Origin of the sequence: Noviherbaspirillum sp. Root189 (genome assembly GCF_001428545.1) — a bacterium.
GTDB lineage: Bacteria > Pseudomonadota > Gammaproteobacteria > Burkholderiales > Burkholderiaceae_D > Noviherbaspirillum.
This window is the reverse complement of sequence record NZ_LMHZ01000004.1, coordinates 57,672-115,342: the sequence shown is the minus strand read 5'-3', so window position 1 is coordinate 115,342 and position 57,671 is coordinate 57,672. Positions and strand designations below refer to the sequence as shown.

The 57,671-nt window shown below is 57.5% G+C and carries 52 protein-coding genes and 1 tRNA gene (2 of these 53 cut by a window edge); 20 read left to right on the top strand and 33 right to left on the bottom strand.

Annotated features, from left to right (window positions below):
• The 8 genes from flgE to flgL form a co-directional block, all read left to right on the top strand.
• A protein-coding gene (flgE, locus tag ASE07_RS03530; RefSeq protein WP_057289423.1) for a flagellar hook protein FlgE crosses the window boundary here: on the top strand, positions 1–540 show its 3' end. The gene continues 678 nt to the left of window position 1, outside the view; 540 of the gene's 1,218 nt are visible here — the last part of the coding sequence; the start codon falls outside the window, past its left edge; its stop codon occupies positions 538–540.
• 77 nt (positions 541–617) lie between these two features.
• Positions 618–1,361, top strand: a complete 744-nt coding sequence (gene flgF, locus ASE07_RS03525) for a flagellar basal-body rod protein FlgF (protein WP_057289422.1) — start codon at positions 618–620, stop codon at positions 1,359–1,361.
• A 62-nt stretch (positions 1,362–1,423) separates the two neighbouring features.
• The gene (gene flgG, locus ASE07_RS03520) at positions 1,424–2,206 is read left to right on the top strand and encodes a flagellar basal-body rod protein FlgG (protein ID WP_057289421.1); all 783 of its coding nucleotides are present in this window, start codon (positions 1,424–1,426) and stop codon (positions 2,204–2,206) included.
• 56 nt (positions 2,207–2,262) lie between these two features.
• Positions 2,263–2,934, top strand: coding sequence for a flagellar basal body L-ring protein FlgH (locus ASE07_RS03515; protein ID WP_057289420.1), 672 nt, complete (start codon positions 2,263–2,265; stop codon positions 2,932–2,934).
• Between the two features lie 54 nt (positions 2,935–2,988).
• A complete protein-coding gene (locus tag ASE07_RS03510) occupies positions 2,989–4,071 on the top strand; it encodes a flagellar basal body P-ring protein FlgI (protein WP_200960878.1) in 1,083 nt (360 codons plus the stop codon).
• A 63-nt stretch (positions 4,072–4,134) separates the two neighbouring features.
• A complete protein-coding gene (gene flgJ / locus ASE07_RS03505) occupies positions 4,135–5,025 on the top strand; it encodes a flagellar assembly peptidoglycan hydrolase FlgJ (protein ID WP_442946043.1) in 891 nt (296 codons plus the stop codon).
• A 100-nt stretch (positions 5,026–5,125) separates the two neighbouring features.
• Positions 5,126–7,084 carry a flagellar hook-associated protein FlgK gene (flgK, locus tag ASE07_RS03500; protein ID WP_057289417.1) on the top strand — a complete coding sequence of 653 codons (1,959 nt, stop codon included), beginning with the start codon at positions 5,126–5,128 and terminating at the stop codon, positions 7,082–7,084.
• A 20-nt stretch (positions 7,085–7,104) separates the two neighbouring features.
• Positions 7,105–8,316, top strand: coding sequence for a flagellar hook-associated protein FlgL (gene flgL / locus ASE07_RS03495; protein WP_057289416.1), 1,212 nt, complete (start codon positions 7,105–7,107; stop codon positions 8,314–8,316).
• 96 nt (positions 8,317–8,412) lie between these two features.
• Here the strand turns inward: flgL and fliR are convergent, their stop codons facing one another.
• From fliR to fliF, 13 genes are all read right to left on the bottom strand, one after another.
• A complete protein-coding gene (fliR, locus tag ASE07_RS03490; RefSeq protein WP_057289415.1) occupies positions 8,413–9,198 on the bottom strand; it encodes a flagellar biosynthetic protein FliR in 786 nt (261 codons plus the stop codon).
• A 66-nt stretch (positions 9,199–9,264) separates the two neighbouring features.
• Positions 9,265–9,534 (bottom strand): flagellar biosynthesis protein FliQ, encoded by a 270-nt coding sequence (fliQ, locus tag ASE07_RS03485; protein WP_057289414.1) that lies wholly within the window; start codon positions 9,532–9,534, stop codon positions 9,265–9,267.
• 67 nt (positions 9,535–9,601) lie between these two features.
• A complete protein-coding gene (gene fliP / locus ASE07_RS03480) occupies positions 9,602–10,369 on the bottom strand; it encodes a flagellar type III secretion system pore protein FliP (RefSeq protein ID WP_057289413.1) in 768 nt (255 codons plus the stop codon).
• Positions 10,370–10,376: 7 nt separating this feature from the next.
• Positions 10,377–10,856: a flagellar biosynthetic protein FliO gene (gene fliO / locus ASE07_RS03475; protein ID WP_057289412.1), complete on the bottom strand. Its 480-nt coding sequence runs from the start codon at positions 10,854–10,856 to the stop codon at positions 10,377–10,379.
• On the bottom strand, positions 10,853–11,269 hold the full coding sequence (fliN, locus tag ASE07_RS03470) for a flagellar motor switch protein FliN (RefSeq protein WP_057289411.1): 417 nt from the start codon (positions 11,267–11,269) through the stop codon (positions 10,853–10,855). Before fliN ends, fliO begins: the two co-directional genes overlap by 4 nt.
• The gene (fliM, locus tag ASE07_RS03465) at positions 11,262–12,263 is read right to left on the bottom strand and encodes a flagellar motor switch protein FliM (protein WP_057289410.1); all 1,002 of its coding nucleotides are present in this window, start codon (positions 12,261–12,263) and stop codon (positions 11,262–11,264) included. The genes fliN and fliM overlap by 8 nt, the downstream gene beginning before the upstream one ends.
• 4 nt (positions 12,264–12,267) lie before the next feature.
• Entirely contained in the window at positions 12,268–12,804 is a 537-nt protein-coding gene (gene fliL, locus ASE07_RS03460) for a flagellar basal body-associated protein FliL (protein WP_057289409.1), read from the bottom strand.
• Positions 12,805–12,979: 175 nt separating this feature from the next.
• Positions 12,980–14,209: a flagellar hook-length control protein FliK gene (locus ASE07_RS03455; RefSeq protein WP_057289408.1), complete on the bottom strand. Its 1,230-nt coding sequence runs from the start codon at positions 14,207–14,209 to the stop codon at positions 12,980–12,982.
• A 7-nt stretch (positions 14,210–14,216) separates the two neighbouring features.
• Positions 14,217–14,657 carry a flagellar export protein FliJ gene (gene fliJ / locus ASE07_RS03450; RefSeq protein WP_057289407.1) on the bottom strand — a complete coding sequence of 147 codons (441 nt, stop codon included), beginning with the start codon at positions 14,655–14,657 and terminating at the stop codon, positions 14,217–14,219.
• 29 nt (positions 14,658–14,686) lie between these two features.
• A complete protein-coding gene (gene fliI / locus ASE07_RS03445) occupies positions 14,687–16,087 on the bottom strand; it encodes a flagellar protein export ATPase FliI (protein WP_057289406.1) in 1,401 nt (466 codons plus the stop codon).
• Positions 16,084–16,743: a flagellar assembly protein FliH gene (locus ASE07_RS03440; protein ID WP_057289405.1), complete on the bottom strand. Its 660-nt coding sequence runs from the start codon at positions 16,741–16,743 to the stop codon at positions 16,084–16,086. The genes fliI and ASE07_RS03440 overlap by 4 nt, the downstream gene beginning before the upstream one ends.
• Positions 16,744–16,821: 78 nt before the next feature.
• Positions 16,822–17,817, bottom strand: a complete 996-nt coding sequence (gene fliG / locus ASE07_RS03435) for a flagellar motor switch protein FliG (protein ID WP_057289404.1) — start codon at positions 17,815–17,817, stop codon at positions 16,822–16,824.
• Positions 17,810–19,483, bottom strand: a complete 1,674-nt coding sequence (fliF, locus tag ASE07_RS03430) for a flagellar basal-body MS-ring/collar protein FliF (RefSeq protein WP_057289403.1) — start codon at positions 19,481–19,483, stop codon at positions 17,810–17,812. Before fliF ends, fliG begins: the two co-directional genes overlap by 8 nt.
• A 327-nt stretch (positions 19,484–19,810) precedes the next feature.
• Here fliF and fliE point away from each other — a divergent pair, with 327 nt between their 5' ends.
• Entirely contained in the window at positions 19,811–20,164 is a 354-nt protein-coding gene (fliE, locus tag ASE07_RS03425; protein ID WP_057289402.1) for a flagellar hook-basal body complex protein FliE, read from the top strand.
• A 208-nt stretch (positions 20,165–20,372) separates the two neighbouring features.
• Here the strand turns inward: fliE and ASE07_RS03420 are convergent, their stop codons facing one another.
• The 14 genes from ASE07_RS03420 to ASE07_RS03355 all read right to left on the bottom strand — a co-directional run bounded on the left by ASE07_RS03420 (position 20,373) and on the right by ASE07_RS03355 (position 36,630).
• Entirely contained in the window at positions 20,373–21,143 is a 771-nt protein-coding gene (locus ASE07_RS03420; protein ID WP_057289401.1) for a flagellar brake protein, read from the bottom strand.
• A 26-nt stretch (positions 21,144–21,169) separates the two neighbouring features.
• Positions 21,170–21,469, bottom strand: a complete 300-nt coding sequence (locus tag ASE07_RS03415; RefSeq protein ID WP_057289400.1) for an EscU/YscU/HrcU family type III secretion system export apparatus switch protein — start codon at positions 21,467–21,469, stop codon at positions 21,170–21,172.
• Complete coding sequence (gene fliK, locus ASE07_RS03410; protein ID WP_057289399.1) at positions 21,456–22,580, bottom strand: flagellar hook-length control protein FliK; 1,125 nt, start codon at positions 22,578–22,580, stop codon at positions 21,456–21,458. The genes ASE07_RS03415 and fliK overlap by 14 nt, the downstream gene beginning before the upstream one ends.
• A 5-nt stretch (positions 22,581–22,585) precedes the next feature.
• Positions 22,586–22,924: a flagellar protein FliT gene (locus ASE07_RS03405; RefSeq protein WP_057289398.1), complete on the bottom strand. Its 339-nt coding sequence runs from the start codon at positions 22,922–22,924 to the stop codon at positions 22,586–22,588.
• 2 nt (positions 22,925–22,926) lie between these two features.
• Positions 22,927–23,406, bottom strand: coding sequence for a flagellar export chaperone FliS (gene fliS / locus ASE07_RS03400; protein WP_057289397.1), 480 nt, complete (start codon positions 23,404–23,406; stop codon positions 22,927–22,929).
• A 12-nt stretch (positions 23,407–23,418) separates the two neighbouring features.
• The gene (gene fliD / locus ASE07_RS03395; RefSeq protein WP_082583931.1) at positions 23,419–25,434 is read right to left on the bottom strand and encodes a flagellar filament capping protein FliD; all 2,016 of its coding nucleotides are present in this window, start codon (positions 25,432–25,434) and stop codon (positions 23,419–23,421) included.
• Positions 25,435–25,523: 89 nt separating this feature from the next.
• Positions 25,524–25,904, bottom strand: a complete 381-nt coding sequence (locus ASE07_RS27905) for a flagellar protein FlaG (protein ID WP_082583930.1) — start codon at positions 25,902–25,904, stop codon at positions 25,524–25,526.
• A gap of 71 nt (positions 25,905–25,975) precedes the next feature.
• Positions 25,976–27,484 (bottom strand): flagellin, encoded by a 1,509-nt coding sequence (locus ASE07_RS03385; RefSeq protein WP_057289395.1) that lies wholly within the window; start codon positions 27,482–27,484, stop codon positions 25,976–25,978.
• 409 nt (positions 27,485–27,893) lie between these two features.
• On the bottom strand, positions 27,894–29,351 hold the full coding sequence (locus ASE07_RS03380) for a pyridoxal phosphate-dependent decarboxylase family protein (RefSeq protein WP_057289394.1): 1,458 nt from the start codon (positions 29,349–29,351) through the stop codon (positions 27,894–27,896).
• 168 nt (positions 29,352–29,519) lie between these two features.
• On the bottom strand, positions 29,520–31,253 hold the full coding sequence (locus tag ASE07_RS03375) for a GGDEF domain-containing protein (protein ID WP_057289393.1): 1,734 nt from the start codon (positions 31,251–31,253) through the stop codon (positions 29,520–29,522).
• A gap of 191 nt (positions 31,254–31,444) precedes the next feature.
• A complete protein-coding gene (locus ASE07_RS03370) occupies positions 31,445–32,095 on the bottom strand; it encodes a response regulator (protein WP_057289392.1) in 651 nt (216 codons plus the stop codon).
• Positions 32,096–32,111: 16 nt separating this feature from the next.
• Positions 32,112–33,542: a PAS domain-containing sensor histidine kinase gene (locus tag ASE07_RS03365; protein ID WP_082583929.1), complete on the bottom strand. Its 1,431-nt coding sequence runs from the start codon at positions 33,540–33,542 to the stop codon at positions 32,112–32,114.
• A 518-nt stretch (positions 33,543–34,060) separates the two neighbouring features.
• Positions 34,061–34,137 (bottom strand) — tRNA-Arg (locus ASE07_RS03360).
• Between the two features lie 99 nt (positions 34,138–34,236).
• Positions 34,237–36,630, bottom strand: a complete 2,394-nt coding sequence (locus ASE07_RS03355) for a putative bifunctional diguanylate cyclase/phosphodiesterase (RefSeq protein ID WP_082583928.1) — start codon at positions 36,628–36,630, stop codon at positions 34,237–34,239.
• 426 nt (positions 36,631–37,056) lie between these two features.
• Between ASE07_RS03355 and ASE07_RS03350 the strand changes: the two genes are divergently transcribed.
• From ASE07_RS03350 to ASE07_RS03315, 8 genes are all read left to right on the top strand, one after another.
• Positions 37,057–38,433: a sigma-54-dependent transcriptional regulator gene (locus tag ASE07_RS03350; protein ID WP_057289390.1), complete on the top strand. Its 1,377-nt coding sequence runs from the start codon at positions 37,057–37,059 to the stop codon at positions 38,431–38,433.
• Between the two features lie 323 nt (positions 38,434–38,756).
• Positions 38,757–39,464: an energy transducer TonB gene (locus tag ASE07_RS03345; protein WP_057289389.1), complete on the top strand. Its 708-nt coding sequence runs from the start codon at positions 38,757–38,759 to the stop codon at positions 39,462–39,464.
• Between the two features lie 46 nt (positions 39,465–39,510).
• The gene (locus ASE07_RS03340) at positions 39,511–40,236 is read left to right on the top strand and encodes a MotA/TolQ/ExbB proton channel family protein (RefSeq protein WP_057289388.1); all 726 of its coding nucleotides are present in this window, start codon (positions 39,511–39,513) and stop codon (positions 40,234–40,236) included.
• Positions 40,233–40,649, top strand: coding sequence for an ExbD/TolR family protein (locus tag ASE07_RS03335; RefSeq protein ID WP_057289387.1), 417 nt, complete (start codon positions 40,233–40,235; stop codon positions 40,647–40,649). The genes ASE07_RS03340 and ASE07_RS03335 overlap by 4 nt, the downstream gene beginning before the upstream one ends.
• Positions 40,650–40,691: 42 nt before the next feature.
• The gene (locus tag ASE07_RS03330) at positions 40,692–41,732 is read left to right on the top strand and encodes an extracellular solute-binding protein (protein ID WP_057289386.1); all 1,041 of its coding nucleotides are present in this window, start codon (positions 40,692–40,694) and stop codon (positions 41,730–41,732) included.
• Positions 41,733–41,836: 104 nt separating this feature from the next.
• A complete protein-coding gene (locus ASE07_RS03325; protein ID WP_057289385.1) occupies positions 41,837–44,107 on the top strand; it encodes a TonB-dependent receptor in 2,271 nt (756 codons plus the stop codon).
• Positions 44,108–44,117: 10 nt separating this feature from the next.
• Complete coding sequence (locus ASE07_RS03320; protein WP_057289384.1) at positions 44,118–44,807, top strand: Fe2+-dependent dioxygenase; 690 nt, start codon at positions 44,118–44,120, stop codon at positions 44,805–44,807.
• Positions 44,804–45,919 (top strand): alpha-hydroxy acid oxidase, encoded by a 1,116-nt coding sequence (locus ASE07_RS03315; RefSeq protein ID WP_057289383.1) that lies wholly within the window; start codon positions 44,804–44,806, stop codon positions 45,917–45,919. The genes ASE07_RS03320 and ASE07_RS03315 overlap by 4 nt, the downstream gene beginning before the upstream one ends.
• Before the next feature lie 20 nt (positions 45,920–45,939).
• Here ASE07_RS03315 and ASE07_RS03310 read toward each other — a convergent pair whose 3' ends face one another.
• The 5 genes from ASE07_RS03310 to imuA form a co-directional block, all read right to left on the bottom strand.
• Positions 45,940–46,590: a HugZ family pyridoxamine 5'-phosphate oxidase gene (locus ASE07_RS03310; protein ID WP_057289382.1), complete on the bottom strand. Its 651-nt coding sequence runs from the start codon at positions 46,588–46,590 to the stop codon at positions 45,940–45,942.
• A gap of 114 nt (positions 46,591–46,704) precedes the next feature.
• Positions 46,705–49,869 carry an error-prone DNA polymerase gene (locus ASE07_RS03305; RefSeq protein ID WP_057289381.1) on the bottom strand — a complete coding sequence of 1,055 codons (3,165 nt, stop codon included), beginning with the start codon at positions 49,867–49,869 and terminating at the stop codon, positions 46,705–46,707.
• A gap of 127 nt (positions 49,870–49,996) precedes the next feature.
• A complete protein-coding gene (locus ASE07_RS03300) occupies positions 49,997–51,463 on the bottom strand; it encodes a Y-family DNA polymerase (RefSeq protein ID WP_057289380.1) in 1,467 nt (488 codons plus the stop codon).
• Between the two features lie 17 nt (positions 51,464–51,480).
• Positions 51,481–51,630: a hypothetical protein gene (locus tag ASE07_RS29570; protein ID WP_156396352.1), complete on the bottom strand. Its 150-nt coding sequence runs from the start codon at positions 51,628–51,630 to the stop codon at positions 51,481–51,483.
• Between the two features lie 12 nt (positions 51,631–51,642).
• Positions 51,643–52,434: a translesion DNA synthesis-associated protein ImuA gene (imuA, locus tag ASE07_RS03295; RefSeq protein ID WP_156396351.1), complete on the bottom strand. Its 792-nt coding sequence runs from the start codon at positions 52,432–52,434 to the stop codon at positions 51,643–51,645.
• 141 nt (positions 52,435–52,575) lie between these two features.
• Here imuA and ASE07_RS03290 point away from each other — a divergent pair, with 141 nt between their 5' ends.
• From ASE07_RS03290 to ASE07_RS03280, 3 genes are all read left to right on the top strand, one after another.
• Entirely contained in the window at positions 52,576–53,460 is an 885-nt protein-coding gene (locus tag ASE07_RS03290; protein WP_057289379.1) for a GIY-YIG nuclease family protein, read from the top strand.
• 84 nt (positions 53,461–53,544) lie between these two features.
• Entirely contained in the window at positions 53,545–54,165 is a 621-nt protein-coding gene (locus tag ASE07_RS03285) for a hypothetical protein (protein WP_156396350.1), read from the top strand.
• A gap of 228 nt (positions 54,166–54,393) precedes the next feature.
• Complete coding sequence (locus ASE07_RS03280) at positions 54,394–56,124, top strand: diguanylate cyclase (RefSeq protein WP_057289377.1); 1,731 nt, start codon at positions 54,394–54,396, stop codon at positions 56,122–56,124.
• Positions 56,125–56,206: 82 nt separating this feature from the next.
• On the opposite strand, the gene ASE07_RS03275 is transcribed toward ASE07_RS03280, so the two are convergent.
• A protein-coding gene (locus ASE07_RS03275) for a RecQ family ATP-dependent DNA helicase (RefSeq protein WP_057289376.1) crosses the window boundary here: on the bottom strand, positions 56,207–57,671 show its 3' portion. 272 nt of this gene lie beyond the right edge of the window; 1,465 of the gene's 1,737 nt are visible here — the last part of the coding sequence; the start codon falls outside the window, past its right edge — the gene reads right to left on this strand; it ends in the stop codon at positions 56,207–56,209.

Sequence of the window (57,671 nt, the reverse complement as noted above, 5' to 3'; positions counted from 1 at the left end):
AACATCGGGACGATGAACTTCAATCCTGATGGCACGCTGTCAGCCGTAACGTTCGCCACGCCGGCGTTCACTGTGACGCCGACTAACGGCGCCAGCCCGCTGCCTGTCAATATCGACTTGACAGGCACCACTCAGTACGGCGCGGCCTTCGACGTGCGGACCCTGGACCAGGACGGTTACAGCTCCGGCGCCTTGTCGGGCTTCAACATCGGTTCCGACGGTGTGATCACCGGCCGCTATACCAACGGCAAGTCCGCGACACTGGGACAAGTTGTACTCGCCAGCTTTACCAATCCAAACGGCCTGCAGCCGCTGGGTAACAACATGTGGGCGGAAACCTCTACATCGGGCGTCGCACGCGTGGCAGCTCCCGGCTCAGGCAACAAGGGTGTATTACAGGCATCGGCAGTGGAAGACTCCAACGTCGACCTGACCGCCGAGCTGGTCAACATGATTACCGCGCAGCGCGTCTATCAGGCCAATGCACAGACGATCAAGACCCAGGACCAGGTCTTGCAAACCCTGGTGAACCTGCGCTAATAACATCGCCCACATCGTTTGACATCGCATGATGCCGCCGTGTGAAATACGCGGCGACATCCTGAACGGAGAAGCCTTTGGATCGTCTCGTCTATACCGCCATGACCGGCGCGAAGCATATCCTGGAAAAGCAGGCCAACACTTCGCACAACCTCGCCAATGCATCGACCACCGGCTTTCGTGCGCAGCTGGATTCATTTCGCGCGGTGCCGGTACAGGGCGCACAGTTGCCGACACGCGCCTTTGTCGTGGATGCCACCGTCGGCACCGATTTCACGCCTGGCCCCATTCAGCAGACCGGGCGTGACCTTGATGTCGCGGTGCAGGGCAAGGGATGGATCGCCGTGCAACTGGAAGACGGCTCCGAAGCTTATACCCGGGCAGGCAGCCTCAAATTGAGTGAAAACGGCGTACTCCAGACACAATCCGGCGCTACCGTCATGGGCGATGGCGGGCCGATTGCCGTGCCGCCCGATGTGTCGTTCACCGTTGGCAAGGACGGCACGATCACGACCATCGCAACAGGTTTCAAACCGGGCGCGGCGACGGTGCTGGGACGTGTCAAGCTGGTCAATCCAGCTGAAGAAAACATGGTGCGCGGCGACGACGGTCTCTTTCGTCAGAAAGACGGCACGCCTGCCGATGCCGATCCCGACGTAGTCCTGATCGGCGGTGCGCTGGAAGGCAGTAATGTCAACGTGGTCGATGCGATGGTGGACATGATTTCGCTCGCCCGCCAGTTCGAAATGCATATGGCCCTGATGAAGAACGCGGAGAGCAACGAGGCGAAAGCTGCTCAGCTCCTGTCTTTGGCAGGCTGACAAGAGATGAATAATAGAACCATGGCGGCAATCTCGCGCATGCCAGGTTCAGGGAGAAGGTAATGATTCGATCGCTGTGGATTTCCAAGACAGGTCTTGAAGCGCAACAGACGCAGATGGACGTCATTTCCAACAACCTGGCCAACGTCAGCACCGCCGGATTCAAGCGCTCACGCGCAGTGTTCGAGGACCTGCTTTACCAGACCATGCGCCAGCCGGGAGCCCAGTCGTCGCAGCAGACGCAACTGCCGTCCGGCTTGCAGCTGGGTACCGGTGTGCGTCCGGTGGCAACCGAAAGAATTTTCACGCAAGGCAATCTGCAAAAGACCGACAACGACAAGGATGTTGCGATCCAGGGCGACGGCTTTTTCCAGGTACTCATGCCAGATGGCACGACAGCGTATACCCGTGACGGTTCGCTTCAGCGCGACAACCAGGGACAGCTCGTTACCTCGAGCGGATTTGTAGTGCAGCCGGCGATCACCGTACCGGCCAATGCACAAAGCATGACGATTGCACGCGATGGTACTGTCTCCATTACCCAGCAGGGCACTGCGGCGGCGACCCAGATTGGTACCTTGCAGCTGGTGACCTTTATCAATCCGGCCGGCCTCGAATCCAAGGGCGAAAACCTGTACGTCGAGACTGCGGCATCGGGTAATCCCAATACCAACACCCCGGGCACGAACGGCGCCGGCCTGTTGATCCAGGGTTACGTGGAAACCTCCAATGTCAACGTGGTGGAAGAACTGGTCAGCATGATCCAGACCCAGCGCGCGTATGAAATCAACAGCAAGGCGATCACGACATCGGACCAGATGCTGCAGCGCCTGTCTCAACTGTAATTCTGTAAAGTTTTTCGCGGCTGCAAAGCGGCGTTCGTGAGGTGTGAGGTGAGGAAATGAAACGTGTTGGTGCAATCGTCCTGTATGCGGTGATGGCTGCTGCGATGGTAGGCTGCGCGACCGTGCCCGACACCATCACGCATCAGCCTGCCGCAGCACGTCCGCCGATGCCGACGCCGGTGCAGCCGTCCAACGGCGCGATCTTCCAGGCGTCAGCCTATCGTCCGATGTTCGAAGACCGGCGTGCACGCCTGGTGGGCGACACCATCATCATCGCCATCAGCGAAAAGACCAGCGCCGGCAAATCCGAAGGCAATTCGGCCAGCAAGACGGGCAGCGTCTCGTTTGCAGCACCAACGCTGTTCGGCGTGCCGTCGACCACCACCGCCAAACTCGGCTTGTCCGCCAGTTCGTCCAACAAGTACGAAGAAAAAGACGCGACCACCGCCAGCAATAATTTCACCGGCACGATCACGGTGACCGTCGCCGAGGTACTCCCCAACGGTAATCTCGTGGTCAGCGGCGAGAAGCAGGTTTCCTTCGACAAGGGCGTCGAATTCGTACGTTTTTCCGGCATCGTCAATCCCGATAATATCGTGAGCGGCAATGTTGTCGCGTCCACGCAGGTGGCCGATGCACGCGTTGAATACCGTACCAACAGCCGCATCGACAAGGCCGAAATGATGTCGCAGATGACACGTTTCTTCCTCAGTCTGTTGCCGCTCTAATGTCATGATAATGTCATGAAAAATTTTTCCTTCTCCGGCAAGATCGTGGCGGTAATGTTGGGTGTGAGCGCTCTGTGCGTCACGCCGGCAATCCATGCCGAGCGTCTCAAGGACCTCGCCAGCATCCAGGGCGTACGTCAGAACCAGTTGATCGGCTATGGTCTTGTGGTTGGCCTTGACGGTAGCGGCGATCAGACGACACAGACGCCGTTTACCGTGCAGAGCGTGGTCAGCATGTTGCAGAACCTTGGCGTGAACATTCCGCCGGGAACCTCGCTGCAACTGAAGAACGTCGCTGCCGTGATGGTCACGACCTCGTTGCCGGCATTTGCGCAACCTGGCCAGATGCTCGACGTGACCGTTTCATCGATGGGTAACGCCAAGAGCCTGCGCGGGGGCACGCTGCTGATGACCCCGCTGAAGGGCGCGGACGGACAGATCTACGGCATGGCCCAGGGCAATGTGCTGGTGGGCGGCGTCGGCGCTTCGGCTAACGGCAGCAAGGCACAGGTCAATCACTTGAGCGTGGGACGTATCTCGGCGGGAGCGACGGTGGAACGCGCGGTACCGAGTTCCTTCGGTCGCGGCGATGCGGTTTTCCTGGAACTGAACGACGCTGATTTTTCCACCGCAAGTCGCGTGGTCGATGCCGTCAACAAGCGTTTCGGCCCCGACACCGCATCGGCGCAGGATGGACGCGTGATCAGGGTGAGAGCGCCTGCAACCAATGACGAACGGGTCTCTTTCCTGGGCGCGCTGGAAAGCCTGCACGTCACGCCGGCGCAGATGAATGCGAAAGTCATTCTCAACGCACGCACCGGTTCCGTCGTAATGAACCAAGCGGTCACACTCGACACCTGCGCGGTCTCGCACGGCAACTTGTCAGTGGTCATCAATACCGATCCGGTGATCAGCCAGCCAGCGCCGTTTTCAAACGGTCAGACGGTAGTGACCGCAACATCCCAGATCGACATCAAGAAAGAACCAGGTCAGGTCTTGCTGCTCAAGGGGGGCACATCGCTGGCCGACGTGGTCAAGGCATTGAACGCCATTGGCGCCACACCGCAAGACCTGCTGGCCATTCTGCAGGCAATGAAGGCGGCAGGGTCCCTGCGTGCCGAGCTCGAAATCATCTGACGCCGCACCATGGTTAATCGCATCGATACTTCCAGTTCCAACTTTGCCCTCGACGTCAAGGAGATGGGCAAGCTGCGGCAGGCGGCAAAAGAAAACTCTCCGGAGGCCTTGAAGGCCACGGCAAAGCAGTTCGAAGCCTTGTTCATGAACATGGTGCTCAAGAGCATGCGCGAAGCGACACCGCAAGACGGTGTATTCGATAGTCAGCAGAGCAAGATGTATACGTCCATGCTGGACCAGCAGCTGAGCCAGACCATGGCTTCGCGCGGCGTCGGTCTGGCCGATGTGCTGGTGCGCCAGCTCTCCGGCGTGGTCGACAAGCAGAAACCCGGTGCAGGTAACGATGAAACGTCTTTGTCGAACGATGACCTGAGCACCGCATTCAGCGTGTTGAATGCGGCAAGCGCGGCCAAGTCAGCTTCGTCGCTTCAGTCGCCGGCGACCAATTCCGTCGCGGCAGGCGAAACGGTTAAACCAATCGCATCGAACAAACCTGCACACGTCCGCGACTTCCAGGAAAGACTTGGCGCGGCGGCAGAGGAAGCAAGCCGAAGCACAGGTATTCCGGCGAAATTCATGCTGGGACAGGCCGCACTGGAAAGCGGCTGGGGCAAGCGCGAAATCAAGGGTGCCGACGGCAGCAGCAGCCATAACGTGTTCGGTATCAAGGCCACCGCCGGCTGGACAGGGAAAGTGGTCAACGCCGTGACGACGGAGTACGTGAATGGTGTGCCGCAGACCAGGGTGGAAAAATTCCGCGCTTATGACTCCTATGCCGATGCGTTCCGTGACTATGCGCGCATGCTGAGTTCCAACCCGCGTTATCAGAACGTCATCGCCAGTGCACAGGACCTGCACGGCTTTGCCCATGGCTTGCAAAAGGCTGGCTATGCCACCGATCCGAATTACGCGGCCAAGCTGACGCGCCTGATCAAGCATTCCTTGTCGACCTGACAAGGCCGGCGCAGCTTTCGCGTTCACTTTCTCATTTATTTTCTCAAGTTTCGTGGTGAGCTGCCGTTCACTAAGGTATCGATTTCCGAAAGACTAGATCATGGCAAGCATACTCAGCGTCGGACAAAGCGCACTGGCAGCGGCACAGGCTGGACTCGTCACGACTGGCCATAACATTGCCAACGCTTCAACGCCCGGATATTCGCGGCAGGTCGTGGTCCAGTCGTCGGCGGGTTCGCAGAATACCGGTGCCGGGTATATCGGCAAGGGCGCCAATGTTACCGATGTCAAGCGCATCTACAACGAACTGCTGGCCGGCCAGGTACGTAGCGCACAATCGGCGCAGATGCAAAGCCAGACTTACTATAGTCAGATCAGCATGATCGACAATGTGCTGGCCGACACCGCCGGCGGGGTATCGCCGGCACTGCAGGACTTTTTCAAGGGCATACAGAGTCTTGCTTCGAACGTCAATGTGCCCGGCGCGCGCCAGAGCGCATTGTCGTCAGCCGAAGCGCTGGCAGCCCGTTTCCAAAGCCTCGATGGCCAGCTGCGCGAACAGAAGCAAAGCCTGAACGGACAAATCTCGGCGAGTGTCGATACCATCAATGCGTACGCGACGCAGATTGCCAAACTGAATGACGCCATTGAGAAGGCAATGGGCAACAACGAAGGCAAGGCGCCAAACGATCTGCTTGACCAGCGTGACCATGCCATCAGCGAACTGAGCAAGGAAGTCAAGGTTGACGTAGTCAAGCAGGGCAACAGCTATAACGTTTTCATTGGTAACGGCCAGCCGCTGGTCGTCGGCGCGAAGCCGCAGCAACTGGCTATCAATCCGTCAGCGACTGACCAGAGCCGTATCGGGATTGGCTATCAATCCGTCGGTGGCGAGCTAGTGCCGCTGGATGAGGCTCTTTTCACCGGCGGTAAGTTGGGCGGACTGTTTGCCTTCCGTTCCTCAACACTGGACGTCGCTCAGAATTCGCTTGGACGTGTTGCCGTTGGTCTTGCAATGACCTTCAATGCGCAGCACAAGCTCGGCCAGGACCAGGCTGGCGCGCTTGGCGGCGATTTCTTTGTTGCAGGGGCACCGCGAGTCGACGCGAATATCAGGAATGACCAGACCTTGCCGGTCGGCGCTGTGGATGCAACAATTACCGATCCGAGCAAGCTGACCACCAGCGATTACAAGGTGGCGTACGACGGTACCGATTACACGGTGACCCGTCTGGCAGACAACAAGGAAATGTATAAGGCGGGGACTTTTCCCGAAGGCGTGGAAATCGACGGCGTCACTCTGAGCGAAGCCAGTCCCATTACTACGGCCGGCGATGAATTCATTGTCCGTCCCACGGTGGATGGTGCAAAGAATTTTGCCGTGGCAATCAAGGACATTTCCAAGATTGCTGCGGGAGTTCCACTCCGTACCTCTGCATCGACAGAGAACACAGGTAGCGGCAAAATCAGCATCGGCTCGCTGACATCGACCACCGCTGCCGGCATGAACATGACCATCGCGTACGAAGCCGGACCGCCGGGAAGCTTTACCGGCTTCGATTCCACAGCGGATGTTGTTGTTACCAGTGCCACCGGTACCGAGACCACATACCCTGCCGGTACAGCCAACATCCCCTACACGGACGGTGATACGTTTGCAACCGGCGGCTTCAGTTTTACCATCACCGGCACGCCCTCGGATGGCGACGAGTTCTCCGTATCGCCGAATACCGGCGGTGTCGGCGATACCCGCAATGCCGTCCTCCTGGGTGCGTTGCAGACCACGAATACGCTGGGCGACAAGTCAGCCACTTATCAAGGCGCGTACGCGCAACTTGTGAGTATGGTCGGCAACAAGACGCGCGAAATGGAAGTGACCAGTCGCGCCGAGTCGGCATACCTGGAACAAGCGGTGACCACCCATGAAGCGGAATCCGGGGTGAATCTCGATGAAGAGGCGACTAACCTGTTGCGTTACCAGCAGGCGTACCAGGCTGCGGCAAAAGTGATGCAAACAGCGGGCACATTATTCGACACCTTGCTGTCGATCGGCAATTAATCAGGAAGCAGAGGCGCGCGATGAGGATCAGTACCAACACCATGTACAACACCGGGTCGGCCAGGATGAGCGATCTGCAGAGTAGCTTGAACAAGACACAGCTGCAGATGACTGCGGGTAAACGCATCCTGTCTCCGTCGGACGACCCTGTCGCCTCGGCGCAAGCACTCGAACTGAAACAATCGCAATCGATCAACGAGCAATACGCAACCAATCGCAGTAGCGCCAAAAGCTCGTTGGGCATGGAAGAGAATGCGTTGCAGAGCATTACCTTGTTGCTGCAGGACGTAAAGACCATCGCAGTCAATGCCGGTAATGGCGTACTCGACTCTGACCAGCGCAAGTACTTCGCAACGGAGTTGAGCGGTCGTTATGATGAATTGCTGGCGCTTGCCAATTCGCGGGATGGCGCCGGCAACTATATTTTTGCGGGTTACCAGACAACGACACAGCCGTTTACCAAGACGCCGACTGGCGCGAGCTATTCCGGTGACCAGGGCGAGCGTATATTGCAAGTCGGTCCGCAGCGCCAGATGGCTCTCTCAGACAGCGGCAGCATCGTATTCGAGAGCAACCGCACGGGTAACGGTACATTCGTCAGCGCTGCAACAGGCACCAATGCGGGGTCGGGCGTGATTTCCCCGGGTTCGGTCGTCAATTCAGCAGCCTTCACAGGCAAGAACTACACAATCAGCTTTACCGACGCCACGACCTTCGACATTATCGATAATTCAGATCCGCTGGCTCCTATCACGATATCGCCCGGTAATGCCTTCGTCAGTGGACAAGCTATCGTCTTCGACGGCGTGCAAATTGATATCACTGGCGCACCGGCAGCGGGCGACAGCTTTACCGTCGAGCCAAGCAAGAACGAGAGCATCTTCACCGCGTTGAAGGACCTGATCAATCTGCTCAACCAGCCGGCGACCGATTCCACCACCAAGGCCAACCTGACCAACGGCCTCAATGCCGCACATGCAAGTCTGGACAGTGCGCTCGACAGCGTCCTGACTGTACGTTCATCCGTGGGTGCTCGCCTCAAAGAACTGGATTCGCTGGACGCTCAGGGTGAGGATCGCGACATCTCCTATGCCACAGCGCTGTCGAATCTTGAAGATCTGGATTACACCAAGGCGATCACTGACTTCAGCAAGCAAAAAATCATGCTTGAAGCTGCACAGCAGGCTTTCGTGAAGACAACCGGCCTCTCGTTGTTCAACTACATTTCCTGATTGGCCATAAGGCGCACATTCGCGCGCCTTATGGCCAAGAGCTTGCAGTTACGCGACCTCAGTGGGCTCGCTGCCGCGTAGCCATTCTTGAAATGGCTATTTCCGTGGGCTCATTCCCGTTTGTTGTATGAAGAGAAGCCCCTCATTGAAAAGCCTCTCGATCGGTGTTGCCAGATAAGGCAGCATGAGCGCAAGAACAATGAAACCTGCGCCCAGCGTGACCGGGAAGCCAATACCGAACAGGTTGAGCTGGGGAGCAGCGCGAGTGAGGATGCCCAGCGCAATATTGGTCGTCAGCAAGGCGGCGATAATCGGCAAGGATAGCTGCACGCCGGCGCTGAAAATCAATCCGCCCCAATTAGCCAGTGCCCGAAAGCCGCCGGCGCCCCCTGGCAATGCCGACACAGGCATGCTGATGAAACTCTCAGCCAGTGTCGACAGAAGCATCAGATGAATATTGGTCGCAAGGAATATCATCAGGGTCAGCAAGGCCAGGAACTGTGCAATCGCCGAAGATCGTGCACGGGTTTGCGGATCAAAGAATGTCGCAAAACCAAAGCCCATCGTCAGGCCGCACACTTCGCCTGCCATCTCTACCGCGGCAAGCACCACACGCATGGCAAAACCCATTGCCAGGCCAATCACCAGTTCCTGCATGAGTACGAGCATGCCGGCGAGCGACATGGGATCGATGGCGGGGAGGGCAGGTACGGTCGGAGCAATGACTAGGGCCAGCATGATGCCCAGGCCGAGTTTGACCCTGACGGGAATGGAGAGGTTGCCGAATAGGGGAGCGGTGGCGATCAGGCCCAGGATGCGGGTCAACGGCCACAGGAAGGACGCGATCCAGGTATTGAGTTCGGCGCTGGTGAGGGTAATCATGACTGCTTATGCGTGCTACTGCGGTGAAGCCTGCTGTGGCAATGCACGACTGGCTACTGAACTATCTTAGCCCACCATTCCCGGAATACTGGAAAACATCTGGCGCATGTAGTCGAGCATCACTGTCAGCATCCAGGGGCCGGCAATAATCATCGTGACAAATATGCCGATCAGCTTGGGAATGAAGGACAACGTCATTTCATTGATCTGCGTCGCAGCCTGGAAAATACTGACGATCAAACCGACCGCAAGAGCAACCAGCAGCATGGGTGCCGCGACCATCAAAGTCACTTCCATTGCATGCCGACCCATGGTCATTACGCTTTCCGGTGTCATGGTAAATCCTTTCTTTGAATATGAATGGCAAGGCCCGGCAATCAGCCTCGTCCAACACCAAGCCTCGCTAATAAAAACTCTGTGCCAGCGACCCGATCAGCAACTGCCATCCATCCACCAGCACAAACAGCATCAGCTTGAATGGCAACGACACGATGGCCGGCGACATCATCATCATGCCCATCGACATCAGGATGCTGGCGACCACCATATCGATGATCAGAAAAGGAATAAAGATCGCGAAGCTGATCTGGAAAGCAGTCTTCAGTTCACTGGTAATGAATGCAGGAACCAGCACGCGCAACGGTACGTCTTCCGGGCCATTGAGCTGCGGTGAATTCGATAACTTGACGTAGAGCGCGAGGTCGGCCTGGCGCGTCTGCTTCATCATGAAGGTCTTGAGCGGTGCGGCGCCGCGCTCCAGCGCCTGGGTCATGGTGATCTTGTTGTCGGACAGCGGTTGGTAGGCGTCGGTGTATATCTTGTCGAATACCGGACCCATCACGAACAAGGTGAGGAAGAGGGCGAGGCCGATCAGTACCTGATTCGGGGGCGCAGTCTGCGTGCCCAGCGCCTGCCGCAACAGCGAGAGCACGATGATGATGCGGGTAAAGCTTGTCATCATTAGCAGCGCAGCCGGCAGCATGGCCAATGCCGTTAGCAGCAGCAGGGTTTGCAGGCTCAATGTATAAGTCTGCCCGCCACCGGGGCCGGGCGTGCTTGTCAAAGCGGGCATGCCGGCTTGTGCAAGGGCGAACAGGGGCAAGCCGAGAAGGGCGAGCGGCAGCCAGCGAAGAAGGAATTTGAGTACGGTGTTCACAGCGGATGGCGTCATGCCTGTTTTATCTGGCATTGCGCTTGTCAATGGTTTGCTTGAGCCAGGTGGCAAAATTCTTTTGTTCGGGCAGAGGCTCGGAAGTCGGCGCGTTTTCCTGTTTCGGCATGGTCGACAGCGCGCTGACCCGGCCGGGTGCGACGCCGACGACGATCCATTGATCGGCGACTTCGACTACCAGCACACGCTCGCGATTGCCGACATTGACGCCGCCGACCACGCGGGCGACATTGGCACCCGCAGCGCCAGCAACGCCCATGCGCTTAAGCAGCCATGCCGCGCCCGCCATCAGGCCAAGCACGATCACCAGGCCAACGAGTACCTGCAACAGATTACCGGCCGAGCCTGTCGATGCCGCTGTAGTTGCGGTGGTCGCTGTAGTCGTTGCCGGTGCCACGGTTGCCGCCTGTTCAGCCGCTTGCGCTACAGCGCTGAACAACGCGATAGCAACAGCAGCAGCTGCCGGAAGCAGGCGAGAGATGGTCATTTGTTGAGCTTGCGAATGCGTTCGGACGGCGTGATGATGTCCGTCAGGCGAATACCGAACTTGTCGTTCACCACCACCACCTCGCCCTGAGCGATCAGGCAACCGTTGACCAGCACATCCATCGGCTCGCCGGCCAGGCCGTCGAGTTCCACCACCGAGCCTTGCGCCAGTTGCAGCAGGTTCTTGATCGCGATCTTGGTGCGGCCGAGTTCGACCGTCAACTGCACCGGGATATCGAGGATGAAATCGATATCGTTGTGCGTACCGGTCTTCATGCTGCTGCCCGAAAAGTCCTGAAATACCGAGGCCTGCGCCTGCTTGGCGGCGAGTGCGGCTGCTTCAGCCTGTGCCTGTTCGGCAATCGCCGCACCCCAATCGTCATCGGCACTGGTCTGGCCAGTTTCATCAGCCATTTTCTTCTCCTTGCGTAAACTCGTTGTTGTTGTAGGTGAGAAGTTTCTCGACCCGCAGTGCGTACTGACCGTTGAATTTGCCGTAGCTGCATTCCATCACTGGGACGCCATCCACCTTGGCCGATACATGCTCCGGAATGGCAACCGGAATCACATCGCCGACTTTCATGTTCAGGATGTCGCCCAGCGTCGCTTTGGCGGTGCCAAGGTCGGCAATGATCTGTACTTCCGCCGTCTGGATCTGCTGCGTCATCAGACGCACCCAGCGCTTGTCCATTTCCAGTGTCTCGCCCTGCAGGCTGCTGGTCAGGATGTCGCGAATCGGCTCGATCATCGAATAAGGCGTGCAGAAATGCATTTCGCCGCTGACCGGGCCGAGTTCGATGGTAAAGGTTGTCGCCACTACCACTTCATTGGGCGTGGCGATGTTGGCGAACTGGGTATTCATTTCCGACCGCACGTATTCAAACTCGACCGGATACACCGGTTCCCAGGACTTGGCATAGGTCTCGAAGACAATGCCGAGAATACGCTGGATGATGCGTTGTTCCGTTTGAGTGAAGTCACGTCCCTCAACCCGTGTATGGAAGCGACCGTCGCCGCCAAACAGGTTGTCGACCAGCAGAAACACCAAGTTGGGATCGAAGACCATCAGCGCGGTGCCGCGCAGCGGTTTCATGTGCACCAGGTTGAGGTTGGTCGGGACCACCAGGTTACGAATGAATTCGCTGTACTTGTGCACACGCACGGGGCCGATAGACACTTCGGCGCTGCGATGCAGGAAGTTGAACAGGCCAATGCGAAGCAGGCGCGCAAAACGCTCGTTGATGATTTCCAGCGTCGGCATCCGGCCACGGACAATACGTTCCTGCGTGGCGAGATTGTATGGACGTATCCCCGACTCGTCTTCCGGCGCGGCACTCTCGTCCTGATCGCCGGTGACACCCTTGAGCAGGGCATCGACTTCTTCCTGGGAAAGGAAATTATCCGCCATGGTTTTACTGGATGACGAAGGAAGTGAAAAACACGCCCGAGGCGACCTGTTGTGGTCCCTGCGGGGTAAAGGGTTTCTTTACCTGCGCGAGAATTTCCTCTTGCAGTTTTGTCTTTCCTTCGATGGTAGACAGTTCAGATGCTTTTTTGCTGGCCAGCAGAAGCAGAATGCGGCTGCGCAGTGCGGGCATGTACATCTTGATGATTTCAACCTGTTTTTCATCAGCGACTTGCATCGTGAACGCGATCTGCAAGTATTGCTCGCCGTTTTCGGGCTGCAGATTGATCGTGAATGGTTCCATCGCGATAAAGACCGGCGGCTTGCCTGGATCGACTTTCGGCGCCGCCGCTTCGGTGGTTTCCGAGTGGCCGTCCTTGCCCTGACCCATGAAGAACCATGCGCCGCCCGCGCCACCTATCACCAGCAGTAGCGCGCCAACGATAATGAACAGTTTTTTCTTTGATTTTTTCGCTGGTGCGGCCGCTGCCGCACCTTCGTCGATGGGGACGACTTTGGGGCTTGCTTTAGGGGCTGTTGCCATGTTCTTTCCTCTGTCCGGCTGTCGAACCGGCGTGCAACCGGTTCACTCTGCTTATTTATATCCGCAATTATCCGCGATCGCACACTGACAGGATGCTTGGAAAAGAAGGGTGAAGTCAACCCAATCCCACTTACCGTAGCCATGCAATGAAGCTTTTGTTTCTGCTCCTTAGCGATCAGACAAAGGTATCCACCATGCCCTGACCTGATGACGTCGGTGCGACACGTCCGACACGTATCGGCTCATCGCTGCGACCATTGCTGCTGTTTCCGTTATCGATTTCGCGACGAGCGTGCGAAGCCTGCTGATCCTGGGCGCCTTGCTGGTTTGCCGAGCCGCTATTCACCGTTGCCTGACCGAGCTGAATACCTGCTTCGCCAAGCATTTCACGCAGCTTGGGCATCGCGGCTTCCAGGGCTTGCCGCACCTCCGGCTGCGCTGCCGTAAAGGTCGCGTTGGCGTGCGAATTGCTGACGCTCAGGACGACTTGCAGTGGTCCGAGATCGGGTGGGTTGAGTGTGAGCGAGGCGGATTGCTGTTCCCCTGCGACCATCCAGACAACCTTCTGGCTCAATGCCTGATCCCATCCTGGTGAGCCTACTGCGGGCGTCAGTTTGGCGGCCGCCTGTGCGGCGACGGCGTTCTGGCTCTGGAGGTGCATCATGGCGACTGCCTGTCCCGGTTGCATGCCAGTCGTGCCGTTTGCGCTGACGGCTGCGAGCGAATCCTTGATTTGCGAGGCGAAATCGTGGCTGCCTTCCGACTCGGCCAGCGCGTTTTTCAACGCACGTCCCTGGGCTTCCAGGTCCACGGTCTCCAGGCGGGTCTTCCAGTCTTCGCTGGCAGCATTCAATGTGCCGGCATCGGCGTTGGTGTCGCTGCCTTGTGCCCGCGGATCAGGCGCGGCTGTGGTGTCCGGGCGGATTAGTCCGGCGGCGGCAAGCATCTGTCCGGCGTCCGTGGTTCCAATATCACTCGTCGCTGTATTGGCGGTGTCCGAGACCTGGGTCGCTGCAATGCTCATCTGGTTCAGGTTTGCTACCAACGCGAGCAGTTCGTCGGAAACATGCGACGCGGATTTCTCTGCCTCGTCGGCAGTGCCACTCGCATCGGCTGACTTGGTTTCCGAGTTTGACCCGGCTTTCCCGTCGCGGGATGGCTTTGCTTCTGCTGATTTTGCCGGCTTCGGTGTGTTCCCTGAATTTGCAGGACCGGTCGGCTGCTGACTGGCGTGGGGCGCTGAAGCATCCTTGCTCTTCACGGATTCGGGCGCCTTCTCACGCATCGAGACTTCGCGTGACAGCACCTGTCCGAAGGATGCGCCGGCATTGGCATTGTCGGTTTGCTTGTTGGTTGTCGGCGTGGAAAAAAGATTTGCCGGATTGGTAACCTGTGATGTCTGCATGTGTGGCCTACCGTTTGTAATTTGCCAGGCGGGTTGCGTACTCGTCCATCATTTTCTGGTCGCGCTTGCCTTCCTTGCGCTGCTCTATCTGCTGCTTTCGTGCCACGAGCGTACCGTACGAGATGCGCTGACGTTCGGCGTCTTGCCATGCCGTGCGCTCATCGCCGACGCGGCGCTTCGCATCGTCCACGATGCGCTGCTGGCCGGCGATCGCCGTATCCAGCTTTTCAAGGAAAAGCTGGAAGTTCCGGTATCCCGCCGCACTGATGCCGCCAGCGAGTCCTGCCTTGAAGCGTGCTTCGTAATCGTCCCGGTATTGCAGCAACATGTTCAGCTTCTGTTCCGTGTCGTCGCATGCGCGAACGGCTTGCCCGAGACGTTTGGCCGCCTCGTCAGTCTGAGTCGTTGCCAGTTCGATAAGTGTTTCGAGCGCAGAATGTGTTGCCATGATTTATTATAGTTCTGCGCTTTGGCAATCTAAGCTTCGAATAGGGCAGCAAGTTGCCCCAAGCTCTCTGCTATGCCGGCGCGTTCGCCGATGCCCTGCTGCAGGAAGGCTTCGATACGGGGATTCAAGGCGATGGCCTGATCGAGTACAGGATCCGAACCGGCGCTGTAGGCGCCGACGCTGATCAGGTCGCGGTTGCGCAGATAGCGTGAGTAGAGTTGCTTCACCCGGCGCATGAGTTTCTGATGTTCGTCGCTGGTGATGCTGTGCATTGCCCGGCTAATCGATTGCTCGACGTCGATAGCCGGATAGTGACCGGCTTCAGCCAGGCTGCGGTTGAGCACGATATGGCCGTCAAGGATCGCTCGCGCGGAGTCGGCAATGGGATCTTGCTGATCGTCGCCTTCGGTCAACACTGTGTAGAACGCGGTAATCGAACCTCCGCCCGTCTTGCCGTTGCCCGCGCGTTCGACCAGCGTTGGCAATTTGGCAAACACGGATGGTGGATAACCCTTGGTTGCCGGGGGTTCACCGATGGCAAGCGCAATTTCCCGCTGCGCCATCGCGTAACGCGTCAGCGAATCCATGATCAGCAAGACGCTTTTACCCTGGTCGCGAAAGTACTCCGCGATGGTGTGCGTATAAGCGGCGCCTTGCAAGCGCATCAGGGGCGGTGTGTCTGCCGGTGCTGCGACCACGACCGAACGCGCAAGTCCGACGGTGCCGAGAATCTGTTCAATGAATTCCTTCACCTCGCGGCCCCGTTCGCCGATCAGGCCGACCACAATGACGTCTGCGCTGGTATAGCGCGCCATCATGCCGAGCAAGACACTTTTACCAACGCCGGAGCCGGCGAACAGGCCCATGCGCTGGCCGCGGCCCACGGTCAGCATGCTGTTGATGGCACGGACACCGGTATCGAGGACCTCGCTGATCGGCGCACGGTTGAGCGGGTTGGCAGCGCGCACATTGAGTGGCGCGGAGTGTATGGCGTTCAGGGGACCGAGCGAATCCAGCGGACGGCCCGCGCCATCGAGCACGCGCCCAAGCAATTCATCGCCAACAGGCAGATGTCGGCCGCGATCGCTGGGGCGTCGGCGTGGATGGTCGACGGTACCGGGGCGGGGCAGGCTTTGCACTACCTCCACCGGGAACACGCGGGTACCCGGCACCACGCCGTCCACGTCGCTTTGCGGCATCAGGAAAAGCTTGTCGTTGTCAAACCCGACCACCTCTGCTTCAATCCTGGCGCCGCCGTTGAGGGGAACGGTACAGGCGCTTCCTACCGCGAGCTTGAGCCCGACGGCTTCCATGACCAGACCGGCGACGCGGGTCACACGTCCCGAGACCTGCATCGGTTCGGGAATGGTGGCAAGCGAGCGGCAGTCACGCAAATAAGCTTGCCAGCGTTCGGTATGGGTACGGTTCATTCGAGCCAGTCGCTTTGCTTGCCGAAGGCATCGGCGATGCGCTGCCAGCGTACCTGTGGTGAAGCATCGATCTGGTTGCTCGCGGTTTCGACGCGGCAGCCGCCGCGAGCGAGATGCGTGTCTTCGGTGACGCGCCATCCGTTGCGCTGCAATTCTTCGCCCATATGCTCACGAACGATGGCCGCATCAGCCGGATGCAGGGCAATCAAGGCGGGCTGCTGCACGGTAGGCAGGTAGCGAATGGCTTCGTTGACGATGGGCAGGACCAGCTCGGGCTTGATTGTCAGAGAGGTTTTGATCATTGCCTTGGCAAGATCGAGCGCCAGGTTGAGCATTTCGTCGGCAACGGTCTCGCTCGCCTTGGTCAGCTCGCCACTAAAGCTGGTGGCGATTTGCTGAACCCGGACTAATTCTCGTGCGAGTTCGACCCGTGCGGCTTCCTGTCCCGCGGCCTGACCCTGGGCAAAGCCGGCGTCGTAACCCTCCTTGTGGCCATGTACACGCGCTTCTTCCTTCTGGATGGCCAGCTGCTCGGCGGCGAGCTTGGCAGCGGCGGCATTGTCCTCTTTGGTGCTGGGACGCTCGTCTCCAAACGACGCCATTTCCCAGCGCTGATAAGCGGATAGCTGCTCTTTCGGGATGACTGTGGAGCTCATGTTATTGGTCCGGAGTAAATGGAGTGGTGCTGTGCTGCTATGGCGCCGGCCAAGGCGATCCCGACTGCATAGCCGCTACTACACAAATGCATCGTCGCCCTTGGCGCCGAGGATAATCTGGCCTTCGTCAGCAAGACGGCGCACGATCTGCAGGATCTCTTTCTGCTGGGCTTCGACTTCGGACAGACGTACCGGCCCTTTCGATTCCAGGTCCTCGCGCATCATTTCTGCCGCGCGTTGCGACATGTTCTTGAAGATCTTGTCGCGCAGCTCCTGACTGGCACCCTTGAGCGCCACGATCAGGGATTCGGACTGGACTTCGCGCAACAATACCTGGATGCCACGGTCGTCGATATCGATGATGTTGTCGAACACGAACATCTCATCCATGATCTTCTGCGCCATGTCGCTGTCGTAGTTCTTCAGGTTGTCCATCACCGAAGTCTCGATGTCGCCGGACAGGAAGTTGAGAATTTCAGCCGCGGCACGTACGCCGCCGATCGGCTTCTTCTTCAGATTTTCGTTACCCGCCATCAGCTTGGTCAGCACTTCATTCAACTCGCGCAGCGCCGCAGGTTGCACACCATCCAGCGTGGCAATGCGCAACACCACGTCATTGCGCAGGCGCTCGGTGAAATAGGTCAGCACTTCGCAGGCGTGATAGCGCTCAAGGTGCACGAGAATGGTGGCAATGATCTGCGGATGTTCATTGCGGATCAAATCCGCGACCGATTGCGAATCCATCCACTTCAGGCTTTCGATGCCGCTTGCATCCCGTGTGCCGAGGATGCGGTTAAGCAGCGACGAAGCCTTGTCCTCGCCCAACGCCTTGGTCAGCACCGTGCGGATATATTCATCCGAGTCCAGGCCGAGGGAGGTGTTCTGTTCTGTCTCCGAACGAAAATCATCCAGCACGGCTTCCAGTTGTTCGCTGGCGATCGCCTTCATGCTCGACATCGCTGCGCCGAGTTTTTGCACTTCACGCGGGCCGAGGTATTTCATCACCTCCGCCGCTTCTTCCTCGCCCAGGGCGAGCATCAGGATTGCTCCCTTGAGAACGCCATCCTCACTCATTTGTTCCTACCCATGCCTTGACTACGTTTGCGACCATTTTCGGGTCATTTCTTGCCAATTCCTTTGCCGCGTCCAGGTTGTCCTGATACGTGCGCGGCTTGGTCCCCATCGGTTCGGGCTCATGTGCGATATGCACAATCGCATCCTCATCCTCTTCTTCCACTGGCGGAGGCGGCGGCGCGAACTGCGCGGCGATCCGGCGGATCAACGGGCGCAGCACGCCAAAGAACAGATACGCCAGGATGATTGCGCCAAGCAGGTATTTACCCGCACTGATCGCCAGAGGAATGGCTTCAGGGCGCTTCCACAAGGGCTCATCGGGGATGATTTCTTTTTCCTGGCCGGCGAACGGGCTGTTGACCACGTTGAGCGAGTCGCCACGCTCCTTGCTGAAGCCCATGGCTTCCCGGACTAGATCGGTGATCTGGGTTTTCTCGGCCTCGGTCAGCGGTTTCATCGTGACCTTGCCGTCCTTGGCGACTTCTTTCCTGTAGTTGACTACCACTGCGACTGACAGGCGCTTCAGGCCTCCCATCGGCTGCTGAACATAGCGCACTGTCTTGTCGACTTCATAATTGACGGTCATGTCCTTCTGCGCATTGACCGGTGCGGCACCGCTGGCGTTTGCGTTGGCCGGTACGCCGGGCGCACTCGCCGCAGGGGCAGTCAGTGGCGCGGTTGCGGGAGCAGGGGGCTGATTCGACAACGCGCCGGGTACGCCGGAGGCATTGATCGGCGTACCGCTTTGCGTCTCGCTGCTCTGCTGGCTGCGAATGGCGGCAGCGTTCGGTGTGCCATTTGGCTTGTAAATCTCGGCCGCCTGCTCGACGGTGGAGAAATCAACATCCGCAGTCGCTTCCGCACGCACATTTGCCTCGCCGACGATGGGCGTCAGGATGGATTCAATGCGCTTGACGATACTTTGCTGCAGTTCGTGGACATACTTGAGCTGCGACGGGTCGAGTCCATTGCGCCCCGCTTTCTTGTCGTTGTCAGAGAGGAGGCTGCCATTCTGATCGACCACGGTGACGTTCTTGGTCGGCAGGTCGGGCACACTGCTCGCGACCAGATGCACGATGGCGCTGACCTGCTGCTGATCCAGACTGCGGCCTGGATGCAGGTTGAGCAAGACAGACGCTGTCGGCTTTTGCTGATCGCGCACGAAGACCGAGGATTTCGGCAGTGCGAGGTGTACGCGCGCTGCCTGAACGGCCGCGACCGACTGGATGGAGCGAGCCAGTTCGCCTTCAAGCGCACGCTGGAAATTGACTTGCTCAAGGAACTGCGACACGCCGAGCTTCTGGTTTTCCATCAGCTCGAAACCGACGCTGCCGCCTTTCGGCAAGCCTTCGGAAGCAAGCTTCAGGCGTGCGTCATGTACCTGGGTTGCCGGAACGAGAATCGCGTTACCGCCTTCGGAAAATTTGTACGGCACGTTCATCTGCTGCAGCGAAGCGACAATCGCGCCGCCGTCGCGGTCAGAGAAGTTGGAAAACAACACACGATAGTCGGGTGTCTGGCTCCATAGCCAGACACCCGACATCACGGCGAGCACTGCGGCTACGCCGAGCATCAGGAAAAAATTCCGTCCCCCCGGGGTCTGCGCAAAACCGACGATGCCGCCGGGCGCGGATGGGACAACGGCGTTTTCGCCCGCTATCGCCATGATCCGTCTTTCCAGGTGCTGCCGTTCATGAAATTCCCTTGCATGTCTGCTTCACTATATTCGTTTAAATCCATTTGCCCGATTACCTGGACTATCTTGCGAACACACTTGATGCCGTCGGCCCGTCCGATGCGGATGCAATAGCTCACGGCCCGGTAGTTCGAGCTATTTGGCTTAGTATGGGATTGTCGTCCTGTTGCAGGAATTTAATCGTTTGAACAGAGCGCTGTTTTTGCCCTTTATCATGCGAAAAAAGGGCTTTTTAGCGTGCTACCTTAGTGCTGTGAAAAAGGGCATCCTGGCAATGTGCCGGGTGGAGGATGAGATATGAAGACAGGAATGATCGATTCCAGCCGCATCGAAGCGATGATATCGCAACTCAAGGCAGCGGCGACACGGCCGGAAAACGGCGTTAAAGGGATTCATGACGAGGTGGCAGGCAACGAGCCGGCGGCCAAGGTCGACTTTGCCAGTGCACTCAAGGCCAGCCTGGACCAGGTGAACGGCGCGCAGAGAAAATCCGAGGACATGGCCAAGCGTTTTGTGCTCGGTGATGACAGCGTCAATTTGTCGGATGTGATGATCAATTCGCAGAAGGCCAATATTGCGTTCCAGGCAACCGTGCAAGTGCGGAATAAACTGGTGTCGGCGTATCACGACATCATGAACATGCAAGTGTGACGGATGGGATGGGAATGGGTGTCAACGCAATTGAGACCCATCCCTACCCTAACCCTCTTCTACGCGGGCCGCCTTGAAGGGGAGGGAACCTGGACAGGGGTTCGTCCTGAAGTTATCCGAACATTCAACAACCTGGCAACGCAAAAATTCAAGGGGCCGCAACTGCGGCCCTTTGGTTTTTTGAAGCAAGCTTCAACGCCACGCGGTATCAACCCATCCCGGTCGCCCGCGCATTACGCTCGCGTTCCAGCTTGGTAATGTAGCGCTGCACCGCTCCCAGCATTGACGCAGCCGGATTAACATACATGCATCCGAGCTTACGTATGGACTTGCCGCTGGTCAGCGTCAGATCGTGAGAATTGCGGATCTGTAAATCGACGGAAACCGGTGCGCCGCCAGGGAGGTCAAGCCGGCAATCCTTGTAGGTCTTGCCAATGGTGTTGTCGAGTACCTTTTTTTCATCAATAACACCGATGCCACCGCCGCTGATGTCCTTCAGGCTAACAACAACCGTCGATGCGGCGATACCAGCCACTTCATCCGCCGGGATGCGAATGGTGCAGCGCAACGGTGTTGCTACCGGAGTCGGAACCCGGTAATGCTCGCGGCGCTGCAAGCGGATCATGTTGGTCGGCAGCGAGATATACAAGGCCGGCAGATTGTCATACAGGCACTCCTTCACCTTGTCGGTGAAAAACATGACACGGATATTGTCGAGGACGGTCTCGAAAGATATGTTGTCGCTGTCAAGGATGCGCTGGTTGGTGATGTTACTGGGCGCACGGTCGATCACCACCATGCCGCTGTCTTCATCCACCTCCAGCACGGAAGTGACGACGGCATCGGCGCCGCCATCTGCCTGCATGCTCACCAGTTGGTTGCGCTCGCACATGGCGCGCAGCAAGCCAAGGATTTCACGCTTGGAGTGTACCTGATAGGGACTGACGTCTTCGGTCCCGAACTTCGTATTGAATACCATGTATGTTCTACTAATATGCTGTCTGTTTAGGGGCGTGGTTTGGGGCCCTTGTCGCCAGTGTGCTTCATTGCGTCGATATGGTAAAGCCATGCAAGCAATTCCGCCACAACTCTGTACAGTGCTGGCGGAATATTGCGGTCCAGATCAACTTGCATCAGCAATGCGACCAGTTCCTTCGATTCATGCACGAACACGCCATGTTCTTTTGCCCGCCTGATGATCTCTTCGGCAATCAGGCCCCGGCCGGTGGCGACGACCTTCGGCGCGAGGTCGCCGGTCTGATAGGCGAGGGCGACGGCGTTCTGCGTAGTGTCAGGTTTGTTCATCGCGCTTGACCAGAAGGGCATCCAGCGAGGCGCCGGAAATCTCGATCCGTTCCGCGAGCTTGCCGCCATGTTGACGCAGGAATTCCGCCGTTGAATCGCTGTCGACTTCAACCCGAACCTGCACGCTGTCGCCTACCAGCCGGATACTGGCAGCAACGTTGCCAAGATGCGGCAGCTCGAAACGGACCTCGCTGTTCCAGACCGGATTCTGGACGCCAGCTGGCGTGTGTTCGGGGGTATCTTCGCTGACTTCCCATTCCATTTGCTGGCCCGGCCAGAGCTCACCCTGCCAGCGAACCTGATGCTGTTCCAGAGTATTGAGCTGTGAATGCACGATACGGGCGGCTTCGGGATCGAGGGTGGGTAACGGCAATTGACTAGAGGTCATCAGGTCGGCGTCCGTTCTGGCCGAGTTGGCGATCTGGAGTTGGCTATCGCGCACCAGCATGGTTTGCCGGGTTGCCGAATCGGCCAATGATGTTTTTTGCGAGGCGGACTCTGCTGTCTCTCCGTCCGCCCCAGCCAGCTGAGCCTGTGGCTCGCGCGCAAGATCAGCCAACGTACGACTGCCGCTGATCCACTCCCGCAAATGCGATTCGTAGAACAAGCCGCTGTTCGATAATCCTTCCTGCATCGCGGCAGCGAGGCGTTGCGGGTCAAGTCCGGGCGCGTTCAACAACGGTGTGCGGGCGGTGACCGCGGTCGGCGAACCCTGTTGCTGTGCCGATTCAAGCAATTGGGCAATCAAGCGACCTGTGGTGCTGAGGGAGGCCGGAGCGCTACCCCCTTGCTGGTTCAGCAGGAAAGTGGGGCGCGGTTCACGCGCCAGAAAAACCATCTGAAGTGTATCGCCGACCCGCGTGCCGACCGGAAGCGCCATACGTGCTGCCGTGTCGGCAAGTTTGACCAGATAGGTTCCATCGTCCAGCACCGAATCGACGGTTGCCTGGACTTCCCGCCCTATCGCAATCTGGGTAAGCCGCCGATAAACTTCCTGGCGCGCGTCGGTTGCCGAGGTCGCCGATGAGACCGGCGCCGTCGATGCAGGGGGACGAGGTGTTCCTTGGTCGGCCAGTGGCCGGGGCGAATTGAGGTCGGCCCGCGGCAGCATGGCCGTCAGCCGTTCTGGTTCGCGCCGTAGGTCTGGGCGAGTTTGCGTTCCGTACCGTTACTTTTCATCATTGCCGACAGGCGCGCCATCCATGGCTCGGTGATATCCCGGATCTGACGATCGTCCTCAAGAATCTTCTTGATGATTCTTGTTTTATGTTCGCGGGCGGTCTGCGTCAAAGGTTCGCGCGGTTGGTCATTGCGCTTAATGATTTCGACTTGGCTTGAGCAACGCGATTCGAGCGCTGCCAGTTGTTCCCAATCGCCGGTGCGGGCAGCTGCCAGCATCTGATCCGTAATGTCGGCAACGGTCTCATAGAGAGAAATAATTTCCTGGTTGTCCATAGTCAGGCTTTCACAAAACGGGACGTTTGAGGTGCGAGCGGGTCGTAGGCAGCGGGTTGTGGAGCGGCCTGGGTTTGCTGAGTCGCCGCGGGTGCCGGTGTAATCGATTCCCAAGCGTCCTTTAATCCCTTGAGCAGCTGGTGAACTTCTTCTAGAGCCTGCGGCTGGTTTTTCAGGTTGGCAATCACCAGCCTGTTCGCCATGTATTCATACAGTGCGTCAAGGTTTAGTGCGATTTCGCCGCCAACTTTCTTGTCGAGACTGGCCCGTAGACCGTTTTCGATAATAGAAATTGCCTTGGAAATCGACTTTCCCTTATTCGGAATATCTCCGGCCTGCATTTGATGCAGCGCGGACGAAACTGCAACCATGGCGCCGTCGAAAAGCATTACTACCAACTTGTGAGGGCTGGCCGACGCCACGCCGGTCTCAACCCCGACATTCGCGTATGCGCTTGCGCCACTACGTGCTGATCCAAACATCTAATTCCCCTTTTACTCGATCGTGGGCAGATTTGCTAATTGCTGTGCCAGATAGTTGCTGGTCTGAGTCATGTTCGACAGCAAAACATCCAGGGCAGTAAACTGTGCTCGGTAACGCTTCTCCGTTTCCGCGAGACGGTCGTTGATACGCTCTCTCTGCTGGTCAATTCTCTTGAGGGAGTCGTTAATGCCATTTATGCGGGATGCGACCACGCCGTCTTCACCAAGCAGAGTAGTGGCAAGCTTTTGAAACTGATACGCATATCCCTTGGTGTAACTCACCGTGCCCCGGTCGCCGATGGTGGTACCGGTGATTTGCAGCTTTAGTCCTTCCGCGGGATTTCCTTCCGCCCCGGTCAGATACTGTCCCGATCCAGTGGCGACGGCGCCGTTAATGGTGCCTGCCACATTCAGGCCATCTACGATGGTCGGTGATGCACCGATAATCCCAGCCTTTCCGTTGCCTCCGGAGATGCTGATGTTCGATGCGGAGCCGTAGCGTGCCGAGGTGAGTGTAATGACACCTCCTGCCTGACTTACGCTAACAGTTGACCCTGCACCCGAAAACGCGCTCGCGCCATTGATTTTGGCTTGAATGTCCTGGATTAGTGCATCGGCATTGGCATAAGTCCCGTGACTAAGCGTTACGGTGGCTGTATTGCCGTCAAGTTTCACTTCTAGCCGGTCATTGCTGCTATCAATGGTCAGGTTGGCAACGCCTTGCCCCACTGTCTTCCCCTGCGTCGCGAGCTGAGTCACGTTAAGCGCGTACGTGCCAGGAGCGGTCTTGTCTGTCGAACCAGTATAGGAGACAAGGCTGTCAGTCGTCCTGCCGACCGCGGAAAACAATCCGGCTATATCGGCGGGATTGCTGCTGATCGCTTTTTGCAGCTTGTCATTGTCGACCGCAAGTGTGCCATCCTTCTGGAGCGATACACCGATCTGCGGCAACAGAGTATACGTGCCGTTTCCAGCGACCGGGCTTGTCAGGAGGCTTCTCAACTGCGTCTGGATGATGCGAACTGTGGAATCACCGTTCAACGCGGCTGCCTGTTTCGTATCCGCATTGTAGGACGATACGTTTTTCAGCGTCTGGTTGACCTGATTGAAAGCGGTGACGAACTGCCCGACCGCCGTGGTGATGCCAGCCGTGTCCCGTGCAACGGTGATGGATGTCGGGCTGCCTGCATTGGTCTTGTTCAGCGTAAGGGTGGCGCCTGCGATCATGTCGGTGATCGTGTTCGACGGCTTGGAAACCACGATACCGTCTACCTTGAGTTCTGCGTTTTGGGCGGTGATGGTTTCCGAGAAAGCTTGGTTGACGGGAGCACCAGCAGGGTTGTGGCTGAGCAGGGCGGCAAGCGGCCCGTCTCCTTCCACGGATATCTTCATGCTGCTGGCCTTGCCTGTCGTCTGCTGCGTAAGGACTAGCCGGTGGGGATTCGTGCCGCCATCATTGATAATTGCAGCGGTCACGCCAATGCCCGCATTATTAATCGCGTCCCGTATGCCGGCCAGTGAATTGTTGCTGGTATCTATCTTGACCGTTTTTGTACCCGCGCCACTGCTCTGGAAGGAGGCATTTGAGTATTTGCCGGTATCGCTGTCAAAAGTGCCAGTCTCGCCAAGGTTGATGGTGCCGAAATCGAAGGTAATGACTCCGGTGCCGATCGCAACCGACGAACTGGCTTGGCCGGCCGATGCCAGTTTTTGAGCCTGAGCGAGCTTGCTGACCTCCAGCGAGTAAGTGCCCGGTGCCGCATTGCTGCTGGCGCTGGCACTGACAATGGATGAATCTGAGGAGCTGACCTTGAATGCCTGGAATTTGCTTCCGTCACCAAGAGCTTGCACTGCTGATTGGAACGTGGACAATGAACTTTTCAGCGCGCCGATCGCCGACAGCTTGGACTTGATGCTGGTTTCCTGCTTGCTGAGGTTCGTAAGGGGGCGTTGTTCAACTGACATCAACTGGCTGATAATGCTGTTGATGTCTAGATTTGAGCCGATACCGGGAGATGAGAGAGCCACGCGCGTCCCCTATGGAAAAACACAATGTAACTCGTTTACGGCGAAGTCAAAGCAGACTTTAGAAACTGATTTCCCTATCTGTTCGCGTCCTACGCCTTTTGTCGAATCAGCAATCCCGAAACCTGATTAAGTGCTTTCGAGATTTTGAGTGCTTCTTCGGACGGAATCTGGCGTAGTACTTCCTGAGTTTGCTGATCGATAACCTTGACAATAGTCCGGTTACTGTCTTCATCAACCGAGAACTCCAGATTGGCTGATTGTGTCTGCATTGCCTTGTTGAGATCCTTGACCGCCTGCTCGAGAGTGCTTAGGTCAGGTACCGCACCGGGTTGCTGGACAGTGGAGAGAGGGACGGCGGAACTCGCTACGGAACGGATGGCGACCGGGGCGCCGGCCGCCACGTTTCCCTTTTGAAGTGCGGTGTCGGTAGCGGGGAGCGTCGCCGAACTGTTGGTAGGTTGGATTGCCATGATGATCTCTCTTCAAGTGGAAAAACCCGGCCAGGGGAGCTGGCCGGGTTGTTACCTTACTTCAGACGATCTTAGCCGCGGAGCAGGGCTAACACGCCGTTAGGCAAGGAGTTTGCCTGGGCCAGCATCGCTGTACCGGCTTGCTGAAGGATCTGGCCGCGGGTCAGTTGCGCGGTTTCTGCAGCGAAGTCGGCGTCCTGGATCCGGCTGCGGGAGGCGGACAGGTTTTCCGACGTTGTTTGCAGGTTGGCGACAACCGAGGTGAAGCGGTTTTGCACTGCGCCGAGGTCGGCGCGAGCGTTGTTGACCGCGTTCAAGGCAGCATCCATTGCCAAGATTGCATTGTCGGCGCCATCAACAGTGGAGATGTCGAGGGAGGCGAAGCCGGTTTGTGCCGCACCCGCGGTCGTGCCAGCGGTTAGGCCGGTTTGCGCAGTCACTGCACCGCTACCTGCGATCACGATGTCGTCGGAGGCAATCTTAGACGTAAGTTTCAACGCCCCGCTGGAGACCGAGGCAGTCACTCCTGCCGACGACGCATTAATTGCAGTCACCAGGTCATTGACGCGGGTGGTAGCGTCGGCTGCAGTGCCTACCTCGATGTCCACGCCGTTGATGGTGAAGGCGCTACCGGTGAGGGCTGTGAAAGATGCAGCAACCGCGGGTGTGCCATTGCTATGGGTTGCAACGAATCCTGCCTGGCCGGTTTGGGTGCCTCCCGTATTGAACGTGTTGGTCAAAGTAACGGCGGCGTCTGAGCCGTCAGCTTTGGTCACGACCAAATCGTTAGTGGCAAGCGAGCCAGTGATGGTGTAACCGGTCTGAGCGGTGTCGAATGCATCAAATGCGGCTTGCAGGCGGGCTGTGTCAATTGTCTCAGGGGCGCCAGCGGCTTGCGTCACGTTGAGGACGTCTACGCCGTCGATTTGCAGCTGGAACTGCTGTCCGTCCGCGTTGGACACAGCGTCTGCAGTAATGGCGCCAAGCTGAGTCGTGGTCGTGGCAGTCGCTGCAGCACCTCCGCCTGCAGGAGCAACGCCAGTCGACGTCGCAGGAGCATTCCAGCTGCCAAGTGCAGCGATGTTTGCATCGGTGATGGCATCGACCGAAATTGTCTGACCCTGATTAGCGCCAACCTGGAATGCCTGGGAGGTGAAGCTGCCGTCGAGCAGTTTGATGCCGTTGAACGACGTGTCGTTGGCAACGCGGTCGATTTCGGACTTCAGCTGTGCGACTTCCTTCTGAAGTGCTGCACGGTCGTCAGCGGAGTTGGTGGCGTTGCGGGACTGCACGGCCAATTCGCGGACGCGCTGCAGGTTGTTACTGATTTCGCCCAGTGCGCCTTCAGCGGTTTGTGCCAGGGAGATGCCGTCGTTTGCATTGCGTGCTGCCTGGTTCAGGCCGCGGATCTGCGTGGACATGCGCTCGGTGATCGCCAGGCCGGCTGCATCATCCTTTGCGCTGTTGATACGCAGGCCGGAGGACAGGCGCTGCAGAGAGCTCGCCAGGGCGCCTTGGGAAGAGTTGAGGTTGCGCTGTGCGTTGAGCGACGAGATATTGGTATTGATAAATGCAGCCATGGTATTTCTCCTTTTAGTACTGGGGGCCGAGTTTGCCGGCTAAGTTTTTCAACTTTGGTTCACCCCAGTAGGGCTGTTTGAACCGCTGTTGTAATCTTTATCGGATGGGACTGGAAAAAGTTTAGGGAAAAATTGCATTTAATTTTTCAGTCGCATCCGATCTCAGTCCGGACACTGCCTTCTTCGGTCGTTCGGGAAAAATCTTTAGCTACGGAAACATTTTAAATTGGTAGGAACAGCTGGCTTCCGGCCTTCTATAGTGAGAAAAGCCAGATTTTTCCGTGACCGTCGACGGTAATAAATCCGGGGCGGGCAAAAAAATAGGGACGAAAAATATTCGCCCCTAAAGTTTGCGGTTTTCGTGCCGTTACTGCGCCGATTCAGCTCAGCTCAAACCGAAAATTATCTTTCAGATATCACGCGACAGCTTCTGCACTTCGGTTTTGCCGAATTCCAGTGTCGCTTTGATAAGCGCATCGACATCACGTTCATCGGTCCTGTGATTGAACAGCGCCGCTCTGAGCGCCAGCGAGCCATTAATGATGGTGGTCGATGGTGCGACAATGCCCGATTCCTGCAGAGCGATGGCGATATCGGCATTGACGCGATCGGGATTGTCACAACGATATCGGAAGCAAACGATATTGAGCGATACCGGCGCAAGTAGTTCCAGTTGCGGTTCTGCGTCGATGCGCCGTTTAAGATATCGGGCCAGCGCACAGCTGCGCGACATCACTTGGCCGATTCCATCCGCACCATAGGTCTTGATCGAAAACCAGGTCTTCAACGCACGGAAACTGCGTGACAGATCAGGGCCAAGGTCGGTTGGCCAGGGAGACCCCGCAGCCATGCCGCGCGTTTCACGCGCCAGATAGGCGGCCGGCGCGGCGAAGGTGTCATAGTGCATTCCGCCATCGCGTACCAGGATGAACCCCGCGTCATATTGCACCTGGGCCCATTTGTGGAAGTCGAGTGCGATGGAATCCGCACGCTGGATGCCTGCAAAACGTGGTGCAAGGTCCTTAGCCATCATGGCAAGCGCGCCATAGGCGCCGTCGACATGGAACCACAGGTTTTCCTGCGTGGCGATGTCGGCAATGGTAGTGAGGTCGTCAATGGACCCGGTGTCGACGGTTCCCGCTGTGCCCGCGACAAAGAATGGGCTGTATCCGTTGGCACGGTCCGACGCGATCGATGCTCTTAGCGCCTCCAGGTTCATCTGGCCGGCTGCATTGACTGGGATCAGGCGTAACGCCTCGGTACCGAGTCCCGACAGATCGAACGCCTGCGCGATGCAGGCATGGGCGGCGATCGATGTATAACCAATAAGCCGTTTGCCACTTTGGGCCACTCCGGTTTTTCGTACCGCGACTCCCGTTGCCCGGGTTCGCCCGACCAGTACGCCGATCAGGTTCGCAACGGATGATCCGGTAACAAAGATGCCGCTGGCCGTGTCCGGGAACTCGAATAGCTCCGATAACCAGCGCGTGATCTGACGCTCCACCTCCACCGGAATCTGGTCACGCCCGCCGACGTTGGCGTTGATGCCTGCGGCAAGCATTTCCGCCAGCATGCCGACTGGTGTGCCGCCACCTTGCACCCAACCCATGAAGCCGGGATGCGCATTGCCGATGGCATAGGGGAGGATGTTTTGCATGAACGATTGATGCACTTCCGCGAGATCGCTCGGATCGCGCGGCAGCGGCGCGTGGAAAACGTCTCGTACCGCTTGCGGTGCGGGCTGCCATACCGGCTTGTCGCGCAGGTTTTGCATGTAGTCGAAGATGTCGTCCAGCATGCGATGGCCCTGGGCGCGCAGTTCATCCCAGTCGGCCGGGTCAAGAGAATGGTGTTGTTCAGAATGCATCGTTTTGAGGTAAGCGTTTTACGTGGATGACGAGCATTATCCTGTCTTCTCAAAAATCGAGAAACATAAAAGGTTTTTATCGTGCAGATTGTTTGCGCACGAATGCCGAATTCCGAATGTCGCAGGCTAAATTCGAAGGGGCCTTTGAGCTGGCAAGAGAATTGGACGCTAGTCCGCAGCCACAACCCGGTTCTTCCCCGCACGTTTCGCCTTGTACAGCGCTTCGTCGGCACGTTTGATCAAGTCGCCCTGATCCTCGTCGTCGCGCCGCAAGGCCACGCCTGCGCTGAAGGTCATCAGCAACTTCTGGTTGTCGTACATGAAGATGCGTTTGGTCAGTTCTCGCTGGATGCGGGTGACGGTCTGCACCGCTTCATCGAGCGGCGTATCGGGCAGCATGATCAGGAATTCTTCACCGCCAAAACGTGCGACCACATCCATGGTGCGCAAGGTCTCCTTGATCACCCGCACCAGGTGGATCAGGGCGTCGTCGCCCGCAGAGTGGCCGTAGGTGTCATTGAGCCGTTTGAAATCGTCCAGGTCGAGCAGGGCGATGCAAAGCGATGTCTTGCGGCGCTGCGCCCGCGCGATCTCACGCTCATAGGCATCGTCCAGTCCACGCCGGTTCAGGCTGCCTGTCAACTGGTCTTCACGGACCAGTTCACTCATATGCTCCAGCTTGGATTCCAGTTGCTGGATGCGCGCCTCGGCTTCCTGGACTTCCTGTTTCGCGGCGATGATATCGTCCTGCGAGCGCAGGATTTCCGTTTGCGCGTGCCTGGTGTCGCGCATCACGTCTTCAAGGATGTGGTTCAGCTCGGTGATATCCCTGGCCTGGCTGATTTTCTGTGAATAGTTGCCCATCTTCTGATGGAAGTCACCGGTGCTGGTGGCAACCGCGCCGAGGCGATCAATGAAGGTGATCATCATGTTCTTGACCGTCACCTTCGCTTCTTTCAGGCTGTGCTTGAGCGCCCCCTGCTTGTAGATGACTTCCTTCAGGCTACGTGTCGCGTCGAGCAGGGCGCTGCGGCTCAGCGGGCCGCTGAGCAAATCCTGCACATTGGCGATTTGCCCGCTCAGCCAGGAATCGTCTTCAAGCAGTTCGCCGACGTTTTCGAGCAGCAGCTGGAACAGACGGAGAAGCAGTTCATGTTCTTCGGCCAGATCATCGGCTTTGAGTTCGATGCGAAAGCAAAGCTGCTTGAGCCGGGCGCTGATGTCATTCAATGCCGGCTCAGTCGTCGCGTTGCGTGCCGACGATGCAAGCATTTCGGATTCCTCCAGCAGTTCCGGCGCCTTACGCAGCAATGAGCCCAGCGCCAGCGTAAGCGTGCGCACCAGCAGTTCGCGTAGAAGCCGCAATTGCCGGCTTTCGGGAGCAACGGCGACGTTGGCCGTCGCCAAGCTTTCGACAGACGGTCGCACGGCCGTTGCGGGCGGATCCACCAGGGCGAGTCCGGCGGACTTGAGTGCGACTGGCGCGGGTGTGTCGACAAGTGGAATGCCGGCAGATTTCAATGCGGGCGGTGTCGCAATCGGCTGTGCCACGGCTTCGACCTTGGCGGGCTGTGCTGCGTCCTTGCTGGATTGGCTCGCGAGATGCTGCTCCACCAACTGGGACAGGGATTTCCCGTATTCCGGCCAGTCGCGCTTTTCGAGTGCGAGACTCAGTTTGGCCGCGTGCCGCGCGATGTCAGCAGATGTGCCTGCGAGATGTGCCGCGAAATCGGCAAGAATTTTTTCAGGACCTGCGGTCGTTTGGGTACCGGCGATTTCTTCGTAGATCTCGCGGTAGGCGTCCGGCGTCGGTGCAACACGCCGCATCGCCAGCCGACGAAACGCCTCGCGCGCGATATCGGCAGGGCTTTGGGGTTCCGGTTTTTTTTCTTTGTCTTGCATGCGTATTCTCGCAACCGGATGGGTGTGGGAATCCGGCGTGAAGCGATAGTATCGCGTGTGGTGGCTTAATAGTGATAGCAATAGGCAATAAATATCTTCCCACTTTGCGCTTTAGGCAACAGTAGCAATCCAAGCCAGAGGAAGTGCGGGACAGCGATGAAAGCTGAGCGACCTGGTGTTGAAATGACAGCCTATTCAACCAAGTGATTCCTGATCGCGTAGTGCGTCAGCTCCGCGTTGTGACGCAGTTTCATCTTTTGCAATAAGCGTGAGCGGTACATGCTGATTGTCTTGACCGACAGGGACAGTTCGCCGGCGATATCGCTGACGGTCTTGCCCGAGGCGATCATCACCAGGGTCTGGTACTCGCGGTCCGACAGTGTTTCATGAGGGGGTATGTCGCGGTTTTCATCGCTGACCTGGTTTGCCAGTTCCTGTGCCAGAGCGGCGCTGATGTATTTGCGGCCGGAGGCAACCAGGCGAATTGCATCGACCAGTTCGGCGGGCGCACTTTGCTTGTTCAGGTAGCCGGACGCGCCTGCCTTGAGCGAACGGATCGCATACTGGTCCTCGCGATGCATGGACAGCATCAGCACGGCCAGGCCGGGGGCTTCCTTTTTGATCTGTTTCAGCACTTCGATGCCGCTGCGGTCGGGCATCGAGATGTCCAGCAAGAGAACGTCGGAGTCGCCGCGCCGCGCAAGCCGGACTGCGTCTGCGCCGTTTTCGGCGTCGCCTGCGACGATCATGTCGTCGCTGTCTGCGAGGATCTGCTTGAGGCCCTCACGGACAATCGCGTGGTCGTCGGCAATGATGATTCTGATAGGCTCGTTTGCGCTCATGTTGCTGTTTCAATTGTTAGGGGCTGAGCGGAATGCGCAGGCTGACTTCGGTACCGCCATTTGCAGCGTTTGACACCGACAGCTGCCCGCCCAGTGCGCTCGCTCGTTCCACCATGCCGCGAATTCCGAACGATTTCGGTTTCATGCGATCGGTGGCATCGATACCCTTGCCATTATCGACGACTTCAAGCCGCACGCTGCGGTTTGTGCGTGTCAGGCGCACGCTTACCTGTGTGGCGGCGGCATGCTTGCCGATATTGGTCAGGGCTTCCTGGAAAATCCGGAACAGGGCCGTTGCCTGATCGGGGTGGAGGGCGATTTCTTTTTTGCTGGACAGGAAGGTGCAGTGAATACCCAGCTGTTTCTCGAATTCTTTTGCTTGCCAGTCGATCGCCGCCACAATGCCGAAGTCAAGGATGCCTGGACGCAGATCGACAGTAATGCGGTGGATCGATTCGATGGTGCGGTCGACGAGGGAATCGACGTAGGCAGTTTTTTCGGTGAGCGCCGCATCGTCGGGCAGGCGTTTTTTTAGCAATGCCAAAGCCATCTTGATCGCCGTGAGGTTACCTCCCAGGTCATCGTGAATTTCACGCGCGATGCGGGTTCGCTCGTTTTCCTTTACGGTTTCAACGTGGGCCGACAGTTCGGCCAGCTGTGCGCGTGAGCACTTGATTTCCGCCTGCTCCTGCTTGCTCTCGGTGATGTTGGTCATGATGCCTTCCCACTGTACCCCCTGGCCGGGGAGCGCACGCGGCGTGGAGCGCAGGTTGATCCATTTGATGTCGTGCCATTTTTCGATCCAGAGTCTGCCTTCCCAGTTCCAGGCCTTCATGCTGCTTGCCGAAACCTGCATCGAATCCAGGTAAGACTGACGATCTTCGGGCAGAATTAGTTCAAGGAAGAGCGATGAGTCAGCCTGCAGGCGTTCGGCGCTTAGTCCAAGCAAGGCATGGCAGCCGTCGCTCAGGTAGGGAAAAGCAATGCTGCCATCTTGCCGTTGCAGGAATTGATAGACAAGCCCGGGCGTGTTGGAAACAATCGCCCGAAAACGCGCTTCGGAATGGCTGAGCGCGGTTGCCGAGGCATGCCGGGCACTCAGGTCATTACCTATTGCGATATACACTGGCTTGTCACCGGAAGCGCAGTAAAACAAACGCAATTCGATTGGATAGTTCGAACCATCCTTGCGTGCATGAACGGTTTCAATTTCCGCGAATGCCCGTTCGCCGCTGTGCAGCGAATGCAGGATGCGTTCGAGTTCATCCAAAGATATGCCACGCACGACTTCCGGCATGCTCAGCGTCGACAGCTCCTCGCAGGTGTATCGCAAATTCTTTTGCGCCGCCTGGTTGGTCTGGATGAAGCCAAGGCCGACGCAGTCAACGATGTAAATTTCGCTGAAGGAGCCTTGCATCAGAACCGGAAGCCATTCTGCCCGCATCATGTCGAATGTTCTTCCATTTGTACTTTATCTCTGTTGCAAGCCAATTTTGCGTTGGTGGGTTGTGCGTTGTACGACACCAATGACACTGAACAAACAGGCAGCGTATGGAAGGTTTCAAAATCGACATCCTGAGGATTAGGCATGGTGAACGTCATTCTATATAGCAATGCCTGAGTCGACTTTATCATATGCCCTTCCAAAATTAATCTCTACATGGAAACGTAGATGAAAAGAAATGTGTTGGCTGCGTGGACTGTTGGTTTCTGCTGACGGCGCGCTACTGCACCGGTACGACAGGTGAAGCGTTGCCTATGTTGCGGAGAAGGCGCCTGAAAATCTTTAGCGCTTAAGGAGAGAGGGACGGGGGTGTTGTGGTAATGAGCAACAACGAGGGCACAGTAGCCCATAACACCAAAAATTGAGGGGAAAATACGGCAAGGAAATTACTGCTGAAGAAAAACGCAGCCTGAAAACCAGAAAGGGGGTTAGATCGTAAAATCTAACCCCCTTCAAATTACTGGTGCGGCTGGCAGGAATCGAACCCACGACCCCTTGGTTCGTAGCCAAGTACTCTATCCAGCTGAGCTACAGCCGCGAAAAACAAAATTATAGCACCCATTCAACAAATTTTGGAAGCCCCTCCCGTAAGCATTTTCATCATTTTCTTGCATGCTTTTTTGTGGCCTGGGCAACATCACGCCGCTTCCACTGCTTCTGCAGCCATGCCTTTGCTCAGGATTGTCGTTAGTTGTGCAGCGGACAAAGGACGGCTGAAGTAATAACCTTGCATTACATCGCATCCATGATCGCGCAGGAAAGCGAGTTGATCTTCAGTTTCCACACCCTCGGCGATGACCTTGAGCTTGAGGTTATGGGCCAGCAGGATAATGGTCGAGACAATAGCGCAGTCGTCCGGATCGTCAGGGATATCACGCACAAATGATTGGTCGATTTTCAGAACCTGTATTGACAACCGCTTCAGGTAGGACAATGACGAATAACCTGTTCCAAAATCATCAATGGAAATTTGCACACCCATTGCATGGAGCTGGTTGAGCACGGCGATTGCATGATCGGTATTCTCCATGAGGACTCCCTCAGTCAGTTCAATTTCGAGAAGCGCCGCCGGAAGCTTGAATTCGCTTAATACGGAGGCGACGGTATCGGCAAGATTGTCGTGGTGGAACTGGCGAGCCGAGACGTTTACCGCTACCCGTGTCGGAAAGCCTTGCAGCATCCATTGCCGGGCTTGCGCGCATGCTGTGCGCAGGATCCATTTGCCAAGCTGGACGATCAGCCCGGTTTCTTCAGCAATCGGGATGAATTTTGCGGGCGAGATCATGCCGAGTTCGGGGTGGTGCCACCGGACGAGGGCTTCGACGCCATGGATCCTGCCGCTTTCAATATTTTGCTGCGGCTGGTAATGCAAAAGCAGTTCATTGCGGGAGAGGGCGCCGTGCAGACAATTTTCGAGTTGCATACGCTCCATGATCCACTTGTCCACATCGTTGCTATAGAATTCGAAGCGATTTTTTCCCAGTGACTTGGCATGATAGAGCGCGATATCGGCATGCTTGATCAGTAGGTCAGCCTCAGCGCCGTGTATCGGGTACAGGGCAAGGCCGATGCTCGCCCCAATGTGAAGCTCGTGCGTATGCAATATAAACGGCTCCTGTAGCACTTGCAGCAGTTTGGTGGCCAGGCTTGCAAGATGGTCGGCATCGGATATGCCAAGCGCAAGCAAGGCAAATTCATCGCCACCCATCCGCGCCAGTGTGTCGGACTCGCGCAAGACACGTCGCAGGCGCTGCGCCACCTGTAATAGCAAGTGATCTCCGGCGTCATGTCCAATGCTGTCGTTGACCATTTTGAAGCGGTCAATATCCAGTAGTAAAACACCGAATGATGAGCCGTCATGTTGTCCGTGGGTCTGCAAGGCTTGTTGCAGCCGCTTTGTAAAGAGCGCGCGGTTTGGCAGGTCAGTCAGAAGATCATGGGTGGACTGGCGCAGCAGGCGTTCTTCGGCGAGCTTGGTCTCGGAAATATCGCTGAATACGCCCACATAATTGGTGACATGGCCATTGTCATCCGTCAGGCGGCTGATATTGAGTAGCTGCGGATAGATTTCGCCGTTCTTGCGCCTGTTCCAGATTTCGCCTTGCCATTTCCCGTATTCACGCACGGTTTGCCACATGTGCCGATAAAATTCACGCGGCTGGCGCCCGGAAGCGAGGACGCGGGGATTATGTCCGGCGACCTCCGCGCCTGAGTACCCGGTAATGGCGGTAAAGGCGCGATTGACGGTCAGGATGTTGGCATGTTCATCAGTGATCGCGATGCCTTCCTGCGAATGCTCGAACGCCTGGTTGGCAAGTCGCATCGATCGCTCGTCCTGCTTGCGTCTCGTAATGTCCCTGATGGTTATCTGAACAATGGCGTTGCCGCCGACCGACACGGCGTGGATGCCGGTTTCCGCGGGAAATTCACGGCCATCCGCTGACTGGAAATACCATTCAAACGTCTGCGGGCCATGCTGCCAGGCAGCGTCGATTCTCGCGTGCAGCCCCATGTTCGAGTGGTCGCCGCCGGGTTGCCGGGCGGGTTGCAGCGAAGCGAGATCCATCGTCTGCATGTGGCCCGTATCGGCAATGCCAAACAGTCTGAGGGCGGCTCCATTGCATTCGCTGATCTGATCGGACGCCATCAGGATGACACCTTCACGCGTGCCTTCAAACAGGGTGCGAAACAGGGCGTGGCGATGTTCAAGTTCGACCGATTGTCGGCGTTTTGCAGCTGATTCCCGGTAAGTGATCCACGCGGTCAGGCAAAAGAAGATAGTGGCGAGTCCGGACAGGCTAAGCAGTACTCGCTGCGCAAAGTCGTTTTCTTTCAGGGCCTGTAGAAGGGCTGCGCGAATGTTCGCCACACCTGGTTCGGTCAAGGTAACGGGAAGCCCTGCCTCTACCAGGGCCAGATTGATGGAGGTCTGATTCAGGCCCCACCATCCAGCAAGGCTGACGAAAAAGCCGGAAGCCGCGCCTACCAGAAACATGAGTAGGAGAAGTCTGGATGTGACGAGTTTATGCATCAGGCTTTCTCTGTACGATGAATAGTTTCAGTCTGACCACTGCTGTGTTGTTGTGCTTATTTCTCTACACTGGAAAGCTCAGGTGCAGATGTGGGCGCAGTCGTTCAACTTATTATTTATTTCTTTTAAGCAATTAACATGCCATTTGATTGATTGGTTCCCGTGTTGCGTCGCGTGCCGCCAGACCGGCGTAGGGATTGGGATGAGACCTTTTGCTGAGTTAAGAGGAAGAGGGACAAGACATAACCCATTCTCGCCTGTGGGAAACTTTCCGCCAGGGAATTACCGATTTCGAGAAAATACACTCTCATGCGGTGTAAGCTTGCGGTATTGTTCCGGCATAAGCATTGGTGTGCTGATTTGCGGGCGCCTGCCTTAAATTTGACGCTGAACTGGTAATACATGACACAGCAGAATGAAAAATTAATGAAGTCTCTGAATGTGCTGGTAGTCGACGATGAGCCGGCAATCAGGCAGATCCTGGCGATACGACTGGCTAAAGCAGGATGTTCGGTGGTGCAGGCGGCGAATGCCGGCGAAGCGCTTGAACAGCTTTCGACCGGGCATTTCGATGTCGCAATCAGCGATATACAAATGCCGGATTTCGATGGCATAGAGTTGGTGCGGCGCGCGCGTGCAGCGGGAGTCGATACAAACTTCATCATGATGACCGCCTATGGGTCAGTCGATACGGCAATCGAGGCGATCAAGGCTGGAGCGTCCGATTACATGATCAAGCCTGTGCGGCATGATGAGGTTCTGCACAGGGTCATCAAGATCGCGGATCTGCAGCGCCTGAGCAGTGAAAACAAAGTCTTGCGCAAGCTGGTGCTCAAATCGCGTGAAGCAGTGTTCGGCTTTGCCTCGGATTCAATGCGCGGGCTCGACCGCCTGATTGCGAAAGTCGCGCCGACCGATAGTACCGTGCTGGTCACCGGAGAAAGTGGTACCGGTAAAGGTGTGATCGCCAGGCAAATTCACCAGCAGAGTGACCGTGCGGACGGGCCCTTCATTCCAGTCAACTGTGGCGCCATTCCTGAAAACCTGATGGAAAGCGAGTTGTTTGGCCATGTCAAAGGCTCATTCACGGGGGCTGACAAAGCCCGGAAGGGCTTGTTTCTTGAGGCGGATAAAGGCACGATTTTCCTGGATGAAATCGGCGAGCTGCCGCTGGTACTGCAAGTCAAACTCCTGCATATCATCGAAGAGAAGACGGTGCGTCCAGTGGGCAGCGAACAGACGCGACGCGTCGATGTCCGCATCATCGCCGCCACCAACCGTAACCTCGAGCGCATGGTCGCAGAGGGCAAGTTTCGTGAGGATTTGTATTTCAGGCTCACGGTTTTTCATCTGCATATTCCACCGCTGCGCGAGCGCCGGCAAGATATTCTGGGTCTGGTCCGTTTTCTCATGGAACGGAGTTCGCGGCGACTGAACTATGGTCCGGAGCCGGTACTCGATCCGGACGTGGAAAACATTCTTGCGTCCTATGAATGGCCGGGCAACGTCCGTGAACTCGAAAATGTGGTCGACCGTGCGCTCATTCTTGCTGAAAACGGGCGCATTACCCGTGCCGACCTGCCGCCGCAAATTGTCCGGACCGCTGCTCGGCCTGACACCGTTGTAGTTGGGCAGGACGGAGAGGGCTTGCGCGAACAGGTAAGGCGGTTCGAGTGCAAAGTCATCTCGCAGGCGATTACCGATGCTGGCGGTGATCGCCGGGCAGCGGCGCAAAAACTCGGCATCGGGCTGTCCAGCCTGTATCGCAAGCTGGAAGAATTCGACGCTGCCGGATTGCTGTAGAAAAACTGTCAGCCTTCTTCATCCTGGCAGGCGACGTGTCGCCTGCCAGATTCCTGCCTGAATGCAGGCGACCACGTTTGCCCGGTCGCTTGTATTTCGCTTTTTCCTCCGAGACCGCCTTTTCCGGCTAAAAGGAAACAAATCTGCGTAATCGATACTACATTGCTTTCCTTTTCGAATGAGAATCGTTATCATTATCGTTAATATTGAGTTTGTTAATGTAATGAAAAGAGATCTGTAGAAGCTGGATCTGTAGTGAGTTGACTGGCTGAGCGGCGCAGGCCCGAGGGTCGACAGCGTTCGGCTTGAGAAAAATAATCCTTATGAATCAAACCCTTAATTCGCGAGCCAGCGTACTGACGTTGATCGTCGGTGTGCACGCTGCGGCGCTCTGGTTAATCGTCGCCGGATTACACCAGCAGAAGCTGGTTCCTCCGTCGCCTCTGCCAGCGGTCATGGTCGAGATGCTGCCAGCAGAGCGACCCGTCGTAAAAGAAGTAATCGAGACAAAACCGCAACCTGAGCCGGTAAAGGAAATTCCCAAAGTACAGCCGAAGAAAGAGCAACCCAAACCGCAGCCGAAAAAGCCGTCGCCGAAAACGACGACAAGCGACAAAGCCTTGACGGCGCCAAAGAGCGAGGCTGAGCCAGTCCAGCAGGCATCCCCTGCGCCCGTCGAGCCGAGTCCGCCGCCGGCACCCGTGGCCGCTGCGCCGCGTGACGTAGCGCCAGCCCCCGCACCGGTACCGATAACGCCGCCGAGATTCAATGCCGCGTATCTCAATAATCCTGCGCCGACCTATCCGCCAATGCTACGGAGGGCAGGCGAGGAGGGCAGAGTTGTGCTGCGTGTGTTCGTGACGGCAGAAGGAACGGCGGGAGAAGTGCATGTGTTGCGTCCAAGCAGTTCCCCGCTGTTTGATGAGGCGGCGCTGGCCGCCGTACGTAAATACCGGTTCGTTCCCGCGCGCCGGGGAGATACAGCGGTGGCGGAATGGGTGCAGGTGCCCATCGAATTCAAATTGAATTAATCAGTAATCAAGACATTGAACCAGATACTTTTGCGAAAGAGCTTTCATGAATAATCCATACGGCATTGCCAACCTTTGGCAGCAAGGCGATTCCATCACCCGCGCTGTCGCCATCGTTTTATTGATCATGTCCGTTTTGTCCTGGTATGTCATGGCATTGAAGGCATGGAGCCTGATCCGCTTGCGCCGCCAGGCGACTGTTGCAGCCGAAAGTTTCTGGCATAGCAAAAGCCTGGAAGAGGGCATGAACATGCTGGCTCCGGACAGAAACAGCAATCCGTTTCGCGCGCTGGCGGAAGACGGCGCCAATGCGGCTTTGCACCACGAGATGAGCAAGGAGGACTTACATGGGGCTTTGAACATGAGCGAATGGGTGACAAGCTGCCTTCGCCGCTCCATTGAAAACATCACCGGCCGCTTGCAAAGCGGGTTGCAGGTACTTGCGTCCGTTGGCAGTACCGCGCCGTTCGTCGGACTGTTCGGCACTGTCTGGGGCATCTATCACGCGCTTGTCGGTATCGGCGTTTCTGGTCAGGCGAGCATCGACCGCGTTGCCGGTCCGGTCGGAGAAGCGCTCATCATGACGGCGTTTGGCCTGGTCGTCGCTATTCCGGCGGTGCTCGGCTATAACGCACTGACCCGCAGCAACAAGGCGATCCAGTCCCAGTTGTCCAATTTCGCGCACGACCTGCATGCCTACCTGATCACCGGCGGTCGCGTCGGTCAGACGCCGCATAACGTCGTCAGCCTGCGGAGCAAGGAGGAAGCATGAGCTTCGGCAATCCCGACAACGACGATGATGTGATGTCGGAGATCAACATGACGCCGCTGGTCGACGTCATGCTGGTCCTGCTCATCATCTTCATCATCACCATCCCGGTGATCAACCACGCGGTCAAGCTTGACCTGCCGCGCGCCGCCAGCCAGCCCAACGATGTGAAGCCGCCTCATATCGATGTATCCATCGATGCGAACGGCGTCGTCACCTGGAACGGCAATCCGGTCGACCCGCAGGCGCTGAAGGAAAACATCGCCGTCGTCTCCGCACAGTCGCCGCAACCGGAGTTGCATCTTCGGGCCGACCGCAAGACGCCCTATGAGAATGTCGCTCAGTTGATGTCGGCGGCCCAGACCGGCGGCTTGAACAAGATCGGTTTCGTCACTGAACCGGACGCGTCCAGGTAGCTTGCCTTCGTCAAATCCCACTCGCATCGGACAAGGAAATCCATGAAAGCCATACTTCGCAACGCCATAGCCGCAGCCTTTTCTCTCGTCGCCGTCGCTTCGGTGCAGGCGCAGGACAAGGTGCTGAACCTGTACTCGGCGCGTCACTATCAGACCGACGAGGAGCTCTACAGCAAGTTCACGCAACAGACCGGCATCCGTATCAACCGCATCGAAGCAGACGATGCCGCGCTGATGGAGCGTCTGCGCAACGAGGGCAAGAATAGCCCGGCCGACGTGATCCTGCTGGTCGATGCAGCCCGCCTGTGGCGCGCGCAGGTGGAAGGCCAGTTTCAGCCGGTGCGTTCGAAAGTGCTGGAAGAGCGGATCCCCGCCAATCTGCGCGGTGGAGACGAGGGGCAGGGCGCCCAGTGGTTCGGCCTGTCCACCCGTGCCCGCATCATCGTCTACAACAAGGTGCGCGTGAAGCGCGAAGATGTCGCCACCTATGAATCGCTGGCCGACCCGGTCAACAAGGGCAAGGTCTGCACCCGTTCCGGTTCCCACCCGTACATGCTCTCCATGATCGGCGCGATGATCGAGCGTAACGGCGAAGCCGCGACCGAAAAATGGGCGCAAGGCATGGTTGCCAATTTCGCGCGCCCGCCGCAGGGTGGCGATACCGACCAGATCAAGGGCGTGGCCTCGGGCGAGTGCGGCATTGCGGTGGCCAATTCCTACTACTACGCGCGCCTGCTGCGCTCGACGAAGTCCGAAGACCGCGAAATGATGAACAAGGTCAGCTTCGTATGGCCGAACCAGGAAAGCTCCGGCACCCACATCAACGTTGCCGGCGGTGCAGTGGCCAAGTACGCGCCTCATCGTGAAGCCGCGGTGAAATTCCTTGAGTACCTGGCCGGCGATGAAGCCCAGGCCTATTTCGCCAACGGCAATAACGAATGGCCGGTGGTCTCCTCTGCGGTGGCAAAGAACCCGGTGCTGCAGCAGATGGGCAAGTTCAAGACCGAGAACATCTCCATCACGGCCGTCGGCAAAAATCAGATCGCCGCCCAGAAGATTCTTGATCGCGTCGGCTACAAATAATCATTTTCGCTTTTATTTCTCGCATCATTCATGTCGCAGCCAGCCAGTCCCTGTTGATAGCCAGCTTAACGATTAAATTTACTACCCACAGGGATACACAAACAATGAAGAAGAAATCTGCAAAACGCCACGCATCGGAGGCAGGGAAGCACGCGCGGCAAGTCCAGACCCCGGCACAGCCGGAGACGCGCCGTGCGTCCAGCCTGCCGCTCGGCGCACTGATGCTTGCAGCGTCGGTTTCCGCCACCGCGCAGAACGTCGCACAGGCCCCGGCTGCCTCCGACCAGGTGATGCCGACCGTGGAAGTGCAGGGCCAGCGCGAAACGCTGAGCAAGGAATCGCTGCGCACGACCACCACCGGCATCGGCAAGGGCACCCAGCAACTGCGTGACATACCGCAGTCCGTGACGGTGATGACCGAGCGCCTGATCGACGACCGCAACCTCGATGATTTCCGCGAAGTGCTACGCACCACCGCGGGCGTGACGTTCCAGGCCGGCGAAACGGGCGAGGAGGACGTACGCCTGCGCGGCTTTTCGCTTGGCCAGGCCGGCGACATCTACACTGACGGCCTACGTGACGGTGCGCTGTACGAGCGCGACACCTTCAACAACGACCGCATCGAAGTGCTGAAGGGTTCGGCCTCGATGTTGTTCGGCAAGGGTTCCACTGGCGGCATCGTCAACCAGGTCAGCAAGATGCCGTTCCTGTTCAACCAGCACGAGGCAACCTACACCGTCGGCAGCGGCAACCTGCACCGTTTTACCGGCGACTTCAATATCAAGACAGGCGAGGATGCAGCCCTGCGCCTGAATGCGATGGTGCACGATGCGGATAACTGGGGTGCCAAGCAGAAAAAGCTCGGCATCGCACCGACCTATAGCTGGGGCATCGGGACCCGTGACGAGTTCAGCGTGGGCCTCTTCCACCTCGATATCGACAGCCGTCCGACCTACAGCAATCCCTGGTTCCTTTCCGGCGGCACCCGCGGCACCATCATTGAGACGCTGCCAGCCAAGAACTACTATGGTTTCAACAGTGATTACCTCGATACCAGCGCCACCTACGGCACGCTGGCCCACGTGCATCGTTTCGATGACGGCAGCCAGGTCAAGACCCAGGTGCGTCATGGCCGCTACGAGCGCGATCTGTGGGCCAGCGTAATCCAGCTTGCCCCCGGCACGACCAGGGAAAACTTCAGTGACGCCACAGTCCTGCGCCGCGCCCCCAAGGGTCGCGTTGCTGTCAGCGACACCACGCAGCTGTCGAGTGATTACTCCGGCAAGTTCGACTTCGGCGGCCGTCAGCATGAGCTGCTTACCGGGATCGATCTGTACCAGGAGGATGCCAAGCGGAACAACAGCTTCGCCGGCACCGCGAGCCCGCTGACGACCACGGTCGGCACGCCCAATAATGGCGACTCGCGCGTCGATACACGCGGCAATCCGGTGTATAACAATTTCGACGCGCGCAACATCGGCCTGTATGCGCAGGACATGATCAGCATCACCGAGACCTTCAAGTTGCTCGGCGGCCTGCGCTTCGACCACTTCACCGCCAAGTACAACACCGCGGCCGGTCTGAGCAATGATCGCAGTGAAAGCCTGTGGTCGCCTCGTGTTGGCGCGCTGTTCCAGCCGAGCGACTCGGCGTCGTACTACGTGTCCTACGGTAGCTCCTATAACACTTCCGGCGATACCTACCAGTTCACCCCAAACGCGCCGACACCCGGCTCGCAGGCGGAGCGCGACGCCAATACGCCGGCAGAGAAGAGTCGTAACTTCGAACTGGGCGGCAAGTGGGAGCTCTTCGAGAAGCGCACTTCGCTCGGTGTTGCCGCGTTCTACAGCGAGAAGTACAACGAGCGCAACACCGACCCGGACACCGCATCCACCCAGCAGCTCCTGTCAGGCAAACGGCATGCGACGGGCCTGGAATTCAACCTCGCCGGCCGCATCACGCCGAAGTGGGAAGTGTTCTTCAACCACACCTGGATCCCGCGCGCCAAGATCGACGAGAGCAATGTCGCTCTCAACGCCGCCGGTACCGGAGCGCAGGTGCAGGGCGACCGCCCGGGCTTGACGCCGAAGCATAGCGGCAGTCTCTGGACTACCTACCGCATCCTGCCGGAGCTTCGCCTTGGCGCCGGCCTGACCTACCGCGGCCAGCAGAATCCGGAGGGTGCACGGCACGTGACGGCGGACAGCTTCGCCGTGGTTGACGCGATGGCCGAGTACACGATCAATGAAACGTGGTCCGCCAAGCTGAACGTCACCAACCTGACGGACAAGCTCTATGCCGATTCCCTGTACCGCGGTTTCTATTCGCCGGGCGCGCCGCGTCGTGTAGAGCTGACGCTGAAGGCAATGTTCTAGGAAAGCACTGATGCTTCTGCACCTGAAAAACGTTCTCTCCCGCGACGAACTGGCGACTGCCCGGGCACTGCTCGGACAGGGTGCGCCGTGGGTGGACGGACGGGTGAGTGCGGGTGGCCAGGCGGTCGCCCGCAAGAACAACGAGCAGCTGGCGCAGGACAGCGATGTCTCGCGCCAGCTGCAATCGCTGGTCCTGGCTGCGGTGCAGCGCGACCCGCTGTTCTTTTCCGCAGCCCTGCCGCGCAAAATTTTCAATCCGCTGTTCAATCGTTACAGCGGCGACAGCAATCATTACGGCGCGCATATCGATGGCGCCGTGCTTTACTCGCGTAACCCCGCGCAATGGGTGCGTACCGATCTGTCCTGCACCCTGTTCCTGTCCGAACCCGACGAATACGATGGCGGCGAGCTGGTGATGCAGGACCCGCAGGGCGAACGCCGCATCAAGCTGCCGGCCGGTGACCTGGTACTTTATCCGGGCACGACCCTGCATCAGGTAACACCCGTGACGCGGGGCGCACGCCTGGCAAGCTTCTTCTGGATCGAAAGCATGGTGCGCGGTGGCGATCAGCGCCAGCTGCTGTTCGAGATGGACATGGCGCTGCTGAAGCTGCGCGATTCCCTCGGCGAACAGGAACCGTCCGTGGTGCAGCTGACCGGCACTTATCACAACCTGTTGCGGATGTGGGCTGACACATGAGCCGGATCCCCGCCGTCGAAGCGATCCCGACAGGAATAGTCTCGCTGGCCGACCATGAGCAGCATGCGCGCAGTCGGCTCGACGACAACGCCTGGGCTTATTTTTCCGGTGGGGCTGCGGATGAGATCACCTTGCGTGCCAACCGCGAGGCATGGGATAACATCCTGCTATCGACGCGGGTATTGCGTCGCCTGGTCGGCGGGCATACGCGGGTACAGTTGCTGGGGCGGACGCTGGCCCATCCCGTGCTGCTTGCGCCGGTTGCGTTCCAACGCATGGCGCATGCCGACGGCGAAATCGCCAGTGCCTATGCGGCCGCGATGCAGGGTGCCGGCCTGGTGTTGAGCAGCCAGTCCAGCATGCCGCTGGAGCAGATCGCGCAGGCAATGCTGGGCGAGGCGACGCGCGGCCCTCTCTGGTTCCAGCTGTATTTCCAGCACGATCGCGGCTTTACAAGAGAACTGGTGCAGCGCGCAGAAGCCGCAGGATACGAAGCATTGGTGGTCACTGTCGATGCGCCGAGCAGCGGTGTGCGTGACAGGGAACGTCGGGTCGGTTTCAAGCTTCCCGAGGGAATTTCAGCGGTGAATCTGGCGGGCTTGCCACCTCCGAAACCGGTCACTCTCGCACCCCATCAAAGCCGCATGTTTGATGCCCTGTTGACTTCCGCGCCAACCTGGGCTGATATTGAATGGCTGAAAGGCGTGACACGTCTGCCGATTCTATTGAAAGGAGTGATGCATCAGGATGATGCACGTTTTGCCGTGGTAAACGGTGCGGACGGTATTATCGTCTCCAATCATGGTGGCCGGACTTTGGATACGACGCCCGCTACGGCACGTGTCCTGCCTTGCATCCGCGAGGCAGTGGGCAAGGAGTGTCCTGTGCTGGTGGACGGAGGTATCCGGCGCGGCACTGACGTGCTCAAGGCCATTGCGCTTGGGGCGAGTGCCGTTTTGATCGGCCGTCCGTATGTGTACGGACTGGCGAATGCGGGCGCAATGGGTGTATCGCACGTATTGCGTTTGCTTCGGGATGAACTCGAGATTGCGATGGCCTTGTGCGGATGCGCGACCTTGGCCGATATCTCTGCCGATACATTGTTCAACTAAAGAAGCTATTTGCAGTAGTGCTACAAGCTTGCCAGCAAGCGTTTGACCGTGGCGGCGATCTGGTCCGCCGAGCGCAATGTCGATGGGAATTTTTGCCGCTCCCGTTTGCCGAGGCGCTCCATGTCCATGCCATATCGGTCCAGGCCAAGCAGTCGAACGCCCGGTGGTAATTCACCCAGCAAGTCCTGGATCAATGCTGTTTCCTCCTCCAGCGACAGCACATCCACATTCTCCCAGTCCGGTTGTTCCAGCCATCCCATTTGCGCGAACCCGCCGATGTAGCGAATCTTTTGCGGCGTCAGCCGGTAGAAGGCAAAGTCGGCAAGCGCCATGTATTGTTCCGCTTCAGGCTGGTAGCGCAGGAATCGCGACTGCAATTCATGTGACATGTTGATCGTAGCGATGTCACCGAGCAGCGTCATCCGCGGATTTTCAAGGACTTGCTTCTCCGCCATATCGGCGACAAGGAAACCCGCACGCGGATCGGTATGAATATTCTTCGTGTGTTCAGCAAGGCGGCTTAGAAGAAAAACAGGACAATGCTTCTCATCCGGCACAAAAGGCAGGGCAGTTGGAAAGGGGTAATCCGGCAATTGGATGGATCGAGTCGCCAGGGTGCCGTAGCGCAAACTATGCAACAGATGAAGCGCGGTTTCCGGATCGGGTTTCATTGGTACGTGTTGCCGCTTTGAAGAAATTGGGTTTACCAGTGTAAGGACTGCAACAGGGAGATGCCATGAGAATCTTCAAGCCGTGGAAACCGCTTTGGAAACTATCTTACACATTCATGCGAAATCCCGACTATGTGTCGTCAATCTTCCCAGCAAGTGCGATAAATCAACCAGGCGGCTTGCGACCAGGTGGTGCACATTGTTTTCTGTCTGCCATATTCCATAGACTCCCAGCAGCTGCGAGCCGAGCAGTTCCGCGCGATAGCGTTCAATCAGTCCCGGCCAGATGATGACGTTGACCAGGCCGGTTTCATCTTCAATGGTGACGAACATGGTGCCGTTGGCGGTTTGCGGCCTTTGGCGCACCGTAACAATGCCACACGCGCGCGCAAGCTGGCGATCGGCAAAAGTATACAGGACCTCGGCCGGCAAAAACCGCTTGGTGCTGAGTAGGGGACGCAGCAAGGCAAGCGGATGCCTTCCGAGTGTCAGTCCGACAGAGTGATAATCGGCCACGATATTAGCGCCTTCCGATGGCGCGGCAAGTTGAACAGGATCTTCATGCATGCTGGCTTTCCTGAGTAGCCCCTTATCCGGTTCGCTGGCCAACGCCTGCCAGAGTGCCTGGCGGCGATGGCCTGCAAGGGGTTCGAGCGCATTGGCATTGGCCAGCATTTGTAAATCGCGACGCGTGAGTCCGGCGCGCAGTGCAAGATCCGTCATGCTGATAAATGCTTTGATTGCACGTGCCTCTTCGATACGCCATCCGGCTTCCTGTGACAGGCCGCGTACCATGCTGAACCCAAGGCGTACGGCAGGTTGTTGACCCGCTACCAATTCCCTCGCTGGCTCCAGCGTGGTTTCCCAGTCGCTGTAACGGATATCCACCGGACGCACATCGACCTTGTGCCTGCGCGCGTCCTGCACCAGTTGCGATGGTGAGTAAAACCCCATGGGCTGGCTGTTGAGCAGGGCGGCAAGGAAAGCCGCCGGCTCATGGCATTTGATCCAGGAGCTGGCATAGGCGAGCAAGGCAAAGCTGGCGGCATGACTTTCGGGAAAACCATATTCGGCAAAGCCCTGAATCTGGCGCACGATGGCGGAAATGAATTCGGTAGCGTAACCATTTTTGAGCATCCCGGCCACCAGCTTTTCCTGGAATTTTCCGATGTCCCCCTTCCGCCGCCAAGCCGCCATCGCGCGTCGCAGCTGGTCGGCCTCTCCGGCTGTGAAGTCTGCGGCGAGGATGGCGATTTGCATCACCTGTTCCTGGAAAATAGCTACGCCGAGTGTGCGTTCAAGCGCATGCCGGATCTTTTCGCTGGGATAGGTGACTGGTTCCAGCCCCTGCCTGCGCCGTAGGTAAGGATGCACCATACCGCCCTGAATAGGACCCGGGCGGACGATCGCAACCTGGATGACAAGGTCGTAGAATTCCCTGGGTCGCAGGCGCGGCAGCATGGTCATTTGTGCACGACTTTCGATCTGGAATACGCCGATCGTGTCCGCTCTTGAAATCATTTTGTAGGTGACCGGATCTTCCTTTGGAATGTCTTGCAAGTTGAAGGGCTCGCCGCGCAAATCAGTGATCAGGTCCAGCGCCCTGCGAATCATGCTGAGCATGCCGAGTGCAAGGATGTCCACCTTGAGCAATCCCAGCGCATCGATGTCATCCTTGTCCCACTGGACGACGCTACGGTCTTTCATTGCCGCGTTTTCTATGGGAACCAGCCGTGAAAGTTTGCCGCGCGAAATGACGAAGCCGCCCGGATGTTGCGACAGGTGCCGTGGAAAACGCATCAATCTTTCCGCCATGTCCGACCATTGAAGGGCAATCGGTGAATCGGCCTGCATGCCGCATTCGGTAAAGCGTTCCGACAATCCGGTCTTGCCGTCCCACCAGCGATGCGATTTTGCTACCTGATCGACTATGCCAAGATCGACACCCAGCGCCTTGCCGACATCGCGCAGGACGCTGCGTGGCTTATAGCTGATGACCACTGCAGTGAGCGCAGCCCGCAGCCTGCCGTACTTGTTATAGATGTACTGAATGACTTCTTCGCGTCTCTGATGTTCGAAATCGACATCGATGTCGGGAGGTTCGTTGCGTTCACGCGAAATGAACCGTTCAAACAGCAGGGTGCTGCGCGATGGATCAACCTCGGTGATACGCAGGCAGTAGCAGACTACGGAGTTTGCGGCCGATCCTCGTCCCTGGCAAAGAATGCCGATGCTGCGTGCATGACGCACGATGTCGTAGACGGTCAGGAAATACGGCTCGTAGCGCATGTCGGAAATGAGCTGCAGTTCGTATTCAAGCTGCTTTTGCATATCTGCCGGAACACCGTCTGGAAAACGTGCCATGGCGCCGATATAGGCTTCGCTGCGCAGGTAGGCAGCCGGGGTCCACCCTGGTGGCACGAGTTCATCCGGGTATTCGTAGCGCAACTCGTCGAGAGAAAAAGTGCATTGCCGGGCGATGTGTATGGTTTCAGCCAACGCGGCTGCGGCATAAACGTTGGCCAGCCGCAGCCGTGAGCGCAAGTGCTGCTCCGCATTGGGAGACAGCTCGTAACCGCATTCGGCAATGGGTTTGCCGATACGGATAGCGGTAAGGGTGTCCTGCAAGGGTTTGCGTGAGCGTACATGCATGCAGACATCACCGGTGGCCACCACGGGCAACGCGTATTCGTCGGCGACTGCAGTGACAAGCATGCGGTGCTGATCGTCGCGCGGGTGGTGCAGCAAGGTCAGCGCAATCCATGCACGTCCGGGAAAAGTCTTCACCATCCATGCGGCTTGAGTGGCAAGCTGTTCTGGTGAAATGTCACGGGCAGGAGTAAGAATGGCGAGGCAGTCCGGCATGCCGCGCAGATGCGCATAGTCGTCTTCGGGCGATACAAAGTCGCACGGAGTAACACGATAGTGGCCTTTTTCGACGCGGGTCCGTGCAAGGGTAATCAGTTCGGCGAGGTTGCCATATCCTTCGCGGTTTTTCGCCAGGAGGACGAGAGAGAAAGCTGGGCTATTGTCTTCATTGACCAAGCTGAACTGGCTGCCGATGATCAGGGGCAGGCCGCATTGCTTTGCTTCAGTATGGGCACGTACCACGCCGGCCACGGAACATTCGTCCGTCAATGCCAGTGCCGCATAACCGAGTTTTGCGGCCCGGATGACAAGCTCTTCAGGATGCGAAGCACCACGCAAAAAGCTGAAGTTGGACGCACACTGCAGTTCGGCGTAGGAGGGAAGAGGATGTATGGAGGAAGGGGGAAGCACGTTGACTACCTGAAATACTGTATAAAAACACAGTATAACCAGAAAAATGCCTTTTTGCTAACAGACTTTTATAAATAAATTCATTGACTCATATGTTTATCCCGGGCTCCAGGATGAAAGTGCTCGGTCAGGCGAACAAACCCTGCAAGTACCAGCAAATTTCTTCCCCATGACGCTCCCGGTAGATCCAGTAGAGCACCGCCGTTTCTCCTTGGGCGATGAAATAATCACGCATGATCAAGCCGCCATCCCACCATCCGCATTCGATACGTTCCGGTCCCTTGATCAGGCGTAGCGGTGACCCGTAAAACGGCCGGTTGTCGCGCAGGATCAGTTCGACCGGTTGCAGCAACAGCCAGAAGGGCCTTTCAGCCAACCGGTCCAGAGGGAGATCGCCCGGATTTGACGTAGAGGTGGGCGCCCATCCGTTGCAAATTTCAGGACGATGGTCTGCACGCGGAGCGGGAACGAGGACGTTCTGCTCGCCAAGCCTTGCGGTCAGTAATTCAAGCAAGCGATGAAAATCCATGGGCATGCCGCCGGGATCGGGAAACAGCGACCCCGTAGGCGGCCGCATCGCGCTGACATGGGCTGCTTCCAGGCGCGCCGCAATGACCGGCGCTATCAGTTCGATACGACCAAGCCGCTCCTTCAGCAGGCGAGTCAGATGCTCTTCATGCCAGGCTGGCTCGGCGAGTGTAATGTCGATCGGCGTGGGCGGAATCGCCGTACGGCCGCGCTCATGCTCCAGCAGTAGCACGAAGCGCGCAACCGCAAGCTGCTGCGCAACCAGCCAGCCGGTCAGCTGCAAAAGCAGGCGGCGTGCTGCAAATAACGCCGCTTCCGCATGCTCGATGCGGTCCGGCAATTCCAGTTTGGCTGAAAAGCTTTTCGGTGCCTGCACCCAGTCAAATAGCTCCGGCGCTTCGCCGTAGGTGCGGTCCAGCGCATCGAGCATGTGCTTGTCGCAGCGTCGCTGCAATCCCGCTCGCGGCAGCTTGCGCATATCGGCAAAACTGATGCAACCTATGCCTTCCAGCCAGTCCAGATAAGGCCGTGCCTCCGGCAGCAGCGTACAGGGCAGGGCGTCGATAAGGCGTCTCATGCTCTCCATCCGTACTACACGGCGACGGGGCGCACGCATGCCCTCAGAGCAGGACAAAAGCCAGGCGCCCTGTGCTGTCGGTGCCATCCCCACTTGCAGCGTAAAACCGAGCACACGCACACTCTCTCGCACCAGCCGGCATAGCGACAGTCGTCCGCCGAATGCGCGCAGGCTGGCGGTCACATCGAGCAGCAGACTGTCTTGATGGGCGCAAGCGACTTCCGGTGTGTAACGCAACAGGGCAAGCGCGACGCTGTTGAGCGCATCCTGTTCGCGCATGAAGTCGCGTTCATGCAAGCTCGCGTCCGGGCACATGGCTTGTGCGCCAGCGCGCCGCATGCCGATACGCACGCCATCCTGCGCAGCTTGCGGGCTCATGGCAATGACATATTCGCGGTCGACGATCACATACTTGCCAGGATCGCTCCAGCGTGGCCTGATGGCCTCGAGCGGTAATAGCGGTAGACGTACGCTTATCCAAGAGCGCATAAGGGAATCGCCGCCGCTCAGTCAGGAGTTAATGCCAATCCCAACCCATAACGCAGCATGACATCGTGTCTTTTTCCGGGGGCGCCGAGCCGCCTGGCTGCGTTGCACTCTTCACCAATAGCAAGGCTATTGACCCCTCCTGCGCCTTGCCAGTCGAAAAAATCCATCGATCTCATTTGTCAGGTTACAGGTTGGGATTGGTATAAGGGATAGGCAGAGGTTTCTACCGGAGCGGATGCGGACGTTTGCGCAACCATCTGTCTTGCCGGTCCGGAGCGCGGAGCTGCAGGCAGCTGAGTCAAAACCGATAGGGACGCCGGAGATGCCATGTCATCCATTGGCACGTGCAAGGGCTCATCGCGTCGGGGGCCGCGTCGCTTGACGATATCAATGCAGATGCCGTCATGTGCCGGACGCAGCGCCAGCCGCAACGGCGCTGGCGAGGCATCCTCTGCGCAGGCAAGCGGACGCATCATCCAGAACAGGATATCGCTTCCCTGTGCGGCCAGATGCAGACGGCGCAGCGATTCGGTACGCACATGCGACTGCCAGAAAAGCAGGGCGCCACAACTGCCGTTGCGCAGGATTTGTTCCGCACTCCACAAGGCGTCGGCACTGCGCGTGGTCTTGATCCAGATAAGGCTATCCACCGGCAGTCCCCATCCCGCCCAGGCGGCAATCTGCGGCATGTAGGGTGGTTGTACCAAAGCGATGCGGCGTTTCCGGCTGATTGTCTGAAAAGCAGGGCGGAGCAAGCGCATTTCACCAATACCGGGTTGTTGCATCAACAATTCAATCAACGAGGCCTTCGGCCATCCACCATTCGGCAATTCCTGGTCAAGCACCGGATAACCGCTGGTGGTAACCGGAGTCTGACAGGAGCCCATCTGGTCGGCTTTCCAGACGGCATGGGGAAATGTACGGATGGTGGATTCATTTGACTGCGAAATGGCGGAAACTATTACGGGCATCCCGGCCTCCTAGTATTCTTTCCTGTGATGCTTGTCATCAATTTATACTGTACAAATATACAGTAAAATTTCAAGGCTGCTTAGTCAAATTTGTCATGTGATTGATCTGCCTTCTTACTTCTCCAGTCTCTATTACCCTTCATGCAACCCCGTGTCACTTCAGTTGGCCTGCTGATCAAGCCTAATCCTGCCGACAGCTTTGAATATCCGCACCATATCGATCGCGCCAGTCTCGATGCATTGCCGTCCAGGCCGGGCATTTACATTTTTCGCGATGATAAGGACCGGCCTCTTTACATTGGCAAGAGCATCAACATTCGCACCAGGGTGCTGTCGCATTTGCGGACTCCGGAAGAGGCTCGCATGCTGCAGCAGAGCAGTTACATCGAGTTCAGGCGAACCGCTGGCGATATCGGTGCGCTGCTGCTGGAGTCGCGCCTGATCAAGGAACTGCAGCCGCTGCATAACAAGAAATTACGTCGCACGCGGGAAATGTGTACGTTGCGTCTTGGGCCAAGCATCAAGTCGATACCGGAAATTGTTTATGCACGTGACCATGACTTTGCACGCACCGCTGATCTCTACGGACTGTTCGCTACACGCAGGGCTGCGCAGGACAAGTTGCGCGAGATCGTGGAAATGCAGATGCTGTGTCCCGCATTGACCGGACTGGAAACCGCTGTACACGGGCGCGCCTGTTTTGCGCGGCAGATTTCACGTTGTCTTGGTGCGTGTATCGGGGCAGAGCCCATGCAGGAACATTACCGGCGATTGAAAGTCGCGCTCAACGATATGCGCATCCTGGTCTGGCCTTATGAGGGCGCGATGGGTATTGTCGAAGAGTGCGACGGCTGGAAACAGACGCATGTCGTCGACCACTGGTCCTATCTCGGATCGATCGATCACGCTCCGGGAACGCCGCCAGTCAAGCGTGCGGCCAAACGGGCCTTCGATGTGGATACTTACAAAATTCTGGTGAAGCCTATGCTGCGAGGCGAATTAAGGATAGAGGCGGTAGATATTTGAGGAGGGCAAAAGGGGAGGAGAAGATGCAGCAAACGGGTTTATACCTACAACAAGCCGTGCCCCGGCGTGGGACCGGGACACGGCTTGTTCAAGCTGAATAAGCCGAAAGCTTATTTCGAACCGCTGGCGGAGCCGCCTGCACCGCCGGACGGAGTCGTAGTGCTGCCGGTTGCACCTGGTGTCGCACTAGGTGTCGACGAGCTGCTGGAGCCTGCTGTGCCGCCAGTACTGCCAGAAGAACCGGCTGTACCACCTGCGCTGCTGCTGGAGGTGTCGCTGGAGCTGCCCGCAGTACCGGTGCCACTGGTGCCACCGCTGCTGCCTGGAGTGCTGGCGCTCGGTGTGGTGCCTGTTGCGCCTGTCGAGCCTGCTGCTCCTGCGGAACCGGTTGAGTCTGTGCTGCCCCCAGCTGTGCCGCCGCTTGCGCTCGGAGTGCTTCCTGCCGCGCCTGTACTGCCAGATGAACCGGCATCGGCACCGCTGCTGCTGGAAGCGCTGCCTGCACTTCCGGTTGCGCCGCCAGTCGCGCCGCCAGCAGTGCTGCCTGTGCTGGAAGGTGCCCCCGCGCTGCTGGTGCTGCTGCTACTGCCGTTGGCGCCAGCGGTACCGGCGTCTTTCTTATCGCAGGCACCCAAGGTCAACGTGGCGACAAGTGCCGCGAGCAATACTGAATATTTCATGCTGGTTCCTCTCAAGAAAATATAGTTGTAAGTAGGTACACAGCCAGTTGGAGAAATTTAACTGACGTAAGTGCCTGCTGTGTTTTTGATAAATATCAATCCAGATGTGTTTTATTCAATAAACTAAATAAATCAAATAATTGCTTTGTAACAATTGTTTCTTTGTGGATATATAATCGTCCTATGTAGAAATTGATCCAGAAAGTAGTAGCGCAGAGGGCGGCTCTTCCGTCATATTTATTTTTGAGAAAGCATGCGCAGCACCTCCTTACGCCGACAACTGGCCCTGCCCTATGTGCTGCTCGTCGTATTTGTCTCGACTGCCATTGCCCTTGTCTCTTATCGGGCTGGCGAAGATGCAGTACAGGAGTTGACCCAGCGGGTTGTCACAGACATGGTTGACCGCATTGGCAACGCAACCGAAAGGCATCTCGCCGGTGCCCTGACGGCCCTCAACGCCGTTGATCCCGACCCGCGCATGCTGCCGCGCCCCCAACCCTTCGATGACAGCATTCCATCACTGGAGCCTCGCCTGTGGATGGCAAGCGGCTTGTTCATCGATGCCAGCAACTATGTCTATTTTGGTGGCGTGGATGGACGCTTTATTGGGGTCAACCGCATCAGCCGCGATCTTGTCGAGCTTTACCTGCGCGAACCCGGTGCCGCTAGAAGGCAGGTTTATGCCGTTGCACAAACGGGTGACCGCAGCCGCGTGCTGCGCACCGATACCTACGATCCACGCAGTCGACCGTGGTATCAGGCGGCAGCAGCGCAAAAGCGTCCGGTATGGTCACCGGTGTATAACGATTTCACTTCACGCGAACCGACCATTACGCTGGCCAAACCGGTCTATCGCGGCGAAGGCATCTTTGCAGGGGTTCTTGCCACCGATGTCACCCTCAAGGTGCTGACCGATTTCATGCGTGGTCTGACGGTGAGCGAGCATGGAGCCGCCTTTGTCATGGATGCAGACGGATATCTGATTGCCACCTCCACGCAAGATATTCCATTCAAGACAGGCGGTTCCGTGGTCGAACGCATTCATGCCACCGACATGCTGTCACCACAACTCCGAGAAGCCACCATCCAGGCTCTCGCTTGGAGAAAAGGTCAGCAGTCCGGCGAGCACGTGCCAGTAAAGGCCAGCGTTCTCTCCTCCGGGGATACTGAAATTGCAGCGGCACGTCTTGGGCATCAATATGGGCTCGACTGGATTACTGTCGTCAGCGTGCCGCGTGGCGACTTTATGGGTGGTGTAGCGCACAGCATCGTCCAGGCTTTGTTGATTGGCATTCTCTGTGTTGCCATTGCATTGGTCCTTGGCTTGTCGCTTCTTGATCGTGTGTTCCGGGATCTGCGCCAATTAACGGTGGCCGCCAAGAAGGTGGGAAGCGGCGAGCCGCTCCCCTTGCTGAATATCCGACGGCATGATGAAATCGGACAGCTTGCCATGTCATTCTCGGAAATGGAACACAACCTGCGCATTGACAAGCTGACTGCAGTGTTCAATCGCGCATCGCTGATTGCGCAGATCGCCATCTTGCGCAGGCAGCTTGAACATCGCAGCGGCGAGCGTCCCAGTTTCGCGCTGTTATTCATCGACCTCGATCATTTCAAGGCAATCAACGATCAGTACGGACACGATGCAGGAGACAAGGTGCTGGTAACCGTGGCCAGTCGATTGCGGGAATCGGTTCGGGTGACTGACGTCGTGGCGCGTTATGGCGGTGATGAATTTGTCATTCTGTTGAAAGGTGTTACCGACGCGGTCGATGTCATGGCGACGGAACAGAAAATACGAGAGGCTGTGGAAACCCCCGTGCCGCTTGCGCACGGTACAGCACAGGTCGGCGCATCCATCGGCTGGGCGCTGTTTCCCGAAGACGGTGAAGACGTCGACGCCTTGCTGAGGATTGCCGACGTGCGTATGTTCGACACGAAGAAAAGTCGTAAGGCAGCACACTCACAACCATCTGACGTCTGACGCCACGGTCGGATTTTCTGCTTAATCGCCGCGTGATCGAAAACACAGAGATACCTTCGCCGTGGCGTCTTGCCTGTCTTCTTTATAGCGGCTTCACAAAATCCCGCAAAAATGTTTTCTTCTGGCTGTCCGGAAAAACAATAGTGACCTGGTTACCTGCAGCGGAAACCACGCGTCCCTCACCATATTTCGGTACCGTGACCGGTGTTCCTGCGTCGGGCGGAGGTAACTCCCCTTCCTTTACAGATGGCGGTGCATGATCACGGATGTGTTCAGGAGAGAGTGCCTGTTCCGGCGGCTCGCGGCAGTTGTCACAGTTACCGCAATGCTCCCAGTCGGCCATCTCATCAAAGTAATCGAGCAGCACCTTCCATCGGCAAAAACCGGTTTGCGCATAAAATACCATTCGCTCCAGTGCTTCATGGTCGCGGGCGCTTTTATCTCGATAGGTTTCTACCAGTTGTTCAAGTTCTTTGGATTTTGCGCCAACGCGGGTAACGCAATATTCGAGATTGTCGTCCTGTTCCACCAGGCCGCCATCCCGTAACAGTTTCAGTGAAACCTGCAATCGTGTCTCCGACACCTCATCAAGTGTTTCATGTAAGCGGCTGTATGAAATGCGTGGATTTTGCGCGGCCAGTTCCTGTATCGCAGAGTAGACCGTACTCAGGTCATCCACGCCCGGATAGCGGCGTGCCAGGAAAAATTGCTGTACCTGGCGATCCTTTGCGTGATACAGCAATATACAATCGGCCGGCTCGCCGTCACGGCCTGCGCGACCGGACTCCTGATAGTAGGCTGCAAGATTGCCTGGCACCTGGTAGTGAACGACGAAGCGAATATCCGCCTTGTCGATGCCCATGCCGAATGCATTGGTGGCGACCATGACACGGCTCTCGCCGTTCATGAAAGCGTCCTGGTTCTGTGAACGCACTTTCGCGGAAAGCTGGCCATGATAAAAGGTCACGCTTTCGCCAGCGGCATGTAATGCCTCGTACACTTCTTCGACCGCTTTTACCGTTGCCGCATAGATGATGCCGGAACCCCGCTCTTCGCGGACAAGCTGCATGACGTGCATGAGTTTTTCGGAATCATCAGTGAGCGCCATGACGCCATAGTGAAGATTTGACCGGTAGATGCCGGTATTAATGACATGCATGTCATCGAGTCCGAGCTGCTTGCTGATGTCCTCAATGACTTCATCCGTAGCCGTGGCCGTCAATGCCAGCACAGTGGGATTGCCAAGCGCATTGATCGTTGCGCCCAGTTGCAGATATGCCGGGCGGAAATCATGTCCCCACTGCGAAATGCAATGCGCTTCGTCGATGACAAAGAGGCTGACACGGTTTTGTTTGAGAGTTTCGACAAACTCCGGATCGGACAGGCGTTCTGGCGTAGCAAAGACAAATTCATGATCAGCCTGTTTGATGCTTTCAAGAATGGACGCTTCCTCACGCGTACTCAGTGTGCTATTGACCTCGGCTGCTCCCACACCCGCATTTTCAAGCTTGGATGCCTGATCCTTCATCAGGGAAATCAAAGGTGAA

What these genes read in the sequence shown, in the direction of transcription:
- ASE07_RS03320 (WP_057289384.1), top strand. Translation starts at nt 44,118, where the DNA reads ATGCTTCTGCACCTGAAAAACGTTCTCTCCCGCGACGAACTGGCGACT.
- ASE07_RS03420 (WP_057289401.1), bottom strand. Translation starts at nt 21,143, where the DNA reads ATGGTATTCAATACGAAGTTCGGGACCGAAGACGTCAGTCCCTATCAG.
- fliN (WP_057289411.1), bottom strand. Translation starts at nt 11,269, where the DNA reads ATGGCTGATGAAACTGGCCAGACCAGTGCCGATGACGATTGGGGTGCG.
- ASE07_RS03515 (WP_057289420.1), top strand. Translation starts at nt 2,263, where the DNA reads ATGAAACGTGTTGGTGCAATCGTCCTGTATGCGGTGATGGCTGCTGCG.
- ASE07_RS03510 (WP_200960878.1), top strand. Translation starts at nt 2,989, where the DNA reads ATGTTGGGTGTGAGCGCTCTGTGCGTCACGCCGGCAATCCATGCCGAG.
- ASE07_RS03370 (WP_057289392.1), bottom strand. Translation starts at nt 32,095, where the DNA reads ATGAGCGCAAACGAGCCTATCAGAATCATCATTGCCGACGACCACGCG.
- ASE07_RS03335 (WP_057289387.1), top strand. Translation starts at nt 40,233, where the DNA reads ATGAGCTTCGGCAATCCCGACAACGACGATGATGTGATGTCGGAGATC.
- ASE07_RS03380 (WP_057289394.1), bottom strand. Translation starts at nt 29,351, where the DNA reads ATGCATTCTGAACAACACCATTCTCTTGACCCGGCCGACTGGGATGAA.
- fliR (WP_057289415.1), bottom strand. Translation starts at nt 9,198, where the DNA reads ATGATTACCCTCACCAGCGCCGAACTCAATACCTGGATCGCGTCCTTC.
- fliG (WP_057289404.1), bottom strand. Translation starts at nt 17,817, where the DNA reads ATGAGTGAGGATGGCGTTCTCAAGGGAGCAATCCTGATGCTCGCCCTG.
- flgJ (WP_442946043.1), top strand. Translation starts at nt 4,135, where the DNA reads ATGGGCAAGCTGCGGCAGGCGGCAAAAGAAAACTCTCCGGAGGCCTTG.
- fliK (WP_057289399.1), bottom strand. Translation starts at nt 22,580, where the DNA reads ATGCTGCCGCGGGCCGACCTCAATTCGCCCCGGCCACTGGCCGACCAA.
- fliQ (WP_057289414.1), bottom strand. Translation starts at nt 9,534, where the DNA reads ATGACACCGGAAAGCGTAATGACCATGGGTCGGCATGCAATGGAAGTG.
- ASE07_RS03385 (WP_057289395.1), bottom strand. Translation starts at nt 27,484, where the DNA reads ATGGCTGCATTTATCAATACCAATATCTCGTCGCTCAACGCACAGCGC.
- ASE07_RS03405 (WP_057289398.1), bottom strand. Translation starts at nt 22,924, where the DNA reads ATGGACAACCAGGAAATTATTTCTCTCTATGAGACCGTTGCCGACATT.
- ASE07_RS03355 (WP_082583928.1), bottom strand. Translation starts at nt 36,630, where the DNA reads ATGCATAAACTCGTCACATCCAGACTTCTCCTACTCATGTTTCTGGTA.
- ASE07_RS03300 (WP_057289380.1), bottom strand. Translation starts at nt 51,463, where the DNA reads ATGCGCTCTTGGATAAGCGTACGTCTACCGCTATTACCGCTCGAGGCC.
- ASE07_RS03455 (WP_057289408.1), bottom strand. Translation starts at nt 14,209, where the DNA reads ATGCAGACATCACAGGTTACCAATCCGGCAAATCTTTTTTCCACGCCG.
- imuA (WP_156396351.1), bottom strand. Translation starts at nt 52,434, where the DNA reads ATGCCCGTAATAGTTTCCGCCATTTCGCAGTCAAATGAATCCACCATC.
- ASE07_RS03330 (WP_057289386.1), top strand. Translation starts at nt 40,692, where the DNA reads ATGAAAGCCATACTTCGCAACGCCATAGCCGCAGCCTTTTCTCTCGTC.
- ASE07_RS03340 (WP_057289388.1), top strand. Translation starts at nt 39,511, where the DNA reads ATGAATAATCCATACGGCATTGCCAACCTTTGGCAGCAAGGCGATTCC.
- ASE07_RS03280 (WP_057289377.1), top strand. Translation starts at nt 54,394, where the DNA reads ATGCGCAGCACCTCCTTACGCCGACAACTGGCCCTGCCCTATGTGCTG.
- fliO (WP_057289412.1), bottom strand. Translation starts at nt 10,856, where the DNA reads ATGACCATCTCTCGCCTGCTTCCGGCAGCTGCTGCTGTTGCTATCGCG.
- fliJ (WP_057289407.1), bottom strand. Translation starts at nt 14,657, where the DNA reads ATGGCAACACATTCTGCGCTCGAAACACTTATCGAACTGGCAACGACT.
- flgL (WP_057289416.1), top strand. Translation starts at nt 7,105, where the DNA reads ATGAGGATCAGTACCAACACCATGTACAACACCGGGTCGGCCAGGATG.
- ASE07_RS29570 (WP_156396352.1), bottom strand. Translation starts at nt 51,630, where the DNA reads ATGGATTTTTTCGACTGGCAAGGCGCAGGAGGGGTCAATAGCCTTGCT.
- ASE07_RS03325 (WP_057289385.1), top strand. Translation starts at nt 41,837, where the DNA reads ATGAAGAAGAAATCTGCAAAACGCCACGCATCGGAGGCAGGGAAGCAC.
- fliM (WP_057289410.1), bottom strand. Translation starts at nt 12,263, where the DNA reads ATGGCGGATAATTTCCTTTCCCAGGAAGAAGTCGATGCCCTGCTCAAG.
- ASE07_RS03440 (WP_057289405.1), bottom strand. Translation starts at nt 16,743, where the DNA reads ATGAGCTCCACAGTCATCCCGAAAGAGCAGCTATCCGCTTATCAGCGC.
- ASE07_RS03375 (WP_057289393.1), bottom strand. Translation starts at nt 31,253, where the DNA reads ATGCAAGACAAAGAAAAAAAACCGGAACCCCAAAGCCCTGCCGATATC.
- fliF (WP_057289403.1), bottom strand. Translation starts at nt 19,483, where the DNA reads ATGGCGATAGCGGGCGAAAACGCCGTTGTCCCATCCGCGCCCGGCGGC.
- fliE (WP_057289402.1), top strand. Translation starts at nt 19,811, where the DNA reads ATGAAGACAGGAATGATCGATTCCAGCCGCATCGAAGCGATGATATCG.
- ASE07_RS03350 (WP_057289390.1), top strand. Translation starts at nt 37,057, where the DNA reads ATGAAGTCTCTGAATGTGCTGGTAGTCGACGATGAGCCGGCAATCAGG.
- ASE07_RS03290 (WP_057289379.1), top strand. Translation starts at nt 52,576, where the DNA reads ATGCAACCCCGTGTCACTTCAGTTGGCCTGCTGATCAAGCCTAATCCT.
- fliL (WP_057289409.1), bottom strand. Translation starts at nt 12,804, where the DNA reads ATGGCAACAGCCCCTAAAGCAAGCCCCAAAGTCGTCCCCATCGACGAA.
- ASE07_RS03415 (WP_057289400.1), bottom strand. Translation starts at nt 21,469, where the DNA reads ATGAACAAACCTGACACTACGCAGAACGCCGTCGCCCTCGCCTATCAG.
- flgK (WP_057289417.1), top strand. Translation starts at nt 5,126, where the DNA reads ATGGCAAGCATACTCAGCGTCGGACAAAGCGCACTGGCAGCGGCACAG.
- fliP (WP_057289413.1), bottom strand. Translation starts at nt 10,369, where the DNA reads ATGACGCCATCCGCTGTGAACACCGTACTCAAATTCCTTCTTCGCTGG.
- ASE07_RS03315 (WP_057289383.1), top strand. Translation starts at nt 44,804, where the DNA reads ATGAGCCGGATCCCCGCCGTCGAAGCGATCCCGACAGGAATAGTCTCG.
- ASE07_RS03345 (WP_057289389.1), top strand. Translation starts at nt 38,757, where the DNA reads ATGAATCAAACCCTTAATTCGCGAGCCAGCGTACTGACGTTGATCGTC.
- ASE07_RS03310 (WP_057289382.1), bottom strand. Translation starts at nt 46,590, where the DNA reads ATGAAACCCGATCCGGAAACCGCGCTTCATCTGTTGCATAGTTTGCGC.
- fliS (WP_057289397.1), bottom strand. Translation starts at nt 23,406, where the DNA reads ATGTTTGGATCAGCACGTAGTGGCGCAAGCGCATACGCGAATGTCGGG.
- flgG (WP_057289421.1), top strand. Translation starts at nt 1,424, where the DNA reads ATGATTCGATCGCTGTGGATTTCCAAGACAGGTCTTGAAGCGCAACAG.
- ASE07_RS27905 (WP_082583930.1), bottom strand. Translation starts at nt 25,904, where the DNA reads ATGGCAATCCAACCTACCAACAGTTCGGCGACGCTCCCCGCTACCGAC.
- ASE07_RS03365 (WP_082583929.1), bottom strand. Translation starts at nt 33,542, where the DNA reads ATGATGCGGGCAGAATGGCTTCCGGTTCTGATGCAAGGCTCCTTCAGC.
- fliI (WP_057289406.1), bottom strand. Translation starts at nt 16,087, where the DNA reads ATGAACCGTACCCATACCGAACGCTGGCAAGCTTATTTGCGTGACTGC.